A 55,939-nucleotide genomic window follows, 5' to 3' on the forward strand; every position below is an offset into this window, starting at 1 on the left:
CCAACCGACTCGTCGGCATCCTCCACGGATGCCTCAAAACCCACACCCACTACAACGAAACCACCGCCTGGGCCCACCACACCACCATCGCCGCTTGACAACCAAAACCCAGGGATGTCTTCACGGAATCCTGGTCACCACGGTGGCCCGGTGCCAACAAGTCGTCACGAACCGCGAAACGGATTACTGGCCGAATCACCCTTTAGTGTTATCCGCGCCAATTCATTGTTGCAGATAATTACGAACACCTGTTCGACACAAGTGCTGTATTGTGGAGGGGTGTCCGAGACCTCCGTCCTTCCCCAACTGCCGCAGGAGTTGTGGCGTGCCGGGAAGTTGGAGCTTGCCCACGGGGTGACGGAGGCGGTGGCGTTGATGCGTGCCGCGTCGGCTGTGTTGGGCACGTACCTTGCGGAGATCGAATCCCGTGGCGCGAAAGACTTGTACGGGTATGCGAGCACGAAGATGTGGCTGGCGGATGTTGCGCGGATCGCTCCGGCTGATGCGAAGAAGGTTGTGGATCGCGCGGTGGCGCTGAACCCGACCCGCGCTCTCGATGGCACCGAGGTTCCGCCGCTCGCACCTGCCACTGCGGCGGCAGCTGCGGAAGGCGCTGTCGGGGAGCAGCACATCGACCAGATCATCGGAGTGCTGAAGCGGATCCCCGCGCATGTGTCGGTCGAGAACCGTGAGGCCGCGGAGAAGATCCTCGCCGATCTCGCCCGCGACGGAGGGCCTTCACAGATCGCACGTGCTGAGGCAGGCCTGCTGGCCTGGCTGGACCCAGACGGCAGCGAGCCGAAGGACCCCGAGCCCGTCCAGCCGCGCCGGGAGTTGAGGTTGCACCGTCGTAAGGACGGGTTCTGGAAGCTCACTGGCCTGCTGGATGACGAAGCAGGTGCGCGGACCATGGCTGCGATCGAGGCCTACGCCAAGCCGCGGCCGGTCGACGAGTTCGGCCAGGCGGACCTGCGGACCGTCTGGGAGCGTCAGGGCGACGCGTGGGTGGATCTGCTCGACCTGGCGATCGCGAGTCCTGACCAGCCTGGCACTTGTGGCTATCGGACGATGGTGCATGTTCTGGTCGGCTTCGAGGAACTGAAGACTGGTCTCGGGACCGCGAGTGTGGACTTCGTGGGTCAGATGACCGCCCGAGAAGCACGGATGGCCGCCTGCGACTGCTTGATGCTGCCGATCGCCATGAGCGCCGCCGGGGAACCCCTCGATGTGGGACGGATCAAGCGGTTCGTCACCCCCGGCCAGCGGAAAGCCTTGAACGCCCGCGACCGGGGCTGCTCGTTCCCTGGCTGTCAGCGGAGGCCGAAGCGCTGTCACGCTCACCATATTCATCACTGGGCAGACGGCGGGATGACTGACCTCCGCAACCTCTGCCTGCTCTGCAGCTTCCATCACCGGTTGATTCATCACGGTGATTGGGAGGTCCGGATGACGATGGACGGGTTACCGGAGTTCATCCCACCCCAATACCTGGACCCGCTACAGGCCCCGAGGCGCAACACACTGCACCGCGCCCTCGTTTGACCCGAGGAGCCCGCCAGCCACACCGGCGACGGGCTCCTCGGCATGCCCGAATACAAGAAAAGACCCGCTCCCGCTCAGCGTAGGCCTGGGGGTTACCTGCGAGCGGGAACGGGAGCTAAAGGGCCGGGCCGGGCGAACCGGTATTCCGTACCGACACCCTCTATAACGCACCAACACCACAAACGTTCCCGAACAACCACCACGAACAAACGTGACCCACGTCAACACACGAACGCACTAGCGGCGCGCCCTGAACAACATGAAGGGCTCCTATACCCGCATGCAACGCGACGAAAGGAGCCTTCAGCCCACCCAAATCCACGGTGAGCACAAGAAAAGACCCGCTCCCGCTCAGCGTAGGCCTGGGGGTTACCTGCGAGCGGAAGCGGGAGTTAAGGGTCGGTACGGTGGGCCGCCTCTCGGCGAGTGGCACGACACGGCTCCGGCCGAACCGGTATTCCATGAAGGCGGAGTTTGAGGCCCGGAGGCACCATCCGCACCGACACTCCTTATAACGCACAGCCGTCAGGAATGTTCCCGAACACCCGGAGAGTAACGAAGTGACCTACAACTCCCTCAGCAAACAACAAACAAGAAAAGGCCCCGCTCCCGCTCAGCGTAGGCCTGGGGGTTACCTGCGAGCGGGAGCGGGAGTTAAAGGGCCGGTACGGTGGGCCGCCTCTCGGCAAGTGGCACGACACGGCTCCGGCCGAACCGGTATTCCATGAAGGCGGAGTTTGAGGCCCGGGGGCACCATCCACACCGACACTCCTTATAACGCACCAACACCACAAATGTTCCCGGACAACCACCACGAACAAACGTGACCCACGTCAACACACGAACGCAGTAACCCTCAACAAGGCGGCGGAACCTGCTCGATCAGCTCGTCCGGAGCGGACAGCCGCCAAGCCTCGTAAACCAGTTCGGTCAGCTCGTCGGACTCGATGCCGTCGAGCTGAACGACCACCCAGCCGAAGCCGCCGGCGGTGAACTGCACCTCGAAGACATCAGGGCGCTCGGCCACGAGGGCGAGCTGCTCCGACAACGTCTGCTTCAGCCCGACGGTCTGGGTTCGCGGCCAGAAGTACCCGAACCGCTTGCCGCGCACGCTGAACGACTCCCACTCGGACGCGTCGGAGCGCTCGACGTCGGCGAGCGCCTTCAGCATCCGGTGGAACTCGGCACTCGACACACTCACCCTGAACCCCCAAGAAACTCGGCGGCCCCAGTGTAAGCGGACCGGCCGACAACATCAGGAGCCCGCCCGCAGCGCGGCTTTGCGCACCTTCCCCGATGCCGTCCGGGGCAGCTCGTCGACGAACTCGAACCGCACCGGCACCTTGTACTTCGCCAGCCGTCCGAGCAGGAACTCCCGTAGTTCGTCGCTGCCGACGTCCCGCGTGAGAACGACGTAGGCGCAGCCGACCTCACCCCATTTGCCGTCCGGGACGCCGATCACCGCCGTCTCGGTCACCGCCGGGTGTTCGAACAAGACGTTCTCCACCTCGGCCGGGTACACGTTTTCCCCACCGGAGATGAACATGTCCTTCAGCCGGTCGACGATCCGGAAGTGCCCGTCCCCGTCGATCGTGGCGAGGTCACCGGTGCGGAACCATCCGTCCTCCGTGAACGCGGCAGCGGTCGCGGCGGGATCGTGCCAGTAACCGGGGGTCACGTTCGGCCCCTTCACCTGCACTTCCCCCGGCCCCGCGTCCCCGGTGTCCAGCCGGACGTCGGCGAAGAACACCGGCACGCCCGCCGAACCGGCCCGGCCTTCGCTCTCGCGTGCCTCCAGGAACGTCACGCCGGGCGCGGTCTCGGTCATCCCGTAGCCCTGGCAGAAGACCAGCCCGCGCCGCTGATACGTCCGCACCAGCTCCTCGGGCACCGCCGCGCCGCCGCACATCACGCTCCTCACCGACGACAGATCGGCCGAGTGCCATCGCGGTGAGGCCGACAGCGCGGCGTACATGGTCGTCACGCCGAACATCCACGTCACCCCGTGTCGCTCGATCAGGTCGAAGCAGTCATCGACGTCCCACGACGCGGTGATCAGCGCGCAGCCGCCCTTGACCAGGGTGGGCAACAGGGTCTGCGCCAGCGCGGCGATGTGGAAGAGCGGCGCGGTGACCAGCGCGACCTCGTCACCGCCGACGTCCACCCCGATCAGCAGGTTGAACGTGTTCCAGAGCAGGTTGGCGTGGGTGAGCGTCGCGCCCTTGGGCCGTCCCGTCGTACCGGACGTGTACAGGATCACCGCGACGTCGTCCGGCGCCACCGTCGCCTCGGCCGGAAGGTCTCCGGCCGAGGCGAGCCAATCTTCGTAGTCCTCCAGCGCGATCATGTGCGCTGTCGCCCCTTCGGCCACCTTCGCCGTTTGAGGCGCGTGGATCAGCACCGTGGCGCCGGAGTCGGCGAGGATGTGCTCGATCTCCGGCGTGGTCAGCCGGAAGTTGAGCGGGACGAAGATCGCGCCGAGTGACGTCGTCGCGAACAGGGTCTCGACGAACGCCGGGTGGTTCGGCCCGAGGTAGGCCACCCGGTCCCCTTGCCGCACCCCGGCCGCGTGCAGCCGCGACGCCAGCTTCGTGATCCGCTTGGCCAGCTGCGCGTACGTCGTCGGTTCGTCTTCGAAGAGCAGCGCGGTCCGCCCGGGCGAGATCCGCGCGCGGCGGGCGGGCCAGCTGCCGATTCCCTCGTCGGGCATCTCCGGTCTCCTATTCGACGGCTTCGGCGGCTTCGGCGGCCACGGGCCGAGCCGGGCGGGTCTCGATCAAGTCTCGCCGGTTCGTCTCCTTCAGCGCCAGCACGCAGCCCGCCGAGAGCAGGCAGAACGCCGCGATCGTCCAGGACACCGCCATGGTCGAGGATCCGCCCGACCCGCGCTGGAATTCGGCGAAGAGCACCGGCGCGAATCCGGCGCCGAGACCGGCGAGCTGATAGCCGAGCGAGGCACCGGTGTACCGGTTCTCCGTGGCGAACAGTTCGGTGTAGAGCGCGGCCAGCGGCCCGTACATCATCGGGTGCAGCACGCCCTGCCCGATGACGAGCGCCAAGACCAGCAGGGCTCCGCTGCCGCTGTCGACGAGCGGGAACAGGAAGAACCCGTACACCGCCGTCACCACCGCGCCGATCAGCACGATGGGCCGCCTGCCGAACCGGTCCGAGAGCGCGGACCAGCCGATGATCCCGACCACGGCGAAGGCGGATGAGATGGTGAGCGCGTTCAACACGGCTTGCCGCCCGTGCCCCGCCTGAACGCCGTACGCGAGCACGAACGTCGTCAGCGTCGCCTGGACTACGAAGGCGGCGAGGCCGACGCCGACTCCCAGCAACAGGGTCTTCGGCTGGTCGCGGAGCACGGCCACCAGCGGGAAGCGGCGGCGCGGTGCCGTCGTGTTCGCGGCCAGGAACGCCGGTGTCTCCTCGACGCGGGCCCGGACGAACAGTCCGATAGCGAGCAGCACGACGCTGAGCAGGAACGGGACGCGCCAGCCCCACTCGAGGAACGCCGCCTCGCCCGTGATGGCCACCGTCGCCGTCATCGCGACGGTCGACAGGACCATTCCGCTGGGCGCGCCCGCGTTCGTGAAGCTGGCCCACAGGCCGCGCCGCGACGTGGCGTGTTCGGCCGACATCAGGACCGCGCCGCCCCATTCGCCGCCGACCGAGATGCCCTGCAGTACCCGCAACAGGACCAGCCCGACCGGCGCGACGGCACCGATCTGGCCGTAGGTGGGCAGGAGCCCGATGAGGAAACTCGAGACGCCCATCAGCGTCATGGTCATCACGAGCATCCGTTTGCGGCCGAGCTTGTCGCCGAAGTGGCCGAAGAGGATGCCGCCCAGCGGCCGCGCGAGATACCCGGTGGCGAACGTGCCGAAGCTGGCGACCGTCGCGAGCGCGGGATCGAGGTTGGCGAAGAAGACCTTGTTGAACACCACCGCGGAAGCCGTGGCATAGAGCAGGAAGTCGTAGTACTCGATCACGCTGCCGAGGTAGCTCGAAGCGACCGCTCGGCGGAGCTGGACGTTGCGGTGGGGGCGCATGGCTTTCACATCCTCAGGCGTAGTGCCGGTAGACGGCCCGCGCGACGCACGCCGGTTTGGTGGAACCGTCGAGTTCGATGGTGAAGTCGAGGACCATCTGGACCCCGCCGCCGATTTCGGTGACCTCGGCGACCTTCCCGGCGAGGCGGATCTTGCCGCCGACCGGGACAGGGCTGGGGAAACGCACCTTCTCCAACCCGTAGTTGACGCTCATCCGCACTCCGGAGATCTCCAGCAGATCGCTGAAGAGCGGGATCAGCAAGGAAAGCGTCAGGTATCCGTGCGCGATGGTGCCGCCGAACGGGCCCCCGGCCGCGCGTTCGGGGTCGACGTGGATCCATTGGTGGTCATCGGTGGCGTCGGCGAACCGGCCGATCCGGTCCTGCGTGATCTCCAGCCAGTCGCCGTGGCCGAGGTCCGCGCCCGCCAGGGCCTTGATCTCCTCGATGCCGTTCGCGTGGGTCATGGTTCTCCTAGTCCGATTTGACGAGACCGAGCAGCTTCGCCGCGTTGTCCTTGAGGATCTTCGGGCGGACTTCGGGTTTGATCTCCAGCTCGGCGAAATCGGCGAGCCAGCGGTCCGGGGTGATCACCGGGTAGTCGGAGCCGAACAGCACCTTGTCCTTCAACAGGGAGTTGGCGTACCGGACGAGTTGCGGCGGGAAGTACTTCGGCGACCAGCCGGACAGGTCGATGTGGACATACGGCTTATGCGTCGCGACCGCCAAAGCCTCGTCCTGCCAAGGGAACGACGGATGCGCGAGAATGATCCGGAGTTCCGGGAAGTCCACCGCGACGTCGTCGACCAGCATCGGATTCGAGTACTTGAGCCGGATCCCGCCGCCACCGGGGACTCCGGCGCCGATGCCGGTCTGCCCGGTGTGGAACAGCGCGGGGACCTCGAGTTCCTCGATGGCCTCGTAAAGCGGATACGCCATCGGGTCGTTCGGCGCGAAACCCTGGAGGCTCGGGTGGAACTTGAACCCCCGGACGCCGTACTCCTCGACGAGCCTGCGCGCCTCGCGGACGCCCGCCTTGCCCTTCCACGGGTCGATGCTCGCGAACGGGATGAGGACGTCGTCGTGCTCCGCGCAGCTCTCGGCGACTTCTTCGTTCGCGATCCGCGGATGGCCGGTGGCGTGTTCGGCGTCGACGGTGAACACCACCGCGGCCATCTTGCGTTCCCGGTAGTACGCCGCCATTTCCGCGATGGTCGGCTGCCGGTGCCCGTGTGCCTTGAAGTACTCCTCCGAGGCGCCGAACAGCGCCGGGCTCAGCGAACCGTGGCCGTCCTTCGAGATCTCGGCGTGCGTATGGACGTCGATCGCGACCAGTTCGTCGATGTCGATGGTCATGTCACGGCCCCTTCGGCGCGGGGATGCCGAAGGTCTCCGGCGTCGCGCCGACCCCGGCGTGCCACGAACCCGCGATCCCGTCGGCGGTCCAGCCGCCGTCAGCGAAGTCGGCGGCCTTCTCCTGAGGGTGCGCCCAGAGCGCGAGCCGGTCGCCGCCGATGCCGATCGCCTGCCCGGTCACGCCTTTCGCCTCGTCGGAGGCGAGGAAGACGACGAGCGACGCGGCGTCCTCGACCGTTCCGAGTCCTTCGTCACGGCGAAGCCACGCGGGGAAGGGTGTTCCGGTGCGCTCGGCCTCCTCGATCACCGGCGCGAAGGCCGGGATGGTGCGGGTCATCTCGGTCGCGGCGACCGGGACGACGGCGTTGACCAAGATCTCGGCCTTGGCCAGTTCCATCGCCCAGGTCCTTGCCATGGCGGCGATCCCGGCCTTCGCGGCGGCATAGTTGGTCTGGCCGAAGTTGCCCCGCTGGCCCGCCGGCGAGGAGATCAGGATCAGTCGTCCGCCGTCGCCCTGTTCCCGCATCCGCACCGCGGCGGCCCGCGCGCAGGTGAAGGTGCCGCGGAGGTGGACACGCACGACGTCGTCGAAATCGTCGTCGGACATCTTCCACAGCACCCTGTCCCGCAGGATGCCAGCGTTGGTGACCATGACGTCGAGGCGGCCGAACCGCTCGACCGCCGTGGAGACCAGCCTGTCGGCGGTCGCGGTGTCACCGACCGGAGCGACCACCGGGACGGCCCGGCCGCCCGCCGCTTCGATCGCGTCGACGGTCTCGCCGGCGGCGAGACCGTCGACGTCGTTGACCACGACGGCGGCGCCCGCCGCGGCGAGTGCCTCCGCGTAGGCCCGCCCCAGTCCGCGGCCGCTGCCGGTGACCACCGCGACCTTGCCCGCCAAATCCATGGAGCCGTCCTCTCGTCGTCCGTTGCCGGAATCAAAGTAAGTCACATTTACGACGCCAGTCAAGATTCTGCCCAACATCATGCTCTAAGCTGCTCTCCGTGACCGAAGACGACACCGCACCCGGCCAGGCACACCGGCCGCAGTCCCTGATGCTCAACTTCCTGGGCCTGCATGTGCTCGGCCACGACACCGCCGTCTACTCCGGCAGCGTGATCGACGTGTTCGCCCGCGTGGACGTCTCCGAAGAGGCGGTGCGCTCGACGCTGACCCGCATGGTCGGCCGCGGCCTGCTGACCAGGCAGCGCCAGGGCCGCCGTGTCTACTTCGGACTGACGGCCCGCGCGTCCGAGGTACTGGAGGACGGGCGGCGGCGGATCTGGGAGACCGGCGCGGTCAACCGCGATTGGGACGGCACCTGGACACTCGTCGGCTACTCCTTGCCCGACAGCAGGCGCAGCGACCGGCACGATCTGCGCAACCAGCTCGTCTGGGCGGGTTTCGGCCTGCTGCAGAACGGTTTGTGGATCGCGCCGGGTACCAGGGACGTCACCGCGATCGCCGGTCCGCTCGGCCTCCTCGACCACGTCACCGTCTTCACCGCGCACGAGGCCAAGCCGACGGAATCCGCCGACCTGGTTCGCAAGGCCTTCGACATCGACGCCATTTCCGCCCGGTACCACGCTTTCCTCGACCGCTGGGACACGCCGAACCCGATCCCTTCGGCCCCGGACGACCTGGCCCGCCGCCTGTTGCTGCACACCGACTGGCTCCAGGCCGTCCGCCAGGATCCGCACCTTCCCGCCGAGCACCTGCCCGGGGACTGGCCCGCCATCCGGGCGGAACAGGTCTTCGCGCGGCTCGACGAGCGGATCCGGGACGCGTCGGCACGGCTGGCGGGGGAAGTCCTGGATGTGGTGAGTGTCGACGACGCTTAGCTCGCGCTACCCTCGAACCCAGGGGGTGGGATCATGGTGCGATCCGACGACGTGGCGTTCTGGCGGCAGCACCTCGCCGACCTGCCCGATCCGGGTCACCCCGCGCTGGCGGGCCTGTTCGCCGAAGTGCTCGAGCGAACCCGCGTCGGTCCGGACGCCGATTTCTTCGACCTCGGCGGGCATTCCCTGCTGGTCGCCCGCCTCCTGTCCCGAGTGGACAGAGAGTTCGGCGTCCGGATCAGCCTGAGCGACTTCCTCGCCACGCCGACGGTCCGTGCGCTGGCCGCGCTGATCGACCGCGGTGCGCGCACCACCCAGGAATTCGCCGCCGCGTCGGACAGTGCTCTGCCCCCGGGTATCGAGTTCCCGCCGACGGTTCTCCCCTGCCCCGCACCGGAGCGAGTGCTGCTGACCGGTGCCACCGGGTTCGTCGGCGCTTTCGTGCTCCGGGAGCTACTCCGGCAGACGACCGCCGAAGTGCTCTGCCTCGTGCGGGGCGAACCGGCGCGGGATCGGCTCACCGCCGTCCTGCGGTCCTACGAGATCGACGTCGACGAGACCCGGATTTCGGTGGTTCAAGGAGACCTCGCGCTGCCCGGTCTCGGCCTGGACACCGCGGCGAGGCAGGACATCGCGGAGACCGTGGACTTCATCGTCCACTGTGGAGCGTTCGTGCATCACGTGTCCCCGTACGCTCGGCTGAAGCCGGCCAACGTCGACGGGACGCTCGAACTGGTACGCCTGGTGGGACAAGGGCGGCCGAAGCGGCTTCACCACGTGTCCACAGTGTCGGTGTTCAGGAGCGGCACGATCACCGAGGACTCCCCCATCGACCGCGAACGGCATCCCGTCGGGGACGGCTACGCGGCCAGCAAATGGGCGTCGGACATGGTGGTCCTCAAGGCGATCGAACGCGGTGCCGCGGCGCGGATCCACCGCCTCGGGTGGGTTTGGGCGGAGACCGCGACGGGAGTTGTCAGCCCGGACGATCTGTTCTGCCGGGTCCTGCTCACCTCGGCCGCACTCGGCTGCCATCCCGACGATCCCTTGATGCGCGCCGGACTCCTGCCCGTCGACGTCATCGCCGAGGCCATCGTCACGTCGGCACTGCAGGACGACCAGCCGGGAACGGCCAGGCATCTGCACCCTCCCGGCTCGATCGGGCCGGACGCGTTCCTGCGGATATACGGCGAATCCGAACCCGTCCCGCTCACCGAATGGCTGCGGCGGACGGCCGGGCGCGAACTGCCGATCCTGCCGTATCAGCGCATGTTCGAGGAGTACACCCGGAATCCCGTCACCGCCGGCCTCGGCTTCCGCAACGACCACACCCTGGCCGTCCTGGCGCGGCTCGGCGTCGACGTACCGGAGATCGACACCGCGATGATCACCGCCTTCTGGCGGCGCCTGGAACAGCAAGGCCTCCTCGACCGGTGAGCCCGTCTACGATGCCCAGGGAGATCCACTCGATCCGGGGAGCAGCGAAATGGACCGGCCGGCCACCGCCGAAGAACTGTTCGACGCCATCGGTTCCGCCTACGAGGACGCGTTCGGCCGCCCGCCGGTGATCGGCAAGGCGGTGCGGCACCTGCTCGACGTGCTGCCGTCGTCGTCGCGGGTCCTCGACATCGGCAGCGGGACCGGCCGTCCGGTCGCCGAGGATCTCGCCACCGCCGGGCACCGGGTGACCGGGCTCGACGTCTCGTCGGTGATGGTCGAGGTCGTTCCGCGGGACGAGGAGAACGCGCCGGTGGAGTTCTTCGGCCGCACCATCCACATGACCAGTTTCGCGCCGGAAGACCTCGTGCGGCGGGTCGAAGCGGCCGGGCTGGCGGTCACCGGGACACATGCCGAGATCTTCACCGCGGACGAGCCGGGAACGCCACCCGAGAAGCACCTGCTGATCAACGCCCGACGGCCGGTCTGAGGTCGCCTCGATGCCCGTCATCAGCGTGATCACCCCGGTCCACCCGCCGAGCCTCCCCTACCTCGCCGAAGCCCACGCATCCCTGGCCGCACAGGAACTCCCGGACGGGTGGACGTGGGAATGGCTGGTGCAGGAGGACGGCGAGACCGGCCTGCTCGACGACGTCCTCCCTGACGAAGAACGGGTACTGCCGGGTTCCGGCCGCCAGGGCGGGCCCGGGGTCGCACGGATGCTGGCGTTGTCCCGTTCTTCCGGGGAACTGATCAAGGCGCTCGACGCCGACGATCTGCTGGCGCCGGGCGCGCTCGCGCGCGACATCGCCGCGCTCGAGGATCCCGCGATCGACTGGACCACCTGCCGTGTCCTCGATCTCCTGCCGGACGGGACCACGGTCGGTTTCGACACCGATCCCGAGGAAGGGCCGATCGAGCGCGGCGCGATCCTCCGGCACTGGCAACGGAACGACTACCTCTCCTCCGTGGTGGCCGGGACGCTCTGTATCCGCCGCGGCCTGCTGTTGGAACTGGGCGGCTGGATGGCGCTGCCCGCCTCCGAGGACACCGGGCTGATCCTCGCCGCGAACGCTTCCTCGGCCGGCTATTTCGTGGCCACCTGCGGGATGTACTACCGGAAGTGGGACGGCCAGGTCACCAGATCCGCGGCACACAACGACGCCGCGGAACGGCTCTCGAGGATGAAGCTGATCGAAGAGCGGGCCGAGACCATCCTGGCCGGTCTTCATGGCCGGACCTGAACGTCCGGCGACGCGGCTACGATGTCGAGCAACGCCTTCGCGCACAGATCGCGGGTCTGGTCCCGGGTCAGCCGGCGGTACTTGAGCCAGTCGAGACAGACCGCCACCACGAAGGCCAGCCAGCCTCGGACGGTCACCCGCAAGGTCTCCGGCGGATCGCCGTCCGGGCACAGGACCGCCAGGATCCGGCGCCCCTGTTCGGCGAAGTTCCGGTCGAGGATCTCGCGGACGTCGTCCACCGCGATCGCCGTGCCCGAATGCAGGGCGCGGTAGCCGTCCTCGTTCGCTTCGACGTAGCGGAGATACGCGTCGAGACCCGCCATCAACTGCGCCGCGACCGGCAGTGTGGGATCGGTCCGGGTCATCTGGAGCAACCGCTCGCCCTCGGCCTTGATGACCTCGGTGACGAAGTCCCGTTTCGTCGGGAAGTAGTGGTAGAGCAGCCCTCGGGAGACCTCGGCGATGTCCGCGACCTGCTCGATCCAGACGTCGTCGTACGGCCGGTCCGCGAACAGGCGGGCACCGATCCGCAGCAGCTGTTCCCGCCGCTCGGCGGTACTCAGCCTGCTGCGGGGCCTTCCTGAAGTACTCGGCGCCATCCCTCCATCGTACTTACTTGACACGAGTTCAGTAACGGGCCACTCTCGCTATTGGATGTCGATTCAACAGCGCCGTTTCATGCTCACCAGGAGGGTCTCGATGGCCACCGCGCTCCCCCATCCCCCACGCCGGATCCCGCTGATCGGCGACGTCCTCGGCGTCTCGCCGAGGACCCCGGTCCAGGACTCGATGCGCCACGCCGCAGAACTGGGCCCGATCTTCGAGCGCAAGGTGTTCGGCCGCGAGATCGTGTTCGTCCACAGCGCCGAAATGGTCGCGGACCTCTCCGACGAGAAACGGTTCGCCAAACACGTCACGCCGGCGATCTCGAACCTGCGCCCGCTCGGCGGCGACGGGCTGTTCACCGCGCACAACGAGGAGCCGAACTGGCGGCGCGCGCACGAGATCCTCGCGCCCGCCTTCAGCCGCAACGCGATGCAGCGCTACCACCCGACGATGCTCTCGATCACCCGGGAACTACTGGACACGTGGGACAGGGGCGGCCAGGTCGACGTCTCGGACGACATGACGAAGCTGACGCTGGAGACCATCGGGCAGACCGGGTTCGGCTTCAGCTTCGCTTCCTTCGAACGGGCCGAGCCGCATCCGTTCGTCGCCGCGATGACCCGGACGCTCCGCCACGCCCAGCGGACGGTGATCCAGCCACCGCTCATCGGCCCGCTCCTCAACCGGAAGGCGAACCGGCGCAACGAGGCCGATCTCGCCTTCCTCCGCTCGGTCGTCGACGAGGTCGTCGAGGCCCGCCGGAACGACACGAGCACCGACGACCTGCTCGGCCTGATGCTGAACACGACGCAGCCGAGCACCGGCGAGGCGCTGGACCAGGTCAACATCCGGAACCAGATCATCACCTTCCTCATCGCCGGGCACGAGACCACCTCGGGCGCGCTGTCTTTCGCCTTGTACTACCTGGCACGGAATCCGGACGTCCTCGCCCGCGCGCGGTCCGAAGTGGACAAGGTCTGGGGCGAGAATCCCGACCCGTCCTACGAAGAGGTCGCCAAGCTCCGCTACGTCCGGCGCGTGCTCGACGAGGCGCTGCGGCTCTGGCCGACGGCGCCCGCGTTCGCCCGCCAGGCGCAAGTGGACACCGTGGTCGGCGACTGCTATCCGATGAAGAAGGGACAGTGGGCACTCGTCCTCATCCCGGCGCTGCACCGCGATCCCGTGTGGGGTGACGACCCCGAGTCGTTCGACCCCGACCGCTTCGCCCCGGATCGCAACCGTGCCCGGCCCGCCCACGTCTACAAGCCGTTCGGCACCGGGGAACGGGCCTGCATCGGACGCCAGTTCGCGCTGCACGAGGCGACGCTGGTGCTCGGCATGCTGCTGAGCCGGTACGACCTGCGCCCCGACCCGTCCTACGAACTCAAGGTGCAGGAACTCCTGACGCTGAAGCCACAGGGTTTCAAGCTCGACGTCTCACGCCGGGAGCGCACACCGGCGGCGGTGACCGGCGCGGCACAGGAAGGAGTGCCGGAGACCGCTTAGGCTTTCCGAGGGGAGGTCAAAGCTTCTACGGAGCCTGCCGCAGCTCCACGCAGCATTCGGCCGCGCCGGGAGCGAGGACCGCCTCCACGTTCCCGGCGCGCAGGCCGGTCAGGAAACCGGACAGGAACGCGTGGTTGATCCCGCAGACCAGCTCCGGCGCCTCGGCCGCCAGCGGGTGGAACGGGCAGTTCCGGAGCCGGACGCAGGTCGAGGTGTCCCGGCTCGGCTCGAAGCCGTAGCGGCCTAGCATTCCTTCGGCCACGGTGAGCGCGCGTTCCACGCCGAGCCTGCCGGGCCGCGTCCGCGCGCGCTCTTCTTCGCCCGCCGCGAGGCCGCGTTCCCCCGCGACCCGGATGACGGCGTCGCGTGCCGTCTCGCCGGTTCCTTCGGCGAGCACGGCCTCGGTGAGGATTCCGGCGAGGATCTCGTGCCGCCGCGCGGGAATCTGCACCCCGATGGCCTCGCCGACGGGTTCGTAGACCTTGGGCTTGCGCCCCACCCGGACCACCGGCCCCGCCGCGAAACCGAAGGTGAGGAGCCCCGCCTCCACGAGCTTGTCCAGATGGAACGCGGCGAGTTTGCGGGAGATCCCGACGGCGGCGGCCGCCTCGTCCCGGGTGACCGGCCGCCGCTCTCGCCGGGCATAGGCGTACATGCCGCGCCGCAGATCGTCGTCGAGCGCCGCGACGGCGGCGATGGAAGGGCCGTCGAGGCCGTCCGGCACGGACACTGTCACGTACACCACGATATCGCCTATCTCAGCTGTCGGAACGCCCAGAGCCAGGGATCTAGCATGTAGGCTGACCCGGTAGAGGGTAAAACGCCAACGATCGTTAGTCGAATAGATCCCGGGATCGCGTTCCGCCTAGGAGGCCGTATGTCCACTCCCGCCTTGCGCGTCGTGCACGAACCCGGGACGGGACCGGACCTGGAGGCCGCCGAGGCCGCGGCCGCCGATTTCCTCACCGCACTGGGTATCTCGCTGGATTCGGAGAGTCTTCGCGGTACCCCGGGCCGGATGGCGCGTGCGTACGCCGAGCTCTTCTCTCCGCGGTCCTTCGACCTCACGACCTTCCCCAATGACGAGGGCTACGACGAACTCGTTCTGGCCAGGGGTATTCCGGTCCGATCGGTCTGCGAACACCACCTGCTGCCGTTCGTCGGGGTCGCGCACGTCGGCTACCTGCCCGGCGATCGGATCCTCGGGCTCTCCAAACTGGCCAGGATCGTCGAGCACTTCGCCTGCCGCCCGCAGGTTCAGGAGCGGCTCACGAAACAGGTCGCCGACTGGCTCGACGAGCAGCTCGACCCTCGCGGCATCGGCGTCGTGATCGAGGCGGAGCACTCGTGCATGACGCTGCGCGGCGTCCAGGCCGTCGGTTCGAGCACCGTCACCTCGACTCTGCTCGGCACGCTGCGCGAAGACGCCCGTTCGCGCCAGGAGTTCTTCGCCCTCACCGGCATCAACGGCTGACGACGGGTTCGTCCGCGCAGGCCCTAGAATGCGCCAGTGCTGGTGCATCAGATCGACCCGTCGATACTTCTGAGGAACCAGCCGGCGGGTTCGGAACTTCGCCCGTACAAACCGCGGGACGGCGACAGACCGCTCAGGGCGGCACTCAGCAGCGCCGCGTTCACTCTCATCGTGTACGAGCACAATGCGGGAGCGCGGCGAACGGCCTACGAAGCGTTGCTCGCGGTTCACTCCTCGATGGAACTGATCGTAGAGCCGGAGATCGACGACCTGGTCCGGAATGGCGGTGGCGATCCGGCGGTGGTCTGGCTCGACCGGAAGCTGGCGGGATCCATCGGCGGCAAACTGGGGTTCCTGACCGCATGGCTCGCCAAAAGCCAGACTCGGCGAGCCCTTGGCTTGATCAGCGAAAGCGAGTACGAAAACCAGGAGTTGCGAGTCGGCATCGACCGGCTTCGCCCGGCGGTCATCCACCTCGGCCGGGAGCAGTCCCAGGCAGCACCGAGCGAAGCGACTCCCGATCCCTTCTCCGCGCACGTCGCCGACTACCGGCCCGACACCGACGAGGGTGTCGACCAGCTCGGCATCGGCCCCGACGTGCGCATGCTCGCCGATCTGGTCGCCTCGCGGATGATCACTCCTCCCCTGTCGATCGGCCTCTTCGGCAACTGGGGCTCCGGCAAGAGCTTCTTCATGCGCCAGATGCAGTCCCGCGTCCGCGAGCTCGCCGATTCCGCGCAGGAAGCCGAAGCCGAGGCCGGAGCGCACGGCAAAGCCATCTCGTCGTACTGCTCGAGTGTCCGCCAGATCAGCTTCAACGCCTGGCACTACAGCGAAGCAAACCTCCTAGCCAGCCTCGCCACCCATATCTTCGACAACCTCGCCGCGAGCGGCGCCGAGAACGACCTCCAGCGCCAAGCCGACGCCCTGGCGGAACGTCGCAAGACCGAGAAGACGCTCCTCGGCCGGCTCAGCGCCGTCCGCCTTGAACGCAGAACCCTGACCGCCCAACAAAAACAGGCGAAGCGGCGACGCAAGAAGCCACGCGAGTACGTCCGCGCGGTCTTCGACAGTCTCACCGAAGCGGACAAGGCATGGATCGCCGCGCGGCTCGGTGTCGACCGGCCGACGGCCGAGGACCTCGAACGTCTCGCGCAGGAGACCGGCGGGCTACGGTCGGACGTCGCCGAATTCTGGCGACGACTGCGGCAGGATCCGGTTCCGCTGCTGGTCTTGATCGGCGGGCTGGTGACGCTCCTGGTCGTCACGCTCCTCGTCGGCCGGTCCCAGGTCTCCGGCCTGCTCGGCGGGCTCACCGTGGTGAGCTCCGCGCTGACCGTCGTGCTGCGGATGCGGGCCAGCGCCGGCCGGATCCACCAGGCACTGGACAAACTCGGCGGACCGTCCAAAGAGGACGAGGACACCGAGCGGCGCCTGGCGGAGCTGGACGCCGAATCCGAGCGGCTCGAAAAGGCGGTCGCCGACCTGGCGCCGGGCCTGGATCTCGTGTCGTTCGCCGAGTCGCGTGTCTCGGACTACGTCGAGCACCTAGGCGTGGTCTCCTTGCTGCGCAAGGATCTCGAGACCTTCGCGACCATGCTCGCCGAGGTGCCGCACGGCCACGGGAAGATCGAACGGACCGTCCTCTACATCGACGACCTCGACCGCTGCCCGCCCAAGGTCGTCGTACAAGTCCTCGAAGCCATCCACCTCCTGCTGGCGCTGCCGGTGTTCGTCGTCGTGGTGGGCGTCGACCCCCGCTGGCTGACGAAGGCCGTCGAGCAGCACTACGCGCAGATGATCGGCGACGACCCGGAATACTTCGCCGAAAACTACCTGGAGAAAATCTTCCAAGTCCCGTTCACGTTGTCCCCCATGGACGAGCCAGGGTTCGCGGGGCTCGTGCGCGGCCTCGCCGCCACCGAGGGTCAGGACGCCACGCCGTCGCCCATCCCCGTCCCCGCGGCTCGGGCCACCGCCGTCGATTCGACGACGGCGGTGGCGCCGGCTCCTCCTCGCGAGGAAGCGCCGGAACCGTCGTCCGAGCAGTCCACAATAGACCTAAGACCTCCTCGCCTGGTGATCTCCGCGCCGGAACTGGACTTCCTGGCGTCCCTTTCCCCGCTCGTCCGCTCGCCGCGGGCCGCGAAACGGCTACTGAACCTGTACCGGTTGCTGCGGGCGCGCTTCGCCGGAGAGGAACTGGCCGAGTTCCTCTCCGACGGCACGCGCGAGGCACCGTTCCGCGCCGTGCTGGTGCTGCTCTCGGTGCTCGTCGGGCACCCCGACGCCATCCCCTGGCTGTTCGCCACCATCGACGGGGCGGATCCCGACGACAGCGCCCTCGAAATCGCCTCGTCACTCAACGACCACGAGTTGCGGCCGAAGCTCGAACGCGGCCTGTCCGGTGACTCGTGGCCGAAGCTGGCCGAGTCCTATCAGCGCTGGTTGCCCTTGGTGAACCGGTTCTCGTTCGCCCGCGACGACTGATCCCGCGAGCGCTCGATGTCCGGCCCGCGGTAGAGCCCCTCGGGGATCTGCGCCAGCGTCGAGGGGTGGACCTGCGGGCCGAGTCCGTAGAGCTTCTGGAAGCTCATGATCAGCGGCCGCCACCGGTCGGGATCGATCCGGTCCTCGGTGCCCGGCATCCGCACGGCGTCGTGGACGTGGACGCGCCGCACCCTGACCTCGAACACGAGCACCCCGCCGCGTTGCGCCTCGTCGTCTTCGGCGAGCGGATGGACCGCCTCGACGACGGCCTCCATCGTCACCGGGCATTCCGCCACGCGCGGCGGGCCGACCGTCTCCGAGCCGACCGGGGTGAACCCGGCCCGGCCGAACTTGTCGGGCTCGTGCCGGTAGCCGCGCTCGTACTTACGAGGCGGGACGGGATCTGATCCGGTGGTCAGCGCCAGCTCGTCGACGGCGGCCGCCAGATCGTCGGAAGGGAGATTCAGAACACATTCGCGGGTACGCATAAGGTTCTCCGCGGTCTTGGAACGCGCGCCGAGACCCAGCATGCCCCGCCAGCCGAGCCAGAACGCCGAAGACATCGGAGCGAGGTTCGGTGAGCCGGTTTCGTTGAGCGTCGAGAGGAGCACCACCGTCGTGCCGAAGTAGAGGATGCCGGGCTCAATACGGGTATGCGCGGTCGCTGCCGCCGGCGTAGTCACTGTCACGATTGCCAGCTTCGCCGCGCGGCACGACGAAGGCTGGCGTGAATCGGACGTCGCGATCAACCCTGTCGGCGGGACTCCTGGCGGCCACGGAAGGCCTACCATTTCCACGACCGCCTTCCTCGGGCGGCCGTGAACCCGGTGTCGTTCGGAGTATTGCGTACGGCCGATTGCTGGTAGGTTCGCCGAACTTGACCGTCGAAGGAGGCACCGGCAGCAGCCCGGTCAACACCCGAAACGCGCGTGGTGAGGCGAAATCGCATGCGAGACGATGTGGTCGAGGCGAGCTCGATCCTCGGGCATCCTCCCGACCAGGTTTGGGAAGTGCTCGGCGATCCCGAGTCATATTCACGTTTCGTCGCGGAGATCAGCTGGTGCGAGGTTCAGCAGCCGGCCGAACGCGGGCGCGGTCCTCGGTGCTTCGTCCGGCTGGAGCCGCGGTCGGGCAGGCTCGTCGTCGGTGAGATCGAAGCCAGGGTCTGGCGGCCCGCCGAGCACGTGGTCTGGTGCGGTGTCGAGAACGACGGCAACTGGGTCTCGCTCGAACTGCGAGGGCTGCCCGAGAACCGGACGGAACTCGTCGCGCAGCTGATGCTTCCCGCGCAGCACTCGCATCTGGTGTCCGCCGCGTCGTTCAAACGCAGTCTCCGCGCGGTGACCCGGCGGATCGACCTGCACCTGTCGGGCACCGCCGCGCCGCCGGACGAGGAACCCACGCACACCAAGGCCACGACGCTGCATACGGCGACCACCCTGATCAAGGCGGGCGTGATCGCCGCCGCTCGACCGGACAAGCTCGCGCGTCAGCTCACCTCTTTGTCCCAATGGGGCGCGACCGTCGCCGGTGGCTACACGGCCGCCGCGGCGCGCGCACCCGAAGACGTCGCGCTGCACGACGAACGCAATGTCCGGACGTTCAAGCAGGCGGCGGACCGCAGCAACCAGCTGGCGAACGCACTGGCACAGCGCGGAGTCCGCTCCCGCGACCGGATCGCCTTGCTGTGCCGAAACCACGCGGCGATGGTCGAGGCGCTCATCGCGTGCAGCAAACTCGGTGTCGACGCGATCCTGCTCAACACCGGGCTTTCCGCGAGCGCGGTCGCGGACGTCATCGGCCTGCACAAACCGGTCGCTGTACTAGCCGACGATGAATTCTCCCAGGTCATCGCCAACATCCCCGGCGACTTCATGCGACTCAGCACCTGGCCGGAGAGCGAGAACGGGTACCCGACGATCGATCAGCTGATCGCCGGAGCGCCCACGACCAAACTCAAGCCGGTGGACCGCATCGGCAGGCTCGTCGTCCTCACCTCGGGCACCACCGGAACACCCAAGGGCGCAAGGCGTCCGACTCCGAAGGGACTCGCGACCTCGGCCGCCATGCTCGACCGTATCCCGCTCCACACCGGTGACCGCTTCGTGGTAGCCGCGCCTCTGTTCCACAGCTGGGGCCTGGCGGGGATGCAGATCGGCATGGCGGTGCGCGCGTCGCTGTCGCTGATCCGCCGGTTCGACGCGGAAGAGATCTTGAGGACGATCGCCGAACATCGTTGCGGCGTACTGTTCGCCGTCCCGATCATGTTGCAGCGCATCCTCGACCTGCCCGAGCGCGTCCGTGCCCGCTACGACCTCTCGTCACTGCGCATCGTCGCGAGCAGCGGTTCCGCACTGCCGGGAACGATCGTCACCGAGTTCATGGACACCTTCGGCGACGTGCTCTACAACTTCTACGGCTCGACAGAGGTTTCGTGGGCGAGCATCGCCACCCCCGAAGACCTCCGCGCCGCACCCACGACCGCCGGCCGCTGCCCGCCCGGAACCCGCGTCGCCATCCTCGACGACGACCACAACCGTGTCCCGCCAGGCTGGGAGGGACAGATCTTCGTCGGCAACGACATGCTTTTCGAGGGCTACACCGACGGTGCCAGCGTTCCGCGGGCGGAAGAACTGATGGCCACCGGCGACGTCGGCTACCAGGACGCCGCCGGACGCCTCTTCGTCACCGGCCGGGCCGACGAGATGATCGTCTCCGGCGGCGAGAACGTTTCCCCTCGCCCGGTCGAGGAGGCCTTGGTCGCCCTGCCCGGTGTCCACGAGGCAGCCGTGATCGGCGTCCCGGACCGCGAGTACGGACAGCGCTTCGCCGCTTATATCGTCCCGAAACGCGGTGCCCGGATGAACGCCGAGGACGTGCGCGCGTATATCCACCGTCGGCTGGCACGGTTCGCGGTGCCACGGGACGTGCACTTCGTCGAGGAGCTGCCCCGGAATGCCACGGGGAAGGTACTGAAGCGGTTGCTGCGAGACGAAACTTGGCCGATCGACCAGTAGAGTCCTTTGTGGACCTTCGTACCGATTCTTGTCGGTGGTCGGTTGTAGGTTCGTTTCGTGGCTACCATCACTTGAAAGACGAACCCGGCTGGATCTACCGACTCGACCCCGATGGCACGTTGACCATCACCGCACCGACCGGGCAGACCTACCGCAGCACCCCACCACCACTGCACAACCCACGACCAGAACCCCCGCCGTTCTAGACCGTCGCCGAAATTCGGCAACGCGAAACGCTTTCGTACCCTTGCGCCCACGATCACCACCTGCAGGACGAGCGCGTCCGAATCCCAACGGCAAACTCACCCCTACCAGGCGGACTTACCGCTGCACGACCCACGACCCGAATCCGCCGTTCTAAACTATTGCCGAATTCCGGCAACACCTGCCCGGCGCCAGGTCACCGCACAACGGCAACCTCCGACCCGATCGAGCAGACGTTCGCCACCGGGCGGAGCAGTTCCGCTTCCGCAGACCTTCGGCAATGACGCCGTCTACCAGCGCACGCGCCCGTCGGCGAAGGTGCCGGCCAGGCGCATCACGATCAGTTTCGGGCCGGATTCCTTCGGATCTCCGGCCGTGAGCGACGCGTTCTGCTTCCCGAAGGCCTCAGCGGCCTTGCGGACACTGGACTTGGCATCGGCGCAGGCCACTGTGGCCGCCTTGTCGAACTCGTCGCCGAAGATGGCGAGGATTTGCTGTCGCTCAGCAGGAAACCGGGCGCCACGAAGGCCAGGATCACGAAGATGACCAGCACCAGCCCGCCACCGCCGGCGGTGAGCCCGATCATCAGGCAGGTCCCTGCTGCGGATACTGCGGACCCGGCTGTGGCCCGTGCGGATACGACATCGGTGGTTCCTTCCCCCAGTGGTCCGCATAAGGCGAACAAGCATCCCCAAACCTGCCATCTCGGCAATTCCCCCGCTCTAGACTCCGGTCATGAGACGGTTGGTCGTCGTGATCTTCAACGGGGCGTCGCTCGGTGCGATGTCCTTCGCGTTCGGCGTCTTCGACATGGCCTCGCATTTCGGGGAACTCCCCGACGTCGAGATCAAGGTCGTCGGCGGGGAACCGGACGCCGCGTTGCGTGGCGGCGGGCTGACCGTTCCGGTGCCCGAGGACCTGGACGCGGTCCGGGACGCGGATCTGCTGCTGGTCCCGAACTGGCGGTCGCCGATGGAGGATCCGCCGGAGGCCGCGCTGGAGGCCTTGCGCACGGCGCACGGCCGGGGTGCCCGCGTGGCCGGGCTGTGCAGCGGTGCCTTCGTGCTGGCCGCGGCCGGCCTGCTCGACGGCCGCCCGGCGACGACGCACTGGGCGATGGCGCCGTTGCTCGCGGCCCGCTTCCCGGCGGTCCAGCTGGACGAATCGGTCCTCTACATCGACGACGGCGACATCCTCACCGCGGGCGGTGGCGCCGCCGGGATGGACCTCGGTCTGCACCTGATCCGCTCGTGGTGCGGCGCCGAGGTAGCGAACCGGCTCGCGAAGGGCATGGTCGTCCCGCCGCACCGGCCGGGCGGACAGGCTCAGTACATCGAATCCCCGATGCCCGAACTCGACGAAGGCGACCCGGTTTCCGAGACGCTGGCCTGGGCGCTCACCCGGCTCGACACCGCGCTCCCGGTCGACGAACTGGCCAGGCGGGCGCATATGAGCAGGCGCAACTACGACCGCCGGTTCCGCGAGATCACCGGCGCCGCACCCGGCACCTGGCTCACCCACCAGCGGATCATCCGCGCCCAGCAGTTGCTCGAATCGACCGATCTTCCCGTCGACGAGATCGCCCGGTACTGCGGCTTCTCCTCCTCGGCCGCGCTTCGGCCCCATTTCCGGCGGCAGGTCGGGGTCACCCCGGCCGCCTACCGCGAAACGTTCGGGACCCGGATGGGCGTCCTCGAGCCGATGCTGTCTTGAATTGACGCTGTCCTAAAACCACCGCCGGTTGGCGAAAACACCGCTCACGGTCCGGGCTCCAGAAGGCTCAGGATCACAGGCATGACCACCGAAGACAGCCGTTCCTTCCTCAACCGCCGGTCCATGCTCACCCTGGGCGCGGGTGCCGCGGCCGCGATGGTGGCCTCGACCGGCACCGCCGCGGCAGCGCACCACGGCGCGCCCGGCGACGCGGAACTGGCCCGGTCCCTGCCCGGCGGCTTTCGTAGCGCGTATGCGCAGGTCAACGGTGTCCGGCTGCATTACGTCGCGGGCGGGCGCGGCGAACCGCTCATCCTGCTGCCGGGCTGGCCGGAGACCTGGTGGCAGTTCCGCAAGATCATGCCGGAGCTGGCGAAGCGATACCGCGTGATCGCGGTCGACCTGCGAGGCATGGGCGGTTCGGGCAAACCGCGCGACGGATACGACAAGAAGACGATGGCCCGCGACATCTTCGAACTCGTCCGCGGTCTCGGCTACCAGCGGGCCCATATCGCCGGGCACGACGTCGGTGCCATGGTCGCGTTCAGCTTCGCCGCCAACCACCCCGAAGCGACGAAGACCGTCACGGTCATGGACGTCGCGCACCCCGACGAGGGCCTGTACCAGATCCCGATGCTGGCTCCGCCCGGACAGCCGGTGCACGTCTGGTGGTTCGCCTTCAACCAGGTCGCCTCGCTGCCCGAACAACTGCTGGCCGGCCGGTCCCGCCACCTCGTCGACTGGATGTTCGACCACCTGCTGGCCGACCCGGCCTCGATCGGCGACCGTGACCGGGCGATCTACGCCGCCGCGTACGACCGTCCGGACGCGATCCGTGCCGGGAACGGCTGGTACCAGGCGTTCGGTCAGGACATCGAGGACCAGAAGGCCTACGGGAAGATCGCCGCGCCGATGCTGGCGCTCGCCTCGGAAATGAACTACGACTACTTCGCCGCGGTCCTGCCGTCCAAGGCGGTGAACGTCCAGGTGAAGAAGGTCTCCGGTTCCGGCCATTTCGTCGCCGAAGAACAGCCGCGGACGGTCATCGGCGAGCTGCAAGCCTTCCTGGGGTAGGGCTTATACCCCGAATCGCCCAACGATGCCCACCAAACGGACTAGTTCACTCGCTCAGGTGAAAGAGTCCGTCAGCCGTCATAGTCGCGACGAGGTGCCCTCTTCTCTGGTGTGTCGGTACCGGCCGGGCAGCCCCCCGAACGGTCGGTACCGACCATGGAAAACAGGTCAACCGATCAAGGCCTTGTACATCCACGCGCCGCGCTGCGCCGGCTCGGCGCGTGGAAAGGCCTGCCGGGGTTCAGATCAGCGCTCCGGATCGCCGGAGCATCACTTCTTCCGCCGGACGACGAGCCGTCATCGGCACCGGACGGCCGTAACCCAGCCTCAGCAGCGTGTGCGGACGGCCGAGATCGGCGAAGATCCGGTCCATCGCGCTCCGCGTCTCCGGTGTTTCGAACGGCCTGCCGACGAACGACGTCGTGAGGCCCGCGGCCGTCGCGGTCAGCAGTACCCTCTGCAACGCCATCCCCGCCCGGAGATCCGCCGCCGGCCCGCCGTCCGCGGTCAGGAGCGCACCCAGCAGCGGCTCGCCCTCGTCGGAACGCGGCTCGTGGGACTCCTGCACGGGGATGGCCTGCGGTGACGCGGAGGCCATCGGGATCCCGTCCGGAGCGTTCACCGTCCGGCGGGTCCACAACGCGATCTCCGCCTGGAAGGCGCCGTTGCGGGCCTGCGCGGATTCGGCGCGATGCACTGCGCGAGCGATGGCGTTCACCCGGTCGCCGCGGCCGAACAGTTCCAGCAGCCCGCCTTCGACGAGGGCGGCCGCGCGCATCGTCGTCCGGACATCCGAGGACACCTGCCTGCCCAGGAACTGCCGCCGGTTCGTGTGGCGGCGGAAGACGGCTTCGGCCAGTTTTCGTTCCGCCAACGAGGAGAACCGGTCACCGCCGATCCGGATGTCGGCGAGCAGCGTCGGTTCGTCGGGAGACGGAAGCATCCGCAGCGAGAGCGTCTTCCCGTTCGACCGGAGGGAAACGACCAGGTTGAACACCGCGGCGCCACACGAAAGCCGGGCCTCACGGGCATCCGGGTCGGCGATGCGGAGGACCCGGCCGCGGTCGAGCCACACCTCGATCCGGTCTCGGTCCACGACGAATCGCCAAGGCTGGGTGTTGAGCGGGGACGGCGCGCGGACGGCGGCCGCCACCGCCTGATCGACATGGGTGGGCAACGGGATCTTCATCGTGGACTCCCGGTGAGGAAGAGGTCGATCCACCTTCGGCCCGGTATCCGGCGAACGCAACGGCCGCCGGTCACGAATCCTGAGGACTTTCGCCCCCGATCGGTGGCCGTCCAGGAACTGAGCCGGCGTCAGCGCAAGGGGGCGGACCACTCGACCCGGGTGCCGCCGTCGGCGCGCGCCTCCACCAGGAACGTCCCGCCGACCCGCACCGCGCGGTCACGGAGGTTCCTCAGGCCGCCGACGGCGGTGGAACCCCCGTCGATCCCGGATCCGTCATCGGTGACGACGATCCGCAGGACGTCGTCCTTCACCGCGACGCTCACCGAGACACTGCTCGCTCCGGCGTGCCGGACGACGTTGGCGACCGTCTCCCGCACGACCGCTTCGGCGTGCTCGGCGAACAGCAGCGGCACCGAATCGAGCGGCCCGTACAGGCTGACCGTCGGATGGGTCGAGGTGTCGTCGGTGAGTTCGGTGATGGAGTCGTAAAGGCGGTGCCGCAACCGCACTCCGTGCTGGCCGGCCTCGCCTCCGTGGAGGTCGAAGATCGCCGTGCGGATCTCGTGCACGATCTCGTGCATCTGGTCGATGCTCTCGCCGAGTCTCCGCTGCAGCTCCGGGGAGCGCGCCCGGCGATGCGTGCTCTGCATGGCGAGGCCGACCGCGAACAGCCGCTGGATCACGTGGTCGTGCAGGTCCCTGGCGATCCGGTCCCGGTCGGCGAGGACGTCGAGTTCCCTGGCGGTGCGCTGTTGCGCGGCCAGCTGGAGCGCGAGCGCGGCCTGGTCGGCGAACGACGCGACCACCGGCAGCTGGGCGAGTTCGAACGGGACCGAGCCCGGATTCCGCACCGCCATCAGCACCCCGGCCGTGCGTTCCCGTGCCCTCAACGGAACCACCAGCGTCGGACCGAGCCGGAGCTCTCCCTCGTTGCCCAGCACCAGTTCCGGCACGCTGCGCGGAGTCCTGTCGCGGTAAACCGCGCCCGGGAGCGAAGTGGCGACGCTGATCCGCGCGCCGGTCAGTTCCTCCGACCGTGCCCCCGCGCAGACCGCGACCGTCAGCTCGTCGGCCTCGTCGTCGCCGCCCGCGCTGACGTCGAGCCTGCCGGAACCGGGCAAGGCCAGCAGGGTGATGTCGGAGCCGGTCAGTTCCAGTGCCCGGCTGGCGATCAGGTTGAGCGCGTCCACCGGGTCGGTGCCGCCCAGCAGTTCCGTGGTCACCTCGCTGTTGGCTGCCTGCCACTGCTGCCGGAGCCGGGCCTGTTCGTAGAGATGAGCGTTCTCGATCGCGATCCCGGCCGCCGCGGCCAGCGCCTGGACGACCACTTCGTCGTCGTCGGTGAAGCTCTCGCCCCGTTTTTCGGTGAGGTAGAGATTCCCGAACACCTCGTCGCGCACCCGGATGGGCACACCGAGGAACGAGCGCATCGGCGGATGGCACGGGGGGAATCCGACCGAAGCGGGATGCCGCGAGATATCGGCCAGCCGGACCGGTTTCGCCTCGTCGATGACGAAACCCAGCAGACCGTGGCCTTTCGGCAAATGCCCGATCTGTTGTTCGGTCTCGCCGTCGATCCCGAGATAGACGAATTCGGCGAGTGAACCGTCGTCCGCGATCACTCCGACCGCACCGTACGAGGCCTCGGCGAGATCGATCGCGGCCTGCACGATCCGCCGCAGCGTGGTGTCCAGTTCGAGCCCGGACGCCACGGCGAGCACCGCTTCGAGCAGGCCGTCCATTTTGTCGCGCGTGCCGATGAGCCGTTCGATGCGCTCCTGGAGATCCCGCAGGACTTCGCGAACCCGCAGCTGGGAAAGCGCGCCGGTGAGCCGGTCGTCACCTCCGCCGAGCCGGTCCTGAGCCGACATCGTGTTCCACCTTCGAAGATCTGGATCACTCGCGGCCGGGGACTTTCTCCTCTTTCGGCACCGCACCGCAGGCGGCACCGTCTCACTGAGACACCGGATATTTGCCCGTGGCGCAGCGACGGGGGAAACCATGACCTTACAAGTCACCAGGGTCGGCCGATTGAACTCCGATCAGGTGAATTCCGTGCTCCGGTCGGCCATGCTGGCGCCCTCGACACAGAACACCCAACCTTGGCTTTTCCGGTGTACTTCAACCGGGATCGAACTCCACGCCGATCCTCGGCGTATTCTAGCGGCCACGGATCCGGACGGACGGGAACTCGTCATCTCGTGCGGCGCGGCCTTGTTCACCCTGAGGACGGCGATTCACGCACTGGGTATCCACCCCGCGACGACGCTGATGCCGAGCCGCGCCGATCCGGACCTGCTGGCCGTGGTCCGTCCGCTGGCCGAACGCTCCCCCGATCCGCGGATCGCCCGGCTCGCCCGCGCCATTCCCCGGCGCCGCACCAACCGGCGCCCCTTCCTGCCCGCCGCGATCCCTCGCTCGACGCTCTCCCTGCTCCGCCACGCCACCGAACTCGAGAACGCCTGGATGCCGAGCCTCGACGCCGAGCAGTGCCGTCTTCTACGCGACCTCACCACTCGTGCGCATCTGGCCCAGCTCGCCGCTCCCGGTTTCCTCGCCGAACTCGGCCGCTGGACGGAATTGAGCGCCGAAACGCGCGATGGTGTGCCGTCCTATGCGACCGACGGATCCTTCGCCGACGAAAGCTGGGTCCTCAAGGATTTCAGCACTGCGGAGTTCGGCACTGAGGACTTCGGCGCTCGGGATTTCGAGCCGCGGCCGCTGGTGGTGGCGATCGGTTCGTTCTCCGACGAACGCCTCGACCGGCTGCAGGTCGGCCAAGCACTGCAACGGGTCCTGCTCAGCGCGACCAGCGCGGGGCTCGACACCTCCTACGTCTCACCACCGGTCAGGGTCGCCTCGGCCCGCGCCGAACTCCGCGCTCTACTCGGCTGCGGAGTGTGGCCTCAGATTCTGCTTCGCGTCGGCTACGGCTCGCCGCTGCCCTGGACACCGCGCCGGCCACTCGAAGACGTCCTGCTCGACACGCTCGTTTCCGCTTGAGTCTTCAAGAACCGGCTCAGGACCGGCGCAGTTCGGTGGCCAGCACGGCCGCCTGAGTGCGCCGCTGCATCCCGAGTTTCGTCAGCAGCCGGGACACGTAGTTCTTGACCGTCTTCTCGGCCAGGAACATGCGTTCGGCGATCTGCCGGTTGGTCAGGCCCTCGCCGATCAGTTCCAGCAGCGTGCGCTCTTGCTCGGAAAGCCCGGCCAGTGGCCCCTTCTTCACCGCGTCGTCGCGGAACTTCGCCATCAGGGTCGCGGCGGCGCGCGCGTCCAGCAGGGACCGGCCGCTGCCGACCTCCTTGACCGCGGCGACCAGGTCCATCCCGCGGATGTCCTTGATGACGTAGCCGCTCGCGCCGGCCATGATCGCGTCCAGCATCGCCTGTTCGTCGGTGTAGGACGTCAGCATGAGACATTTCAGCTCGGGCAGTTTCGACCTGAGTTCCCGCGCGAGCTCGACGCCGTTACCGTCGGGGAGCCGGACGTCGAGTACCGCGACATCCGGCCTGAGCGCCGGAATCCTCGCCAGCGCCTGCGAAAAGGTGGCCGCTTGACCGACCACGTTCAGGGCGGCGTCCTCCTCGAGCATGTCCGCCACCCCCCGACGGACGACCTCGTGATCGTCGACCAGAAACACCCGGAGCATTCCGACCTCCACGGTTTCCCTCCTCGGCAAAGAGCGTACGGTGAACGGCCGGTCACTGCGACCGGCCAAAGGGCCCTGTTTACCGCCCGTTCGAGTGCCGGTCGGCAGTGCGAACAGGGTCATTTGCATCAATCGAGTCAGGACGTTCTGTTCTTCCCGGATCAGCCGCCCCGCTGCGACGATCACCCCATGTCCGAGACCACGATTTCACCGGCACCCACGTCCGGTACCCCAGATGCGGCCGACGAGCTCGTGGCCATGCGCAACCGCGTCCGTTTCTACCGGGCGCGCTCCGAGCAACTGCAGTACGCCCTCGACCACCGGCTGCCCATCGAACAGGCGAAGGGAGTCCTCGCCGAGCGCTACCAGATCGACATCGATTCCGCGTTCGAGCTCCTACGCTCGTTCTGCCGTAACAACAACATGAAGATCCACGACGTAGCAAGGACACTCGTCGAGCAGCCGAGCGAAGGCGCCCAACGAGTCTCTTGCTGAGTCACGCCATGTTCGGCGGGGGGCCCGCGACCACCACCGGCGTCGCCGAGAGCGCGGGCACGGACTGGGTCATGGACCGAACGTCGCCCCCCAGACTTCGGGTGCTCGTCGCAGACGACAACCCGGTCATCGGCGATGCCCTGCGTGCGCTGCTGGAGTCCGAACCCGACATCGACGTGGTGGCCATCGCGATGAACGCCGGTGAAGCGGTCGCGCTCGCGGAGTTGCTGGTCCCGGAGGTGGCCGTCCTGGACGTCCGGATCCCCGGCGGGGGCGGCGCCTGGATGGCCAGGGAGATCCGCCGTCGCGCTCCCGGCATCCGGCTGATGGCGTTCTCGGCGCACAGCGATACCCGGTCCATCGCCCAGATGGCCTCCGCCGGTGTCACCGAGTACCTCATCAAGGGCAGCCCGAACACCGAGATCGTCGCCGCCATCCGCCGCCTGTGCGCGAACAGCGCCAACGGAACGGAATAGGCCGCCCTGACCCGGATCCGGGTCATTCCGCAAGCCAGCGTTCCATACAGGCCAGCAGTTCCGCCGCGTTCACGGGCTTCGTGACGTAGTCGCTCGCGCCCGCGGCGAGGCTCTTCTCCCGGTCTCCTTCCATGGCCTTGGCGGTCACCGTGATGATCGGGAGCCCGGCGAACTTCGGCATCTCGCGGATCGCCGCGGTCGTCGCGTAGCCGTCCATCTCGGGCATCATCACGTCCATCAGGATCAGGTCGATGTCGTCGTCGGCCAGCAGTTCCTCGATCCCCTTGCGGCCGTTGGGCGCGTGCACGACGGAAAGCCCGTACAGTTCGAGCATTCCGGCGATCGCGAACACGTTGCGCGCGTCGTCGTCGACGAGAAGGACCTTGCGGCCCTCCAGCCGTCGCGGCTCGGCGAGCCGGTCGTCGACCGTCGCCGTCACCTCCAGGGTCAGCTCGGGCTCGGGCTGGTGCATCAGCGGCAGGATGCCTTCCAGCTCACTGGCCGAAATGTGCAGCATGATGCGTTCCCGCAACATGTCCAGTGACGGCAGCAGTTCGACGGGGTGCACCCTCGCGTGTCCCTGCAGCAGCCGGTCCTGCGCGGCGCTGAGCTTGCGGCTCGCGTGCGCCAGCACCGGAACTTCGACGTTGTCCGGTCCTTCGACGAGGCGTTTGAGGAACGTCAGCGCGCTGGTACCGGGAATGCTGGTGTCGAGCACGACACAGAGATAGTCGTTGCGCTTCAGTTCTTCGAACGCGTCGGACGGGTTGGCCATGGCACGCACGTGAACCGACCCGTGGCTGTCCGCGATGTCGGCGGCGACACCACGGGCGAGCAGTGTCAGCAGGCTGTTCTGCTCGCTTTCCACGACCAGCACGCGCCGCGCCCCGTCCGTTCCGAAGTCGTCCACAATGGACTCCCCCGGTACCACGGCAGCGGTGAAGCGGGCCACCGGAAGGTAAAGCGTGAACGTGCTGCCGGTACCGAGAACGCTGTCCGCCCGGATCTCGCCACCGAGCAGGTACGCGACCTCGCGGCTGATCGACAGGCCGAGCCCGGTCCCGCCGTACTTGCGGCTGGTCGTGCCGTCCGCCTGCTGGAACGCGCCGAAGATCGAATCCAGGTTCTCCTCGGCGATCCCGATCCCGGTGTCGATCACGCTGAACGCGACGAGGGACTCTTGCGGGGAACCGCTTGCCGTCGAAACGAGAGTGTCGACCAGTTTCACCCGCAACTCCACGCTGCCGTCTTCGGTGAACTTCACCGCGTTCGACAACAGGTTCCGCAACACCTGGCGCAGCCGCTGCTCGTCGGTGAACAGCAGTTCCGGCACGTTCGGCTCCACCGCGACCTGGAAGTCCAGTCCCTTCTCGGCGGTCAGCGGCCGGAACGTCGTGCCCACATAGTCGAGCAGCTGGCGCAGCGGGAACGGCTCGTGGTGGATGTCCATCTTGCCGGCCTCGACCTTCGACAGGTCGAGGATGTCGTTGATCAGCTGGAGCAGATCGGTGCCCGCGGACTGGATCACCTTGGCGAACTCGACCTGCTTCGGCGTCAGGTTCTGGGTCGAGTTCTGCGACAGCACCCCGGCCAGGATCAGCAGGCTGGTCAACGGCGTCCGCAGTTCGTGCGACATGTTGGCGAGGAATTCGGACTTGTACTTCGACGCCAGCGCGAGCTGCTGCGCACGTTCTTCGATCTCCTGGCGCGCCTGCTCGATCTCGAAGTTCTTCACCTCGATGTCGCGGTTCTGGCGCGCCAGCAGCTCCGCCTTCTCCTCCAGTTCCGCGTTGGACACCTGCAGTTTCGCCTGCTGCGCCTGGAGTTCCTCCGAGCGGGCCTGCAGTTCCTCGGCCAGCCGCTGCGATTCTTCGAGCAGCGAGTCGGTCCGCGAGTTGGCGATGATGGTGTTGACGTTGACGCCGATGGTCTCCATCAGTTGTTCGAGGAAATCCTTGCGGACGGCGGTGAATTCGCCGAACGACGCCAGTTCGATCACGCCGAGAACCTGGTCCTCGAAGAGGATCGGCAGCACGATCAGGTTCACCGGCGGGGCGGAGCCGAGGCTGGAAGAGATCTTCACGAAGCCCGGCGGCGTCCGGTCGACGACGATCGGTTTCTTGGTCTGCGCCGTCTGCCCGATGAGCGACTGGCCCATCGCGAACTCCGTCGGCACGTCCGTGGCCTCGCTGTGCCCGTAGCTGGTGATCAACCGCAGCCGGGCGCCGCTTTCCCCGATCTCGGTGAGGAAGAACGTCCCGTGCTGCGCGCCGACCAGCGGGGTCAGCTCGTTCATGATGAGCGCGGCCACCACCCGCAGGTCCCGGTGCCCCTGCATGAGCCCGGAGATCCGGGCCAGGTTGGAGTTGAGCCAGTCCTGTTCCTCGTTGGCCCGCGTCGTCTCCCGCAGCGACTGGACCATCGCGTTGATGTTGTCCTTCAGCTCGGCCACTTCGCCCTGCGCCTCGACGGAGATCGACCGGGTGAGGTCACCGGTCGCCACCGCGCTGGTGACTTCGGCGATCGCCCGCACTTGCCGCGTCAGGTTCCCCGCGAGTTCGTTGACGTTCTCGGTGAGCCGTTTCCACGTGCCGGAAACGCCGCCCACCTCGGCCTGGCCGCCGAGCCGCCCTTCGCTGCCGACCTCGCGCGCGACACGGGTGACCTCGGCGGCGAACGCGGACAGCTGATCCACCATCGTGTTGATCGTGGTCTTGAGCTCCAGGATCTCGCCTCGCGCGTCGACGTCGATCTTGCGGGACAGGTCGCCCTGCGCCACCGCGGTGGTCACCTGGGCGATGTTGCGGACCTGCCCGGTGAGGTTGTTCGCCATCGAGTTGACGTTGTCGGTGAGGTCCTTCCAGGTGCCGGCGACGTTCGGCACGCGCGCCTGGCCGCCGAGGATGCCTTCGGTGCCGACCTCGCGCGCCACGCGGGTGACCTCGTCCGCGAACGCCGAGAGCGTGTCGACCATCGTGTTGATCGTCTGCGCCAGGGCGGCGACCTCACCCTTGGCCTCGACGGTGATCTTCTGGGACAGGTCGCCGCGGGCGACCGCGGTCGCGACCTGGGCGATGGAGCGGACCTGGTCGGTGAGGTTGTCGGCCATCACGTTCACCGACTCCGTCAAACCCTTCCACGTCCCCGACACCCCCTTGACATCCGCCTGACCACCCAACCGGCCCTCCGTACCGACCTCACGGGCGACACGGGTGACCTCGTCGGCGAACGACGACAGCTGGCCGACCATGGTGTTGATGGTGTCCTTGAGTTCCAGGATCTCGCCCCGCGCGTCGACCCGGATCTTCTGCGACAGGTCACCCTTCGCGACCGCGGTGGTGACCTCGGCGATGGAGCGGACCTGATCGGTGAGGTTGTCGGCCATCACGTTCACCGACTCCGTCAAACCCTTCCACGTCCCCGACACCCCCTTGACATCCGCCTGACCACCCAACCGGCCCTCCGTGCCCACCTCACGGGCGACACGGGTGACCTCGTCGGCGAACGACGACAGCTGATCCACCATCGTGTTGATCGTGTTCTTCAGCTCCAGGATCTCGCCCCGCGCGTCCACCGTGATCTTCTGCGACAGGTCACCCTTCGCCACCGCCGTCGCGACCTGGGCGATGGACCGGACCTGCGCGGTGAGGTTGCCCGCCATGAAGTTCACCGACGTCGTCAGATCCCGCCAGGTCCCCGCCACCCCGGGTACCTGCGCCTGGCCGCCGAGCGCTCCTTCGGTACCGACTTCGCGGGCGACACGGGTGACCTCGTCGGCGAACGACGACAGCTGATCCACCATCGTGTTGATCGTGTTCTTCAGCTCCAGGATCTCGCCCCGCGCATCGACCGTGATCTTCTGCGACAGGTCACCCTTCGCGACCGCGGTGGTGACCTCGGCGATCGAACGGACCTGATCGGTCAGGTTGCCCGCCATGAAGTTCACCGACGTCGTCAGATCCCGCCAGGTCCCCGCCACCCCGGGCACTTCCGCCTGACCGCCCAGCCGCCCTTCGCTGCCCACCTCGCGGGCGACACGGGTGACCTCGTCGGCGAACGACGACAGCTGATCCACCATCGTGTTGATCGTGTTCTTCAGCTCCAGCATCTCGCCTTTGACGTCGACGGTGATCTTCTGGGACAGATCGCCCTTCGCCACCGCCGTCGCGACCTCGGCGATGTCGCGGACCTGGCCGGTCAGGTTGCCCGCCATCGCGTTCACCGAATCGGTGAGGTCCTTCCAGGTGCCCGAAACCGACGGCACCGCGGCCTGGCCGCCGAGCTTGCCGTCCGTCCCCACCTCGCGCGCGACCCGGGTGACCTCGGAGGTGAACAGCGCCAGCTGGTCGACCATCCCGTTGAACACCACCGCCATCTCGTCCATCAGAACGTCGTCGACCTGAGGCAGTCGCGTACTGAAATCGCCGTCACGAACGGCTTTCAGCCCTTCCAGCAGCCGCTGGAGACCCTCGTCGTTGAGCGCTCCACCCGCTCTTACCGCGTCACGCTGAACACGCATGTTCCCCGGTTCCGGCATCGCGGTGTCTCCTTCGTTCAGGGTTCCCCAGGTCCGGGGGGAACCGTCATCGCCGATGCGCCCCAGGACCTGCCAACGGGAGCCAGAAGTCCACCGACGTGCCTTCACCCGGCTTGCTCGAAATCCTGAACCACCCCTGAGCGCCCTCCGCGCGCTCCCGCATCGAGGCCATTCCGATGTGCTCGCCCGAAACCATGTCGTAGGAGCCGGCGGCGCCGGGCTTCATTCCGTTGCCGTCATCGGCCACTTTCACCAGCACGCCGCCATCCCGCTGGGTGAGGGAAACGGCGACGCTGCCGGCGTTCGCGTGCTTGCGCACGTTCACCAAGGCTTCCTGGGTGATCCTGAAGGCGGTGACGACCATTTCCGGCGGGGGCTGGGCGGTGAGGTCATGGTTCAGCCGGCAATCCAGTCCCCAGCCCGCGACGACGTCGTCGAGATACTCGCGGAGCGACGCGACGAGATCCTCGTCGTTCAGTGCCGGCGGCCTCAGCTGGGCGACCAGGATCCGCAGCCGTCGGATGGCCCCTTGAATGGCGTCGTCGAGTTGCGTCAAAGCGGAATCGCGCCGTTGTGCGGCGATCATCTGCAACCGCATGCTCACCGCGATCATCGACTGAATGGAATCGTCGTGAACATCCCACGCGATACGGCGACGTTCCGTTTCCTGTGCCCGAACCAAATGGGCGAACGCCTGTTGCCGACCGCTTTTCTCTTCCTCCGTTCTCCGGCGTTCGGTGAGGTCACGGGTCACCTTGCCGAAACCGACGAGTACTCCCTGCTCATCGCGCAAGGCGGTGAGCACGGTGTTGGCCCAGAACCGTTCCCCACCGCGGCGGACACGCCAGCCCTCGTCCTCGTGGCTCCCCATCTCCGCCGCGATGAGCAGTTCCGTCGCGGGCTTCCCGTCGGCGAGGTCCTCCTCGGTGTAGAACGCGGAGAAATTACGGCCGATGATCTGCTCCTCGGAATAGCCCTTGATCCGTTCCGCACCCGGGTTCCAGCTGATCACATTGCCGTCCAAGTCCAGCATGAAAATGGCATAGTCGACGACACTGTGCACGAACAACTCGAAGAGCACAGCACTGCGATCCGGCGCCGATTCCGATGGCAGCTTGGCCATAGTGCAGCTTGGCACTCCGGCACACCTCGGCGCTACGGCCGTTCGAGGAGGCCGTTTTTCCGCGCGTGCGCGATGGCCTCGACCTTCGAATGGGTCCCGGTCTTGGCCAGGATCCGCTGCACGTGATTCCGCACGGTGTTCCGCGCGAGCCGCAGTTCCCCGGCGATCCGGTCGGTGCCCGCGCCGTCGGCGATCAGGCCGAGCACCTGTCGCTCCCGCAGGGTCAGTACCGGAATGGCGCCGCCGGGATTCCCGGCCAGCATGGCCAGCGCGCCGCTGAGCAGCTCCGGTTCGATGACGATGTCGCCGGCGGCGACGCCGCGGATCGCGGTGACGAGTTCGTCCAGGAGACCCGATTTCAGCAGCAGCCCGGCCCCGCCGACCTCGAGGATCCTGGCCGCGATGGCACTGTTCGCGTCGCCGGTCAGCACGAGGACCCGGCTCGTCGGCGACACGTCGCGCAGTTTGGTGATCGCCTCGATCCCGTCGCCGTCGGGCAGGCGCCGGTCGAGCAGCACGATGTCGGGCACGTGTTCTTCCGCCGCGGCCAGGCCCTCCGCGAGGGAGTCCACCGAAGCCACGAGATCGATCTCGGCGAACTCCTCGAAGGCGGCGCCGAGCGCCTCGGCCACCATCTTGTGGTCCTCGACGAGCAGCACACGGATCGGGGACACCGCCGCCGGGGCCTCGGGCTGCGGGAAGATCGGGTTCGGCATGCACCTTCTCCGGAATCGTTGTCGCACCGGGAACCATTGTCGGGCAGAAGAGCGGAAATCAAACCTGTCCGCTGGTGTATTCACCCTCGTGCCGATTCCGCACCAGCGCGCCGACAGCGTGCCCCTCCGGAACGGCACGGGCACAGGGCATGAAGTCCTTTTCCGAACAAGAGACGGGGAATCCCGGCGGCGATTATCCCACCGCTTGTCGCCGCCCGACCGTTTCGACGCCAACCCGTGACACGCCGTACACATCCGGCGACCGAGTGAGGTCTTTGTGCCCTCCAGGGCACAACCTTCGGCGGTGACCGGAGGACCCCGCGATGCCGCATCGTCGGAGAGGGCAATTGCCGACCGGCGTACGGGAAAGGGTGACCGGGACGTGACCACGAGGATCTGCGAGACCCACCACCGTTCCAGCTTGATCGTCGAAGCGCACCCGCGCGGTTCGCTGAAGGGAGCAGCCGCGCAGGCGGACCGGTACCGGTTCCCGCGCTGGAGCATGCGGGACCGGCGGGTCCAGCGACTGCGCGGCTGGCTCAGCGGCGCGCCCGGCTGAGCGGGCGGGCAAGCCTCACACCGGGTGCCAGCGGCCGATGTCGGCCTCCATCGGCACGATCCGGGTCAGCGACGAGCGGACCTTCAGTTCCGTCGCCCGGTCCCGGCCGCGGGTGCCGCGCGGCGCGAACGGGTAGAAGGTGCCGCGTTCCCGGCGGTAGACCATGTGCAGCTTCGGATGGCGCATGTCCCGCACCTCCGCGAAGCTGACCGTCGAGTGCATCAGCCAGGACGTGAACCCGGCCTGCGCCAGCCGGTCGTTGACGTCGACGAGGTCGTCGAGCAGCCAGCCCAGATCCCCGTTCTCTCGCCAGCAGCGCACGATCGTCTGCCCGTGCGCGTCGTGGATCACCACGTTGCGACGGGTGGAGTCCCCGGCGAGGCCGGCGATGATCTCGGCTTCGGTCCCCGCTCCAGGACGGCCGTCGGCGAAGAAGCACACCGTGCCCACCCCGGTCGGCACCAGCCCGTAGCCCGACCTCAGCGACAACGCGGCAGACCTCAGGTCGAGCAGCGGCAGCAGACTCGGCCGTACCGAACGGTTCCTCCCCAGCAGACTTCCCAGCAGCGCCATGGCTTCACGCATCCTCTCTCTGCGTGAAGCCTTTCCGAAAACGCACGCCGGCCCTAGGGCGCACGGTCACGCCTTCCGCGGGACAAGTCCCGGGTTCAGGTGACCTCCTACCCTACCGGCAACTGCCGGTCACCTTTCGGCAGTTGTCATCTTCGGCGGGGACGGAGGAACTCCTCGGTGTCCAGCGACCCATCGACGACTCCATGGGCCACGTCGGCGAGCTTCCGGTTCGAGCCGCGCGCGAAGGCCCGCATACGCTGGAAAGCCGTGGTGACACCGACACCGCCGCGTTCGGCCAGCACACCCTTCGCCTGTTCGATGATGACCCGGCTGTCCAGCGCCGTCTGCAACTGTTCCGACAGCGTCCGGTAGTGGCGCAACTCCCGTTGCTGGAACAGGCACAAGGTCGCGACGTCGGCCAGCGCCTGCCCGAGCCGTTGGTCCTCCCGGCTCAAGACAGCGGATCCGGTGCTCAGAAACGTGACCGCACCAACGGTTTCGTCGACAGCGCGCATCGGAAGCGCGGAAACCGAGACATATCCCAATCCAGCCATTCGGTCGACATAACCGGGCCAACGGGCCGCCGCGGCGGAAAGGTCCCCGATAGCGATCCCCCGGCCGGTTTCGAAAGATTCGAGCGCGGGACCTTCCTCCGTCACGGCCGGATACCGCTCGAGCCGCAGGCCGGGCAAGAACACTTCCATCGAATCGATCGGCAACAGCCGGACGCATTCGCCGGCCAAAGCGTCCACCACCCGGTCCGGCCCGGAGTCTTCCGTCACACTGGCGGTCAGGGTGGCGAACGCCGCACAGACGGCGAGCTCCCTGCCGAACTCGGTGACAAGTTCCGTCTCCCTCCCCATGGACAGCCTCACCGGCCCCGAACGGCTACTCGCGGTTCCGGGAATTGCCTTGTGCGCCAGATATTCACTTGAGCGATTCTGGTCCGCACGGACGCAGCGGGCAACGTCCAGATGGACGATCCTTTACAAATCAACCCGTCATGGCCGTCGCAGGGAAATCGGCGGGACGGTGTTCGCGCGCAGCGCCTCTTCGTCCACAGTGGACTGACCGAACCCCGCCTTGCCGATCTTCTCCGCGACGAGCGCCCCCGGATCATCGGACGGTTCGGCCCTGCCGCTCAAGAACGCCCACTCGTGCTCGTCCGAACCGTAGTAGAGGACGGCCCCGAACGACTCGGTGAACCTGCGCCACGAGGCGCTCAGCGTCTGGTTTCGCCACAGCGTCGGGCAGCCGGCCTGACAGCCGACCACTCCCCCGTCGGTGAGCAGTGCCGCGCACCGGGAGAGGAAGTCGTTGCCATACAGCCGGTTGTGCTGGGCCTCCGGATCGTCGTTCTCGTCCGGCAGGTCGATGACGACCACGTCGTAGGTTTCGCCACGCTCCCGCGCCTCGGCGAGGAACTCCCAGCCGTCGCGGTAGTGGACGCGGATCTTCCCGTCCCCTCGCTCGGCAAGGGCCAGGTCGTCGAGCGTGTACCCGTACGGAAGGTGCTCGGCACACGCCCGCACGGCTTCCGCGTCGATGTCGACGTGGTCGACCACCGAGGCGCCCGCGGCGACCGCGAGTTCGGAGGCGACGCCCTCGCTGGAGCCGATGATCAGCACCCGTTCGACCCGCTCGGCCAGCAGCAGAGAGGGAATCATCAGCGCCTCGTGGTAGACGAGCTGGCTGAGCTCGGTGCTCTGCCGTTCGTCGTCGCAGAAGAGGGAGATCCCTTGCGCGGTCCGTCCGATGAGGACGTTCTGGAACGCGGTCCGCCCCTCGAACAGCACCTCATCGACGTCCCAGACCCGGCTGAGCCCGGCTCCCATCGGTTCGACGATTTTTCGCTGTGCCATTCAGCCTTCTCCTCGTTCCACAGTGGACATCCGGACGGTGCCGGCACCCAGCATCTTCGCCAGCAGCGTCACGGCCCGCTCCGGGTCCGCGCGATCACCGCAGGTGAACACGTCGACGAACACCGAGCCGATCTCGGGATAGGTGTGCACGGACGCGTGCGACTCGGCCAGCAGCGCGAGCACCGTGACCCCTTGCGGTGCGAAGGAATGCGACACGACCTCGCAGACCGTCGCCCCCGCTTCGGTCACCGCCTTGGCGAGCGTGTCCTTGAGGAGAACGGGATCGTCGAGCAGCGCGGGCTCGATCCCTTCGAACTCGGCGAGCACGTGGCGACCGGCGAACCGGCCGACGAGCGGTATTTCAGCCGTCATCGGCGAACCTCCCGACACAATAGGTACGCAACGGTTCGATTCCGTTGAAGGCGATCGAGGAATAGCTCGCGGTGTAGGCACCGGTGCCCGGAATGTCCAGCCGGTCGCCCGCCCTCAAGGACAAGGGCAACGCGCACGGCGTCCGCTGGTAGAGCACGTCGTCACCATCGCAGGTCGGCCCCGCGAGGACCACCGGCCCTTCCGGACCCTTAACGCCGACGGGCTCGAGCCGATACGCGACAGCTTCGTTCTCGCACTCCGCCATACCGTTGTACCTGCCGACGTCCAGATAGACCCAGCGGCGTTCGTCGGCGGCCGCCCGGGTGGTCACCAGCACGACCTCGGTCCGGATCAGCCCGGCGTCGGCGACGATCACACGGCCCGGTTCGAGCATCAGTTCCGGACGGGGGCCGGGCAGATGCGTTTCGAGGGCGGCCTCGATCGCCGCCGCGTAGGCCGCCAGCGAAGGCACGGTTTCCCGGTGCTCGGTGGCGAATCCACCGCCGATGTTGAGCCGCTCACACGTGATGCCGGCGTCCGCGGCCACCTTGGCCGCGGTCGCGATCCCGATCTCCCAGGCGGCCGGATCCGGCTGCTGCGAACCGACATGGAAGGCGATCCCCGGCCGCAGACCGCATTCCACGACCTGGCGGAGCAGCGCGGCGGCCACCGACGGCTCGCAGCCGAACTTGTGGCCGAACGGGGTGACCGAGTCCGGGCCCTCGAGGAGCAGCCGGACCGACACCAGCGAACCGGGTGCGTGCTCGGCGAGATTCGCCAGATCCCCGGCTGAGTCGGTGGTGAATTCACGAACGCCGCGCGCGTAGGCGTGGGCGATGTCCGCGGGTTTCTTGATCGTGTTGCCGTAGGCCAGTTCCGGCGCCGCCGCGTCCCGGGACAGGCACAGTTCGATCTCGGCCGTGCCCGCCACGTCGAATCCCGCCCCCGCCGACAGCACCGCGTCGAGGACCTCGGGGACGGGATTCGCCTTGACCGCGTAACGGATCACCGCGTCCGGGAAGGCCGCCGAGACCGCGGCGGCCCGCTCCGCGACGAGGTCGGTGTCCACGACCAGGCACGGCGTCGGCGGCTCACGATCCGCCAGGAACGCGCGGAGCCGGTCCAAGCTTTCAGTCACGCGTCCCAGAGTGTCAAAGACCGATCACCGGAGGGGCACCCGGGGTCACGCGCGGGCGTCACCCGAGGCCTGTTCCGGCAGGTCGACCCCGTGTTCGGCGGCCAACCGCTCCAGGTTGGCCAGATCGGCGCCGACGGCCGAGGCGCGATCGTCGTCCGAGTCCTGCCTGGCATGCCGGACGTCTTCCCTCGCCTGCCGTACCCGGTCCCGCAGATTCACCGCGAACTCGCTCATCGTGCACCCCCGATCTCCCGCATCTTGTCTGTCTTCACCCTAGGACCCTTCGAATTCGTCGCCGACGTGATCTGCGTCATCGCGGGGCACGTTCGTAGCCGGCTCGGCGATGACGGAATGAAGCAGTATGACGGCCGTGCGGGCGTTTCGCAGATCAGCGGAGGCCGGCTTTTTCAGCGGTGCCTGGCACGACGGCGCGGCGGCCGAGCACCACGAGCGGGGCCAGCGCGCACACCCCGGCCGCCACGGCCACCAGCGCATACCCGCCGAGGCCGAACAACTGGCCGGCGAACAGGCTCGCCGCCGCCGACGTACCCCAGACGAACGCGTCGACCGTGCCCTGCGCCCTGGTCCGCTGATCCGCCGGCAGATCGCGGCTGAGCATGCTGCTGCCGCCGACGAACACCAGATTCCAGCCATAACCCAGCAGGAACAACGCGATCGGGATGCCCACGTGGTGCGAGGTCGGTGCGCCGAACGTGGTGACCGCCGCGACGGTGAGCGTGCCGATCCCGCAGAAGATGGTCGCGCGCCCGCCCCAGCGGTCGGCGATCCAGCCGGACAACGGTGCCAGCGCGAACATCCCGATCAAATGCGCGCTCAGCACCCAGCCGACGACGTCGAGCCCCTGGCCGTGCTGGTGCAACTGGACCGGGGTCATCGTCATCACCGCGACCATGGCGAGTTGCGCGCCCGCCATCGCCACCAACGGGCCGAGGATCAGCGGGTTGCGCATGGACATCCGCTCACGGCGAGGCGACTTCTCCACGGGCGCGGCGAGAGCGCGCGGGAGAGCGGCGACGGCGATCACCGCGATGGCCACGACGATCGCCCCGGCCAAGAGGGGCCCGGACAACGCGGGAAGCGACGCGGCCTCGGCACGTGCCGCCGCCGGCGCGATGAGAGCCGGGCCGGCCACCGCGCCGACGGTGCCCGCCCAGACCATTGTGGACAGTGCGAAACCCTTGCGGTGCTCGGGAGACAGATCGGCGGCGGTGTAGCGCGAGAGCTGTGCCCCGCTGTTCCCGAAGCCGATCAACGGCATTCCCGCCACCAGCGCGAGCACCGATCCGCCGAGAACCCCGGCGAACGCGATCAACGCGCCCACCACCGCGGCGGTGTACATCATGACCAGGACGAGCCGCCTGCCGTACCGGGCGGCGAGTGTCCCCGAAGCGAGCGCGCCGGCGGCGGAACCGAGTACCAGCGCGGCGTTCGGCAGCCCGCTCCACGCGGGACCGGTGTGCTCGACCACGATCAGGGCCGCCGTGGTGGACAGGCCGACGACCGCGGTGCTGAGGCAGGCGACACCCGTGAAGAGCGCGAACATCGGTTTCATGATTCAAATCTAGGGAATCCGGGTGCCCGTGCGAATAGGCTGGCGAAGGCCTCGCGGGGGTGCGGGGCGCATCATGAAAGGAATCCGGGTGCGATGACCTTACGATCGGAAAGGCCCCTGGACGACCTCGACTGGCGGCTCGTGGAGACCCTGCAGGGCGACGGCCGGCTTTCGTTCAAGGAACTGGGGCGCCGCGTCAACCTCTCCGCCCCCGCCGTCGCCGAACGGGTCCGGCGGCTGGAGGAGACGGGCGTGATCACCGGCTACCGCGCCCAGGTCGACGCGCGCCGCACCGGCTACGACCTGCAGGCGTTCGTCGAGATGCGCTGCGCGCTGGGCAGCTGCCTGCTGCGCACCAGCAAGTCCGAGGACTATCCCGAGGTCGTCGAACTGCACCGGCTCAGCGGCGACCGCTGCACGATGCTGAAGGTACGCGCGGTGTCGCTCGAACACCTCGAAGGCCTCTTCGAGCGGCTGGGCAAGCATGGCGAGCTGCGCTCCTCGGTGGTGCTGTCGACGCAGTTCGAGGGCAGGCCGGTCGGGCCGCCGGTCGAGAACTACCTGAAGGCGACGAAGAGCGAAGGCTGGAGCGTCTGAACCCGGTCAGGAATCGAGAAGCGACCACCCCCACGGCTCACCTAGCGTGATCATCGTGCGGACGAACCGCCCGCGCGAAGTGGTCGAACGGCTCGAAACTGGTTAGATCGAGCCCGGTGAGGCTGACGGAACGTACACGCGGCCCACATGAGGATGGAGACACGATGCGCAAGACCACGAGGCCGCAGCCGCCCGAGGAGCACCCCGCCGACAGCCACGACCTGATCCGGGTGCTGGGCGCGAGCGAGAACAACCTCAAGAACGTCGCCGTCGAACTCCCGAAGCGACGCTTGACGGTGTTCACCGGCGTCTCCGGGTCCGGCAAGAGCTCGCTGGTCTTCGACACGATCGCGGCCGAGTCGCAGCGGCTGATCAACGAGACCTACAGCACCTTCGTTCAGGGTTTCATGCCGACGCTGGCCCGGCCCGAGGTCGACGTGCTCGACGGCCTGACCACCGCGATCATCGTCGATCAGCAGCGGATGGGCGCCGACCCCCGGTCCACGGTCGGCACCGCCACCGACGCCAGCGCGATGCTGCGCATCCTCTTCAGCCGGGTCGGGAAGCCGCATATCGGCTCGCCCCAGGCGTTCTCCTTCAACGTCGCCTCGATCAGCGGCGCGGGTGCCGTGACCGTGGACAAGGGCGGACGGACCACGAAGGAACGCCGGGAGTTCAGCATCACCGGCGGCATGTGCGCGCGCTGCGAAGGCCGGGGCAAGGTCAACGACATCGACCTCACCGCGCTGTACGACGACACGAAGTCCCTCAACGAGGGCGCCCTGTCGATCCCCGGCTTCTCCATGGAGGGCTGGTTCGGCCGCATCCTCCGCGGCTGCGGCTTCTTCGACCCCGACAAGCCGATCAAGTCCTACACCAAGAGGCAACTGGACGACCTGCTCTACAAGGAGCCGGTCAAGCTCAAGATCGAAGGCATCAACCTGACCTACTCGGGTCTGATCCCGACGATCCAGAAGTCGTTCCTCTCCAAGGACCGGGAGGCGATGCAGCCGCATATCCGGACGTTCGTGGACCGCGCGGTCACCTTCACCGTCTGCCCCGAGTGCGACGGCTCCCGGCTCAGCGAGCTCGCCCGGTCGTCGAAGATCAAGCGGATCAACATCGCCGACGCGTGCTCGATGCAGATCAGCGACCTCGCCGACTGGGTCCGCGGGCTCAAGGAGCCGTCGGTGGCGCCGCTGCTGGAGAAGCTGCTGCACACCCTCGACTCGTTCGTGGACATCGGGCTCGGCTACCTCTCGCTGGACCGGCCGTCCGGCACGCTCTCGGGCGGCGAGGCGCAGCGCACCAAGATGATCCGGCACCTCGGCTCGTCCCTCACCGACGTCACCTACGTCTTCGACGAGCCGACCATCGGCCTGCACCCGCACGACATCCAGCGGATGAACAACCTGCTGAAGCAGTTGCGCGACAAGGGCAACACGGTGCTGGTCGTGGAGCACAAGCCGGAGACCATCGCCATCGCCGACCACGTCGTCGACCTCGGCCCCGGCGCCGGCACGGCGGGCGGGACGATCTGCTTCGAGGGCACCGTCGAGGGCCTGCGCGAGAGCGACACCAGCACCGGCCGCCACCTCGACGACCGGGCGTCGCTCAAGGACAGCGTCCGCACCCCCACCGGCAAGCTGGAGATCCGCGGCGCGGACCGCCACAACCTCCGGAAGGTCGATGTCGACGTCCCGCTCGGCGTCCTCTGCGTCGTCACCGGCGTCGCGGGCTCCGGCAAGAGTTCGCTGATCCACGGGTCCCTGCCCACCGACGAGGGCGTGGTGTCGGTCGACCAGACGCCGATCCGCGGCTCGCGGCGGAGCAACCCGGCCACCTACACCGGCCTGCTCGAGCCGATCCGCAAGGCGTTCGCCAAGGCCAACGGCGTCAAGCCGGCCCTGTTCAGCGCGAACTCCGAGGGCGCCTGCCCGAACTGCAACGGCGCCGGCGTGATCTACACCGACCTCGGCATCATGGCGGGCACGGCCACCACCTGCGAGGAGTGCGAAGGCAAGCGGTTCCAGGCCTCGGTGCTGGAGTACACCTTCGGCGGCAAGAACATCAGCGAAGTCCTGGGCATGCCGGTGTCCGAAGCCGAAGGGTTCTTCGCCGAGGGCGACGCGCGCATCCCGGCCGCGCACGCGATCCTCGGCAGGCTCAACGACGTCGGCCTCGGCTACCTCAGCCTCGGCCAGCCGCTCACCACGCTCTCCGGCGGCGAGCGGCAGCGGCTGAAGCTCGCCACGCACATGGGCGACAAGGGCGGCGTCTACGTCCTCGACGAGCCCACCACCGGCCTGCACCTCGCCGACGTCGAGAACCTGCTCGGCCTCCTTGACCGGCTCGTCGACGCAGGCAAGTCCGTGATCGTGATCGAGCACCACCAGGCGGTCATGGCGCACGCCGACTGGATCATCGACCTCGGCCCCGGCGCCGGCCACGACGGCGGCAAGATCGTCTTCGAAGGCACGCCCGCCGACCTCGTCGCCGACGGCTCGACGCTGACCGGTGAACACCTGGCGGCCTACGTCGGCAAGTAACCCTGGTCAGGCACGGCCGCAATTAGTCCTCTAATGGCGGGACGGGCTAGGCCTCGGTTTCGAGGCCGTCCCGGTCCGCCCATTCCAGGAGCGTGTCGAGCGAGTGGGCGGTGTCGTCGATGCCCGCGTGCAGGTCGCCGAGTTCGGCGAAGCGCGCGGGCACGGTGGCGATGGTGAACTCACGCGGCTCGACGTCGTCGATCTCGGCCCAGGTGATCGGGGTCGAGACGATGCCTTCGGGGACGCCGCGGACCGAGTAGGCGCTGGCGATCGTGTGGTCACGGGCGTTCTGGTTGTAGTCGACGAACAGTTTCGCCGGGTCGCGGTCCTTGCGCCACCAGGTGGTGGTGACCTCATCGGGCATCCGGCGTTCGACCTCGTGCGCGAAGGCCAGCGCCGCCCGGCGCACCTCCTGGAACCCCCACCGCGGTTCGATCCGGACGTAGACGTGCAGACCGGCGCCGCCGGAGGTCTTCGGCCAGCCGGTGATCCCGAGTTCGTCCAGGATTTCGTGGACCGTGCGGGCGACGTTCCGGACCGTCGAGAACGGGCAGTCCGGCATCGGGTCGAGGTCGATCCGCCACTCGTCGGGCTTTTCGGTGTCGGCGCGGCGGGAGTTCCAGGGATGGAACTCGACCGTCGACATCTGCACCGCCCAGATCACGTCGGCGGGATGTGTGACGCACAGTTCGTAGGCGTGCCGGCCGGAGGGGAAGTCGACGCGGACGGTCTGCAGCCAGTCCGGGGCGCCGTTCGGGACGCGCTTCTGGTGGACCTTGTCTCCCGAGATCCCGGACGGGAACCGGTGCAGCATGCACGGCCGTTCCCGCAGCGCCCGCACGATCCCGTCGCCGACGGCGAGGTAGTACCGGACGAGATCGAGCTTGGTCTCGCCTCGCGCCGGGAAGTAGACGCGATCCGGGTTCGAGACGCGAACCGTCCGGTCCTCCACCTCGATCTCCACCGCCGAGCTTTTCGCCATGCAGCGAAAATAGCCCGAAAGTCGCCTGTGCGCGCCGGGGCGATCAGCTCTTCCGGCGCCGGGCCCGGTGGATCGTGGCGATCATGACGGCGAACACCGCACCCAGGAAGGTCAGGTCCACCGCGGGCACCCAGCGCACGTCGCCGCCCTTGAGCACGTACGCGCCGACCGGGCGCGCGGCCAGGATGAAGCCGCCGCCCTCACCTTCCTTGCCGTGTTCGGTGCCGTGTCCCCCGCCTCCGCCGCCGATGACACTCGCGGCCGGGATCACCACGACGCCGTCCTTTTCGACCGGCTCGCCGTAGACGCGCCGGACGGTGAGGTTGTCGCGCATGACGCCGACGACCTTCTCGAGTCCCATTCAGTCCTCCTAGCGGTCCAGTTCCAGGGCGATCGCACCGCGCAGCAGGTCGCGTGCCCTGTCCAGGTCCATCGAACCAGAAAGCCATCGCTCACTGAGTCCTTCGACGAGGCTGGTGAGCCGTTCGGCGGCATCCTCGGCATCGGCCCGCGAACCGGTACGCCGGATCACTTCGGCGACCTCGGCCACCCAGACCCTCGTCGACTCCCCCAGTGGCGCACGCAACTCGGGGGTGAAGACCGCGCTGGCTCTCAGTTCGCCCCAAGCGGTGCTGTTTTCGCGGATCGCCTCGGTGTCCTGGAGTTCGCCGAACAGCCGGAGTTCGAGTTCCGCGCGGGGGCGGTCGGCCGAGGCTGCGGCTTCCTGGGTGTAGGTGGCCGCGCGGTCGTTGACGAACTCCAACGTCTTCTGGAGCACGCCGGCGCGGTTGGTGAAGTGGTAGTAGATCAGCGAAGTGGAGATCCCGGCCTCGGCCGCGATCTTCTCGACGCGCAGGCCCCGCACGCCGCTGCGCGCGATCACCCGCACGGCCGCTTCCAAGATCTTCTGCTGACGTTCGAACACAGGTGCTCACCCTAGCGATATCATCCTGACTGAATTTTCAGTCAGGATGCTACCGTGTTCTCATCGAGCCATCCAGGAGTGCACAGTGTTCGAATCGTTCCTTCCCCGCCGCACGGTCTTGCGTGCCCTGACGGGGGTCGGCGTCGCCGCCCTTTCGAGTGCGGCGTGCTCCGGGAACCCCGCCTCGCCGACCACGCCCTCATCGGCCGGGTCGCCGTCACCCGCGGTCGCGGGTGCCCGCAGGCTGGGCGCCGAGTGGGAGAGTCACGCGCGCACCTTCATGTCCTGGCCCGCCTCGACGTCGATCTGGGAAGAGGACCTGCCCGCCGTCCGTGAGGAGATCGCCGGCCTGGCGCGCGCGATCGCGGGCTACGAACCGGTGGCGCTGCTGGCCCGGCCCGAGCAGGCCGACGCGGCACAGCGAGCCTGCGGCGACGACGCCGAAGTCGTCCCGATCCCGGTCGACGACCTGTGGGCGCGCGACACCGTCCCCGTGTTCGCCGAGGAGGACGGCCGGGTCGCGGGCGTCGACTTCAACTTCAGCGGCTGGGGCGGCAAACAGAACCCTCACGACAAGGACGCCGCCGTCGCCCGCGCGGTACTGGGCAGGTACGGGCTGAGCCGCACCGAAACCTGGATCGTCGCGGAGGGCGGCTCGTTCGAGACCGACGGCGCCGGAACGCTGATGGTCACCGAAAGCTCTTTGGTCAACGACAACCGCAACAAGGGCAAGAGCCGCCAGGAGATCGAAGACGAACTGAAGAAGGCGCTCGGCGTCCAGAAGGTCATCTGGTTCGCGGGCGTCCGCGGCGAGGACATCACCGACGCCCACGTCGACTGCCTGGCCCGGTTCACCGCCCCCGGCGTGGTGCTCCTGGACAAGGCCGCGCCCGGATCCCCGCCCGACTCGTGGTCCCGCGCGGCGGATCAGGCCCGCTCGGTGCTCGCGAGCGCCACGGACGCCCGCGGCAAGAGCTTCCAGGTCATCGACCTGGTCCAGCCGGATCCCGGCAAGGTCGAAGGCTACGGCGAGGACAGCGTCATCTCGTACGCCAACTTCTACGTCGCGAACAAGTCCGTCTTCGTGCCGAAGTTCGGCGACGCCGCCGCGGACGACCGCGCCCAGCAGATCCTGCGGGAGCAGTACCCGGGCCGTGAGGTCGTGCCGGTGAAGATCTCGACCATCGCCTCGGGCGGCGGCGGGATCCACTGCTCGACGCACGACCAGCCGGGTCAGCCTTCCTGAGGCAGCACCGAGAGAACTTCCGACACCGGGCGCAAATGCTGCTCCAGCAACCGCGACGCCTCCTTGGCATCGTGGGCGTTCAAGGCCGCGACGAGCGCCCGGTGTTCCTCGTTGATCACCGTCAGCCGTTCCGGCCGCGCTTCCAGGGCGCGCACGGTGACGCGCTGCTGGCGTGAGCGGAGCGTGTCGTACAACTCGGTCAGCACGGTGTTGCCCGCGGCGTTCACGATGGCGCGGTGGAACCGGCGGTCGAACCCCGAGACGGCGAACCAGTCGCGTTCGGCACCGGCGCTGACCATGCCGTCGATCAGGTCCGGCATTTCGGCGGGGGCGCCCACCCGGTTGGCGCAGAGCGTCGCGATCGCGTGGCCCTCGATCAGCCGCCTGCTCTGGTAGACCTCTTCCAGTTCCCGGGCGGTGACAGTGCGCACTTGGGCACCCTTGCGCGGCAGGAGGCTGATGAACCGTTCGGCCGCGAGCCGGTGGAACGCCTCGCGCACCGGCGTCCTCGAAACGCCGACGGCGCCGGAAACCCACATCTCGTCGAGGAAGCGGCCGCCTTCCAGCTCTCCCGAGATGATTCCGTCGCGCAACCACGTGTAGACCCGCTCGCGCGCCGGGCCGCCTCCTTCGGCGGTCACAGTCATCTCGTTCTTCCCCTCGATCTTGGTCACTTTCCGCGACCGACCCTACACCTGGACCAGCCAAGTATCCATCATGTATACAAGAGTTCCACGTATCGGAAGGGGTCCCATGGTGCACGTCGCGGTGGCGCAGTTCGCGCCCGGCAACGACAAAGAGGCCAACCTCGCACGCGTCGCCTCCCTCGTCAGCGAAGCGGCCGACCGGGGCGCGCGGGTGGTCGTGCTGCCCGAGTACTCCCTGTTCACCGTACCGACGATGAGCCGGGAATTCGTGACCTCGGCCGAAGAACTCGACGGCCCGTTCGTCACCGAGCTGCGCGGTCTCGCCAAAGAACGCCGGATCACCGTCGTCGCCGGGATCAACGAAGCGCTCCCCGGCGGGGAGCGGATCTCGAACACGCTCGTCGCGGCCGGTCCCGACGGCGCGATCGCCGCGCTCTACCGCAAGCTGCATCTCTACGACGCCTTCGGTTTCCGCGAATCGGAGCTGGTCCGCGCGGGCGACATCGAGGCCCCGGAGACGTTCGAGGTCGACGGGTTCGTCTTCGGCCTGCAGACCTGTTACGACCTGAGGTTCCCGGAAGTCACCCGCCGTCTGGTCGACGCGGGGGCGGACGCGGTGCTGCTGCCGGCGGAGTGGATGCCCGGCCCGCTCAAGGAGGACCACTGGACGACGCTGATCCGGGCGCGGGCGATCGAGAACACGATCTACCTGGTCGCGGCGGGACAGGCGGCACCGACCGGCTCGGGGCACAGCATGATCGTCGACCCGATGGGCGTCGTGCTCGCCTCGGTCGGCGAGCGCACGGGAACCGCCACCGGCGAGCTTTCGGCCGAGCGCGTCTCCGAGGTGCGCGCGAAGAATCCCGCCCTGCGGCTGCGCCGGTTCGCCGTCACCCCGAAGTCCTGAGTATGTTCTGTGACGGAGGTCGTTCGTGAAGGCACGCCCTCGGGCGTGGTGATACGGCTTCCGTTCGCCTGGGTGCCGGGTGGCCGCCCGGCACCCAGGCTCTTCACGAAACCGTCACGGCACCAGCAGTCCCCAGTGGACGGCCCACGGGACGAACACCACGGCTCCGGCCAGGAGCAGCCCGACCCGGATCCCCGGGCTCGTCTCGTTCCGCCGTCGCCACCACGAAACCGCGGTCACCGCGGCCGTCACGACGACGCCGACCGCGATCAGCTGCAACGTCAGCCACGGCAGCGTCCGTCCGAAAAGGACCGGACCCGGCGCTTGCGCCGCCCCCATCGTCAGCGCGATGTAGTAGGCGAGGAAACCCGCGGTGGCGAGCACCCCCGTCGTCGCCAGCCAGCGCGCGGGGCGTGCGAGTGGCACGTCCTTCCGGCGGCGGAACAACGCCGTCACCGGATAGGCGGCGAACGCCAGCAGCGCCACGGCCCACACGCCGATCTGCAGCCAGGGTTGCTCATACCAGGCCAGCGGAGCCAAGGCGACGCTCTCACTGACCTGCCGCGGCGGCGGATCGGCCGAGGCCTGGACCGGTCCCTCGGCGAGCCCGGTGACCCAGGTCCCGACGAGGTCGAGGTAGCCGGGCGCGTACCCGTCGAGCTTGTCGAAACCGTCCGTGGTGTTCCGGAGCCCGTGCTGCGCCTGCGGGAACACCTTCAGCGTGTACTGCCGGTTTCCCTTTCGTTCCAGCGTTTCCCGGAAGATCCGCACGGCCTCGCCGGGCGGGGTGAGCCGGTCCAGTTCACCCCACAGCCCGAGCACCGGCTGCCGCACCTTCTCCAGCACCGGCACCGGGTCGTATCCGGCTTCGGGGAACGCACCCGCACTGGCGAGGGTCCGCATGTTCGTCGAAGCGACCATGTCGACCATGGAGCCGGTGACCCCGCCCCGCCTCAGGTACGTCTCGAACGCCCAAGCCTGCTGCCGGTCGGGCGAAACCCCGTTGGCACCGACGGTGACCACGAAGGCGACGTCCTCCGACTTCGACGCCGCCAAGGGAGCGACCCAGCCGCCTTCGCTCAGGCCCCAAACGCCGACCCTCGCGGGATCCACTCCCGGCCGGGAGCGCAGCGTCCGGACCGCGGCGAGGGCGTCGTCGGCCAGCACCGAGTAGTCCCGCTCGAACAACGAATAGCCTTCGGTCCGCTTGTCGTAGATCAGCGTCGTGATCCCCGCCTTGGCGAAGGCCTCGGCCTCGGTCCGGTAGTCGTCCCGATCGTGTTCGCCCGAGCCGTGCACCATGACGATCGCAGGTCCGCGAGCACCACCTTCCGGCGTGACCACCGTTCCGTGCAAGGTCACGCCATGGCTGGTGAACGAGACATCGCCGGCGGACGCGGCGGCCGGCATCGGCGACGACACCGCGACCACGGCGGCGAGCAGTGCCGCGATCATCGCCTGCTCACCCGGACCACCTTGAGCGACGGCGACGCGAGGATGTCCTTCTCGCAGTACCGTTCGGTGACCCATTGCTTGCGCGAGTACAGCTCGGTCTGGTCGCTGTAATGCGCGGACGTCGGGTCCGCGGACTGTGAGTAGGTCAGCAACGTCGTCGTGTCCGGGCAGCCTGTTCCGTTGAACGCCACGACATGCAGATACGTCCCGCCGTGCGTGAACTCGGTGTAGCCGGCGGCCGGATCCCAAGGCCCGCCGAGGGAGTCGTACACGCCCCGGCCCGCGGTACCGCCGCCGAGCGGGATCTTCTTGCCGTTGCGGACGACGTAATGGTTGTCGCCGTAGGGCGCGTCGAGCGGGATCTTCGCCGCGGTCAACTCGGCGACCGCGTCGGTAAGCGCCTTCCGGATTCCCTTGTCGCCCGTCTCGAGGGTGTTCGGGGTGTGCACGGGATCCTTGACGTCGAAGGGTACCTTCCACACGTCCGGCCCCATCCGGTCCACTGTGGACCAGAACCGGTCGAAGAGCAGCGCTCCCCGGCTTTCCTTGTCCGAGCGACCGTCCCAGCCCGCCAGTGCCGCACACGCGGCGTCCGTTCCGGGCATGGTGCGGCACATCGCGACGACGTCGGGCAACACGAGCTCGGCCGCGTGATCGCGATGAGAGAACATCAGGTCGCGCAGGGCTTGTCCGGTGAAACCGCCCTTCGCCAGCTGATCGGCGATCTCGATGAACCCGCCCCTGGTGCGCAGGTTCTGTTCGGTGCGGACCGGTCCCACGATCCGGGGGAAGCCGGTCTGCGGCTTGGCGGGATTGAAGAGCCAGTAGCTGTCGTTCGAGTTCGCCAGGTAGTCCGTGCGGTTGAGGTTCGGCAGGCTCGACGGGCCGAAGATCCCCGGCCGCAGAGCGTCGCGATCATGACCCCAGGCACACGACGTCCTGGAGCCGTCAAGCACGGCGAGTCCGTTGCCGTCGAACAGTTCCTTGCCCAGCGGGGTATTACAGCGCGCCGCCTTGTCGTCGGTGACGTGCGGTACACCGTGGATCTGGCTGAACGCCGCCCGGCCCCGATCGTCGGTGGCGAGGATGTTCATCCACGGCAGCCCCTGCGTCCGGCGGACCGAGTCGATCATCTCCCCCGCCGTCCGGCCGCGGGCGATCTCGAACATCGAGTTCGTCATCGCGAGGTTCTCCGCGTTGGCGTCCGCGATGGCGAACGCGCTCGACGCCGTCCACGGCAGTTCCCGTTCCCCGAGCCGGGTCGTCACCGGCCCGTACCGTGTAGTCCACTGTGGACGTACGACACGTTCCAGCGAACCGTCCGCCTTGCGGGACAGCACGGCCACGTCGTTCCGCCGCATCCGCTCGGGCTTCCCGTCGACCAGATAGGTCGTCGGCGAGCCCGGCACGAGCTTCAGTTCGAACAGCGTGTACGTCCGGGTCGTGTCGGTCGCCGTGCCGCTCCAGGCGGCGGTTTCGTTGTGGCCCAGCCACATCAGCGGGATCCCGGGGATGCCCGCGCCGCTCACGTTCAGCTTTCCCGGCAGGCTGACCTGTGACTGCCACAGCCTGGTCCCGCTCAGCTGCCACGGCAGGTGCGGGTTGGCCAGTGAGATGCCCCGCCCGTTCGCCGACGCGGCCGAGCCGATCGCGATGGCGTTGCTGCCGATCCCGGTCTCGCCGAGCATCTGCTCCCGCCCAGAACCCGCCCGCGGAGCGCCCGGCAGTGACGAGGTGATCGAATCCGCGACCCCGCCCTGCCCGAAGATCATCCCGACCGCGTGGCTGTGCCGGTAGACGTCGAGTTCGGTGATCGGCTTCAGCCAGCCGGTGCCCTGGCACGCGGGATCGGTGATCCGGCCGGTGCGCAGGTACTTGTTGACGCCTTCGACGTAGCCGCGGATCAGTTCGCGAACCTCGCGGTACGGCCCGCGTGGTGCCGGCTCGGCGAGCAGCCGCTCGACGAGGCCGGTTTCCTTGAGGCCTTGGAAGTACAGGTCACTGGCGAGGTTGGTGCTCGCCTGGCTCACCCCGCTCGTCGGCGGGGCGTCCGGCCCGAGCCAGCGGGAACGCTCGGCCCGGGTGGTGACCGCGACGTCGACGATGGCGCAGATGTTGTCCTTGGCCGCGGCGTACCCCTGGCCGAAGCCCAGGTTCACGTAATCGTCCGCGACGATGTGCGGGATGCCGAACTCGGTGTAGCGGATCGTGGCGCCCGCGTTCGAAGACACTTCGGCCGCCTGAGCCGTCGCGGTCCCCGCCGCGAGCAGGACCACCGCTGTGCCGATGGCCGCGATTCTCTTCCAGAGCAGCATGCTGCTCCCCCTTTGTGGTCGGAGTCGTTCGTGAAGGCACGCCTTCCGGCGTGGTGACGCGATCCCCCGGGTGGTCGAGTGGCCGCTCTCCCACCTGGTCGAACTCAGTTCCCCCTTTCGTCCTCCCCGTCCGGGTCCGGGAACGCCGTCCAGCGCACGAAGATCTTCCGCGCGTCCGGGCCGGGCTCCGGCCGCCAGTAACGGCGCAGCAGGTTCAGGTAGTCCTCCCAGAACTGCTTCAGCTCGTCGATGTCCAGATGCACCGCCCCGCGCGAGAACAGCAGCGCGTCGCCCCATTCCCCCAGTTCACCGCGCCGTTCCAGGAATCTCGCCATCTGCTCGAGGTCCTCGGTGAAAGAGGCGCGCTGCGCTTCGTCGAACACCGCGCGCATCTCGTCGTTCTGCTCACTGTGCCGGGGCCAGCGGATGTCCCGCGGCCTCGCCCGCCACCAGCGTTCCTTGCCGTGCGCGAGTTCCGGCGCCTCGTCGATGAAGGAGTATTTCGCCAGTTCTCGCAGGTGGTAGCTGGTCGCGCCGGAACTCTCCCCCAGTTCGTTGGCCAGCTTCGTCGCCGTCGCGGGTCCTCGCCCCAGCGCTTCCATGATCCGTCTGCGCAACGGATGCATGACCGCCTTCAGCACGGCGGCGTCGGTGATCTCCTCGGGCGGCGGTGGACCGGTCATGCCACCAAGGTAGCCGTGCAAAGGAGATTGTGCAAAGACTTCTTTGCACGCGGTTCAGACCAGTTCGCCGAACGGCCGACGATTCTGCTGGCGATTCGGTGAACTCAGCGTGAAATTGACAACTTCACTACGAAGGTCTTGTGCCAGGCGGACGAAATCCCAGCGGGTTCGCAGGTTTTTCGTTGCCCGCTCCCCGAAATTCGGTTGTATCGGATAGTTTTGCCCGGAGTCGACCTAGCGGGAGAGAACATGCCGAAGCACCGCCCTCGACAGACGGACCGGCTGTCCGCCCGACACCGGACGGCCTTCGCGCTCGCCGGTGGCGCGCTCGCCGTCCTGCCCGCGGTCACCGCTTCGGCGGGGCCGGACACCGCGATCGCCACCGCGAAGGACACCGCGCCGCAGAACCAGGCCATGCCCTGGCAGCCGCCCGCCGGCGTCGTTCCGGAGATCGCCGTCGACGGCAGCCTCCCCGAACCGCCCAACCCGGATCCCCTGATGGTGCCCGGCAGCGCCGGCAACGTCGGCGGCTCGTTCGCGCCGTCGGGCGCGCTCGGCATCCCGGACAGCATGCTGCGGGCCTACCGCAACGCGGCCGACATCCTCGCGAGGGAACTGCCCGGCTGTCACATCGACTGGGCGCTGATCGCCAGCATCGGCCGGATCGAGTCCAACCACGCGCGGGGCGGTTACGTCGACGCCAAGGGCAACACCTTGGAGCCGATCCTGGGCCCGCAGCTCAACGGCGCCGGACCCTTCGCCGCGATCTCCGACACCGACGGCGGCAAGTACGACGGCGACACCACCTGGGACCGCGCCGTCGGCCCGACGCAGTTCATCCCGTCCACCTGGAAGGGCTACGCCTCCGACGGCAACGGCGATGGCGAGTCGAACCCCAACAACATCTACGACGCGTCCCTCGCGTCGGGCCGTTACCTCTGCTCCGGCGGTGTCGACCTGACCTCCGAGCAGGTTCAGCGCGTGGCCGTGTACCGCTACAACCACTCGCTGTCCTATGTGGACACTGTGATCCGGTGGGCGGTCTCCTATCGCGGCGGTGTCGCGACCCTGCCGGACAGCAAGGTCCCGGTCGGCGCCCCCGACTCGCCGGACGTCGCCGCCGGCGCCCCCGGCCCGGTCCCGGTGCCGACCCCGCCCGGCACTCCCCCGCCGGGAACCCCGCCGCCGACGACCCCGCCGCCGGGTTCGTCGCTCCCGCCGAGCAGCGGGACCCCGACGAGTACGTCGCCTTCGAAGCCGAGCAGCACTCCGCCTCCGAGCACGCCCCCGTCGACCCCGCCCTCGTCGACCCCGCCTTCGAGCACACCCCCGCCGTCGAGCACCACGACCACCCCGCCGCCGTCGTCGACCACGACTCCGACGGACGGCAGCGGCGAAGCGACTCCGGGCAGCTCCGCGTCTCCGACTCCCTAGACCCGGACACCTAGCCTGCCCGGAATGTCCTGAACCCGTCCCGCGTTATCGCTTCTCGTAGATCATGGAGCCGAGAGAAGCGAGACACGGATGTCGTCATTCGTCATGACCGCCGAGGAACGGGAAGCCTTCCTGAGCGAGGTCCACATCGGGGTCTTGGCCGTGGAACGGGAAGGACGGGCCCCGCTGGCCGTACCGGTCTGGTACGACTACGAGCCCGGTGGGGAACTCCTGATCTGGATGGACGGCGGATCGGTCAAGGACAAGGCGATCAAGAAGGCGGGCAGGCTCAGCCTGGTCGCACAGACGGAGACCTTCCCTTACAAGTACGTGACGGCCGAGGGGCCGGTCGTCGCGAACGACACGCCGCCGACCCGT

At 68.1% G+C, this 55,939-nt stretch carries 51 protein-coding genes (1 of these 51 cut by a window edge); 21 read left to right on the forward strand and 30 right to left on the reverse strand.

Going from position 1 to position 55,939, the window contains the following annotated elements; all coding sequences use genetic code 11:
- Positions 1–279: 279 nt before the first annotated feature.
- Positions 280–1,542, forward strand: a complete 1,263-nt coding sequence (locus ACLJRL_RS26865; protein WP_410659067.1) for a DUF222 domain-containing protein — start codon at positions 280–282, stop codon at positions 1,540–1,542.
- A gap of 856 nt (positions 1,543–2,398) precedes the next feature.
- Here the strand turns inward: ACLJRL_RS26865 and ACLJRL_RS26870 are convergent.
- From ACLJRL_RS26870 to ACLJRL_RS26895, 6 genes are read right to left on the reverse strand one after another with little or no spacing between them, the layout of a single operon-like run.
- The gene (locus ACLJRL_RS26870; protein WP_410659068.1) at positions 2,399–2,743 is read right to left on the reverse strand and encodes an MmcQ/YjbR family DNA-binding protein; all 345 of its coding nucleotides are present in this window, start codon (positions 2,741–2,743) and stop codon (positions 2,399–2,401) included.
- A gap of 54 nt (positions 2,744–2,797) precedes the next feature.
- Positions 2,798–4,252, reverse strand: coding sequence for an o-succinylbenzoate--CoA ligase (gene menE, locus ACLJRL_RS26875; protein ID WP_410659069.1), 1,455 nt, complete (start codon positions 4,250–4,252; stop codon positions 2,798–2,800).
- Positions 4,253–4,262: 10 nt separating this feature from the next.
- A complete protein-coding gene (locus ACLJRL_RS26880) occupies positions 4,263–5,594 on the reverse strand; it encodes an MFS transporter (protein WP_410659070.1) in 1,332 nt (443 codons plus the stop codon).
- A gap of 13 nt (positions 5,595–5,607) precedes the next feature.
- Positions 5,608–6,060 (reverse strand): MaoC family dehydratase, encoded by a 453-nt coding sequence (locus ACLJRL_RS26885; protein WP_410659071.1) that lies wholly within the window; start codon positions 6,058–6,060, stop codon positions 5,608–5,610.
- A 7-nt stretch (positions 6,061–6,067) separates the two neighbouring features.
- Positions 6,068–6,949, reverse strand: coding sequence for an amidohydrolase family protein (locus ACLJRL_RS26890; RefSeq protein WP_410659072.1), 882 nt, complete (start codon positions 6,947–6,949; stop codon positions 6,068–6,070).
- A 1-nt stretch (position 6,950) separates the two neighbouring features.
- Positions 6,951–7,856: an SDR family NAD(P)-dependent oxidoreductase gene (locus ACLJRL_RS26895; RefSeq protein ID WP_410659073.1), complete on the reverse strand. Its 906-nt coding sequence runs from the start codon at positions 7,854–7,856 to the stop codon at positions 6,951–6,953.
- 98 nt (positions 7,857–7,954) lie between these two features.
- On the opposite strand from ACLJRL_RS26895, the gene ACLJRL_RS26900 reads away from it, so the two are divergent.
- Genes ACLJRL_RS26900 through ACLJRL_RS26915 form a run of 4 tightly spaced genes read left to right on the forward strand, consistent with a single transcriptional unit; the run spans position 7,955 to position 11,472 of the window.
- Complete coding sequence (locus ACLJRL_RS26900; RefSeq protein WP_410659074.1) at positions 7,955–8,791, forward strand: PaaX family transcriptional regulator C-terminal domain-containing protein; 837 nt, start codon at positions 7,955–7,957, stop codon at positions 8,789–8,791.
- Between the two features lie 33 nt (positions 8,792–8,824).
- Positions 8,825–10,228: a thioester reductase domain-containing protein gene (locus ACLJRL_RS26905; protein WP_410659075.1), complete on the forward strand. Its 1,404-nt coding sequence runs from the start codon at positions 8,825–8,827 to the stop codon at positions 10,226–10,228.
- A 49-nt stretch (positions 10,229–10,277) separates the two neighbouring features.
- Positions 10,278–10,718, forward strand: a complete 441-nt coding sequence (locus ACLJRL_RS26910; protein WP_410659076.1) for a class I SAM-dependent methyltransferase — start codon at positions 10,278–10,280, stop codon at positions 10,716–10,718.
- A 10-nt stretch (positions 10,719–10,728) separates the two neighbouring features.
- A complete protein-coding gene (locus tag ACLJRL_RS26915) occupies positions 10,729–11,472 on the forward strand; it encodes a glycosyltransferase family 2 protein (protein WP_410659077.1) in 744 nt (247 codons plus the stop codon).
- On the opposite strand, the gene ACLJRL_RS26920 is transcribed toward ACLJRL_RS26915, so the two are convergent.
- On the reverse strand, positions 11,457–12,071 hold the full coding sequence (locus tag ACLJRL_RS26920) for a TetR/AcrR family transcriptional regulator (protein WP_410659078.1): 615 nt from the start codon (positions 12,069–12,071) through the stop codon (positions 11,457–11,459). The genes ACLJRL_RS26915 and ACLJRL_RS26920 overlap by 16 nt on opposite strands.
- A 100-nt stretch (positions 12,072–12,171) precedes the next feature.
- Between ACLJRL_RS26920 and ACLJRL_RS26925 the strand changes: the two genes are divergently transcribed.
- A complete protein-coding gene (locus ACLJRL_RS26925; protein ID WP_410659079.1) occupies positions 12,172–13,584 on the forward strand; it encodes a cytochrome P450 in 1,413 nt (470 codons plus the stop codon).
- Between the two features lie 25 nt (positions 13,585–13,609).
- Here the strand turns inward: ACLJRL_RS26925 and ACLJRL_RS26930 are convergent, their stop codons facing one another.
- Positions 13,610–14,326, reverse strand: coding sequence for a helix-turn-helix transcriptional regulator (locus ACLJRL_RS26930; RefSeq protein ID WP_410659347.1), 717 nt, complete (start codon positions 14,324–14,326; stop codon positions 13,610–13,612).
- Between the two features lie 135 nt (positions 14,327–14,461).
- Between ACLJRL_RS26930 and folE the strand changes: the two genes are divergently transcribed.
- Together folE and ACLJRL_RS26940 are read left to right on the forward strand one after the other, a co-directional pair.
- A complete protein-coding gene (gene folE, locus ACLJRL_RS26935) occupies positions 14,462–15,058 on the forward strand; it encodes a GTP cyclohydrolase I FolE (RefSeq protein WP_410659080.1) in 597 nt (198 codons plus the stop codon).
- A 36-nt stretch (positions 15,059–15,094) separates the two neighbouring features.
- Entirely contained in the window at positions 15,095–17,548 is a 2,454-nt protein-coding gene (locus tag ACLJRL_RS26940; RefSeq protein ID WP_410659081.1) for a P-loop NTPase fold protein, read from the forward strand.
- On the opposite strand, the gene ACLJRL_RS26945 is transcribed toward ACLJRL_RS26940, so the two are convergent.
- Positions 17,497–18,237 (reverse strand): flavin reductase family protein, encoded by a 741-nt coding sequence (locus ACLJRL_RS26945; protein WP_410659082.1) that lies wholly within the window; start codon positions 18,235–18,237, stop codon positions 17,497–17,499. The genes ACLJRL_RS26940 and ACLJRL_RS26945 overlap by 52 nt on opposite strands.
- A 258-nt stretch (positions 18,238–18,495) precedes the next feature.
- Here ACLJRL_RS26945 and ACLJRL_RS26950 point away from each other — a divergent pair, with 258 nt between their 5' ends.
- On the forward strand, positions 18,496–20,565 hold the full coding sequence (locus ACLJRL_RS26950; protein ID WP_410659083.1) for an AMP-binding protein: 2,070 nt from the start codon (positions 18,496–18,498) through the stop codon (positions 20,563–20,565).
- 494 nt (positions 20,566–21,059) lie between these two features.
- On the opposite strand, the gene ACLJRL_RS26955 is transcribed toward ACLJRL_RS26950, so the two are convergent.
- Positions 21,060–21,218 (reverse strand): hypothetical protein, encoded by a 159-nt coding sequence (locus ACLJRL_RS26955; RefSeq protein ID WP_410659084.1) that lies wholly within the window; start codon positions 21,216–21,218, stop codon positions 21,060–21,062.
- Positions 21,219–21,504: 286 nt separating this feature from the next.
- Between ACLJRL_RS26955 and ACLJRL_RS26960 the strand changes: the two genes are divergently transcribed.
- Positions 21,505–22,482, forward strand: coding sequence for a GlxA family transcriptional regulator (locus ACLJRL_RS26960; protein WP_410659085.1), 978 nt, complete (start codon positions 21,505–21,507; stop codon positions 22,480–22,482).
- 81 nt (positions 22,483–22,563) lie between these two features.
- Positions 22,564–23,556, forward strand: coding sequence for an alpha/beta fold hydrolase (locus ACLJRL_RS26965; protein ID WP_410659086.1), 993 nt, complete (start codon positions 22,564–22,566; stop codon positions 23,554–23,556).
- Positions 23,557–23,797: 241 nt separating this feature from the next.
- On the opposite strand, the gene ACLJRL_RS26970 is transcribed toward ACLJRL_RS26965, so the two are convergent.
- Positions 23,798–24,745 (reverse strand): Acg family FMN-binding oxidoreductase, encoded by a 948-nt coding sequence (locus tag ACLJRL_RS26970; protein WP_410659087.1) that lies wholly within the window; start codon positions 24,743–24,745, stop codon positions 23,798–23,800.
- A gap of 128 nt (positions 24,746–24,873) precedes the next feature.
- On the reverse strand, positions 24,874–26,616 hold the full coding sequence (locus ACLJRL_RS26975; RefSeq protein WP_410659088.1) for a GAF domain-containing protein: 1,743 nt from the start codon (positions 26,614–26,616) through the stop codon (positions 24,874–24,876).
- Positions 26,617–26,746: 130 nt separating this feature from the next.
- Here ACLJRL_RS26975 and ACLJRL_RS26980 point away from each other — a divergent pair, with 130 nt between their 5' ends.
- A complete protein-coding gene (locus ACLJRL_RS26980; RefSeq protein WP_410659089.1) occupies positions 26,747–27,748 on the forward strand; it encodes an Acg family FMN-binding oxidoreductase in 1,002 nt (333 codons plus the stop codon).
- 16 nt (positions 27,749–27,764) lie between these two features.
- Here ACLJRL_RS26980 and ACLJRL_RS26985 read toward each other — a convergent pair whose 3' ends face one another.
- Entirely contained in the window at positions 27,765–28,397 is a 633-nt protein-coding gene (locus ACLJRL_RS26985; RefSeq protein WP_410659090.1) for a response regulator, read from the reverse strand.
- 189 nt (positions 28,398–28,586) lie between these two features.
- Between ACLJRL_RS26985 and ACLJRL_RS26990 the strand changes: the two genes are divergently transcribed.
- Together ACLJRL_RS26990 and ACLJRL_RS26995 are read left to right on the forward strand one after the other, a co-directional pair.
- Entirely contained in the window at positions 28,587–28,892 is a 306-nt protein-coding gene (locus tag ACLJRL_RS26990; protein WP_410659091.1) for an ANTAR domain-containing protein, read from the forward strand.
- Between the two features lie 101 nt (positions 28,893–28,993).
- The gene (locus ACLJRL_RS26995; protein ID WP_410659348.1) at positions 28,994–29,368 is read left to right on the forward strand and encodes a response regulator transcription factor; all 375 of its coding nucleotides are present in this window, start codon (positions 28,994–28,996) and stop codon (positions 29,366–29,368) included.
- Positions 29,369–29,390: 22 nt separating this feature from the next.
- Here ACLJRL_RS26995 and ACLJRL_RS27000 read toward each other — a convergent pair whose 3' ends face one another.
- The 3 genes from ACLJRL_RS27000 to ACLJRL_RS27010 are packed head-to-tail and all read right to left on the reverse strand — an operon-like array spanning position 29,391 to position 35,744.
- On the reverse strand, positions 29,391–33,905 hold the full coding sequence (locus ACLJRL_RS27000) for a HAMP domain-containing protein (RefSeq protein WP_410659092.1): 4,515 nt from the start codon (positions 33,903–33,905) through the stop codon (positions 29,391–29,393).
- A gap of 46 nt (positions 33,906–33,951) precedes the next feature.
- Complete coding sequence (locus tag ACLJRL_RS27005) at positions 33,952–35,028, reverse strand: PAS domain-containing sensor histidine kinase (protein WP_410659093.1); 1,077 nt, start codon at positions 35,026–35,028, stop codon at positions 33,952–33,954.
- A 32-nt stretch (positions 35,029–35,060) separates the two neighbouring features.
- The gene (locus ACLJRL_RS27010) at positions 35,061–35,744 is read right to left on the reverse strand and encodes a response regulator (protein ID WP_410659094.1); all 684 of its coding nucleotides are present in this window, start codon (positions 35,742–35,744) and stop codon (positions 35,061–35,063) included.
- Between the two features lie 382 nt (positions 35,745–36,126).
- Here ACLJRL_RS27010 and ACLJRL_RS27015 point away from each other — a divergent pair, with 382 nt between their 5' ends.
- Positions 36,127–36,303: a hypothetical protein gene (locus ACLJRL_RS27015; protein WP_410659095.1), complete on the forward strand. Its 177-nt coding sequence runs from the start codon at positions 36,127–36,129 to the stop codon at positions 36,301–36,303.
- A 15-nt stretch (positions 36,304–36,318) separates the two neighbouring features.
- Here the strand turns inward: ACLJRL_RS27015 and pspAB are convergent, their stop codons facing one another.
- The 7 genes from pspAB to ACLJRL_RS27050 all read right to left on the reverse strand — a co-directional run bounded on the left by pspAB (position 36,319) and on the right by ACLJRL_RS27050 (position 41,821).
- Positions 36,319–36,888 (reverse strand): PspA-associated protein PspAB, encoded by a 570-nt coding sequence (gene pspAB / locus ACLJRL_RS27020; protein ID WP_410659096.1) that lies wholly within the window; start codon positions 36,886–36,888, stop codon positions 36,319–36,321.
- 134 nt (positions 36,889–37,022) lie between these two features.
- Entirely contained in the window at positions 37,023–37,739 is a 717-nt protein-coding gene (locus ACLJRL_RS27025; protein WP_410659097.1) for a GAF and ANTAR domain-containing protein, read from the reverse strand.
- A gap of 138 nt (positions 37,740–37,877) precedes the next feature.
- Positions 37,878–38,738, reverse strand: a complete 861-nt coding sequence (locus ACLJRL_RS27030; RefSeq protein WP_410659098.1) for a spermidine synthase — start codon at positions 38,736–38,738, stop codon at positions 37,878–37,880.
- Entirely contained in the window at positions 38,739–39,110 is a 372-nt protein-coding gene (gene speD, locus ACLJRL_RS27035; RefSeq protein WP_410659099.1) for an adenosylmethionine decarboxylase, read from the reverse strand.
- A complete protein-coding gene (locus ACLJRL_RS27040) occupies positions 39,100–40,248 on the reverse strand; it encodes a type III PLP-dependent enzyme (RefSeq protein ID WP_410659100.1) in 1,149 nt (382 codons plus the stop codon). The genes speD and ACLJRL_RS27040 overlap by 11 nt, the downstream gene beginning before the upstream one ends.
- Before the next feature lie 45 nt (positions 40,249–40,293).
- A complete protein-coding gene (locus ACLJRL_RS27045) occupies positions 40,294–40,482 on the reverse strand; it encodes a hypothetical protein (protein ID WP_410659101.1) in 189 nt (62 codons plus the stop codon).
- Positions 40,483–40,636: 154 nt separating this feature from the next.
- Entirely contained in the window at positions 40,637–41,821 is a 1,185-nt protein-coding gene (locus tag ACLJRL_RS27050; protein ID WP_410659102.1) for an MFS transporter, read from the reverse strand.
- A gap of 93 nt (positions 41,822–41,914) precedes the next feature.
- On the opposite strand from ACLJRL_RS27050, the gene ACLJRL_RS27055 reads away from it, so the two are divergent.
- The gene (locus ACLJRL_RS27055) at positions 41,915–42,418 is read left to right on the forward strand and encodes an Lrp/AsnC family transcriptional regulator (RefSeq protein ID WP_410659103.1); all 504 of its coding nucleotides are present in this window, start codon (positions 41,915–41,917) and stop codon (positions 42,416–42,418) included.
- Between the two features lie 164 nt (positions 42,419–42,582).
- A complete protein-coding gene (locus tag ACLJRL_RS27060; RefSeq protein WP_410659104.1) occupies positions 42,583–44,967 on the forward strand; it encodes an ATP-binding cassette domain-containing protein in 2,385 nt (794 codons plus the stop codon).
- Positions 44,968–45,013: 46 nt separating this feature from the next.
- Here the strand turns inward: ACLJRL_RS27060 and ligD are convergent, their stop codons facing one another.
- The 3 genes from ligD to ACLJRL_RS27075 are packed head-to-tail and all read right to left on the reverse strand — an operon-like array spanning position 45,014 to position 46,874.
- Positions 45,014–45,949, reverse strand: coding sequence for a non-homologous end-joining DNA ligase (gene ligD / locus ACLJRL_RS27065; RefSeq protein WP_410659105.1), 936 nt, complete (start codon positions 45,947–45,949; stop codon positions 45,014–45,016).
- Positions 45,950–45,992: 43 nt separating this feature from the next.
- Positions 45,993–46,310, reverse strand: coding sequence for a sporulation protein (locus ACLJRL_RS27070; protein ID WP_410659106.1), 318 nt, complete (start codon positions 46,308–46,310; stop codon positions 45,993–45,995).
- 9 nt (positions 46,311–46,319) lie between these two features.
- Complete coding sequence (locus ACLJRL_RS27075; RefSeq protein WP_410659107.1) at positions 46,320–46,874, reverse strand: TetR/AcrR family transcriptional regulator; 555 nt, start codon at positions 46,872–46,874, stop codon at positions 46,320–46,322.
- 85 nt (positions 46,875–46,959) lie between these two features.
- On the opposite strand from ACLJRL_RS27075, the gene ACLJRL_RS27080 reads away from it, so the two are divergent.
- Complete coding sequence (locus ACLJRL_RS27080) at positions 46,960–48,120, forward strand: agmatine/peptidylarginine deiminase (protein ID WP_410659108.1); 1,161 nt, start codon at positions 46,960–46,962, stop codon at positions 48,118–48,120.
- Here the strand turns inward: ACLJRL_RS27080 and ACLJRL_RS27085 are convergent.
- On the reverse strand, positions 48,108–48,767 hold the full coding sequence (locus ACLJRL_RS27085) for a GntR family transcriptional regulator (RefSeq protein WP_410659349.1): 660 nt from the start codon (positions 48,765–48,767) through the stop codon (positions 48,108–48,110). The two genes, ACLJRL_RS27080 and ACLJRL_RS27085, sit on opposite strands and share 13 nt — an antisense overlap.
- Before the next feature lie 106 nt (positions 48,768–48,873).
- Here ACLJRL_RS27085 and ACLJRL_RS27090 point away from each other — a divergent pair, with 106 nt between their 5' ends.
- Positions 48,874–49,674 (forward strand): carbon-nitrogen hydrolase family protein, encoded by an 801-nt coding sequence (locus ACLJRL_RS27090; protein ID WP_410659109.1) that lies wholly within the window; start codon positions 48,874–48,876, stop codon positions 49,672–49,674.
- 114 nt (positions 49,675–49,788) lie between these two features.
- Here ACLJRL_RS27090 and ACLJRL_RS27095 read toward each other — a convergent pair whose 3' ends face one another.
- The 3 genes from ACLJRL_RS27095 to ACLJRL_RS27105 form a co-directional block, all read right to left on the reverse strand.
- The gene (locus ACLJRL_RS27095; RefSeq protein ID WP_410659110.1) at positions 49,789–51,129 is read right to left on the reverse strand and encodes an alpha/beta hydrolase family protein; all 1,341 of its coding nucleotides are present in this window, start codon (positions 51,127–51,129) and stop codon (positions 49,789–49,791) included.
- Positions 51,126–53,444, reverse strand: a complete 2,319-nt coding sequence (locus ACLJRL_RS27100; RefSeq protein WP_410659111.1) for a penicillin acylase family protein — start codon at positions 53,442–53,444, stop codon at positions 51,126–51,128. The genes ACLJRL_RS27095 and ACLJRL_RS27100 overlap by 4 nt, the downstream gene beginning before the upstream one ends.
- A gap of 104 nt (positions 53,445–53,548) precedes the next feature.
- Positions 53,549–54,127 (reverse strand): ArsR/SmtB family transcription factor, encoded by a 579-nt coding sequence (locus ACLJRL_RS27105; RefSeq protein WP_410659112.1) that lies wholly within the window; start codon positions 54,125–54,127, stop codon positions 53,549–53,551.
- A 249-nt stretch (positions 54,128–54,376) separates the two neighbouring features.
- Between ACLJRL_RS27105 and ACLJRL_RS27110 the strand changes: the two genes are divergently transcribed.
- Both ACLJRL_RS27110 and ACLJRL_RS27115 read left to right on the forward strand, forming a co-directional pair.
- The gene (locus ACLJRL_RS27110; protein WP_410659113.1) at positions 54,377–55,561 is read left to right on the forward strand and encodes a lytic transglycosylase domain-containing protein; all 1,185 of its coding nucleotides are present in this window, start codon (positions 54,377–54,379) and stop codon (positions 55,559–55,561) included.
- 90 nt (positions 55,562–55,651) lie between these two features.
- Positions 55,652–55,939: the 5' portion of a pyridoxamine 5'-phosphate oxidase family protein gene (locus ACLJRL_RS27115; RefSeq protein WP_410659114.1), read on the forward strand. Its footprint extends 141 nt past the window's final position; only the first 288 of its 429 coding nucleotides appear in the window; it begins with the start codon at positions 55,652–55,654; the stop codon falls past the right edge of the window.

Origin of the sequence: Amycolatopsis sp. lyj-112 (assembly GCF_046549055.1) — a bacterium.
Lineage (GTDB): Bacteria > Actinomycetota > Actinomycetes > Mycobacteriales > Pseudonocardiaceae > Amycolatopsis.

Excerpts from the sequence above, each read along its gene's own strand:
- pspAB (WP_410659096.1), bottom strand. The coding sequence starts at position 36,888 with ATGCGTGAAGCCATGGCGCTGCTGGGAAGTCTGCTGGGGAGGAACCGT.
- ACLJRL_RS27090 (WP_410659109.1), top strand. The coding sequence starts at position 48,874 with ATGGTGCACGTCGCGGTGGCGCAGTTCGCGCCCGGCAACGACAAAGAG.
- ACLJRL_RS27060 (WP_410659104.1), top strand. The coding sequence starts at position 42,583 with ATGCGCAAGACCACGAGGCCGCAGCCGCCCGAGGAGCACCCCGCCGAC.
- ACLJRL_RS27105 (WP_410659112.1), bottom strand. The coding sequence starts at position 54,127 with ATGACCGGTCCACCGCCGCCCGAGGAGATCACCGACGCCGCCGTGCTG.
- ACLJRL_RS27070 (WP_410659106.1), bottom strand. The coding sequence starts at position 46,310 with ATGGGACTCGAGAAGGTCGTCGGCGTCATGCGCGACAACCTCACCGTC.
- ligD (WP_410659105.1), bottom strand. The coding sequence starts at position 45,949 with ATGGCGAAAAGCTCGGCGGTGGAGATCGAGGTGGAGGACCGGACGGTT.
- folE (WP_410659080.1), top strand. The coding sequence starts at position 14,462 with ATGTCCACTCCCGCCTTGCGCGTCGTGCACGAACCCGGGACGGGACCG.
- ACLJRL_RS27030 (WP_410659098.1), bottom strand. The coding sequence starts at position 38,738 with ATGGCACAGCGAAAAATCGTCGAACCGATGGGAGCCGGGCTCAGCCGG.
- ACLJRL_RS26975 (WP_410659088.1), bottom strand. The coding sequence starts at position 26,616 with ATGTCGGCTCAGGACCGGCTCGGCGGAGGTGACGACCGGCTCACCGGC.
- ACLJRL_RS26885 (WP_410659071.1), bottom strand. The coding sequence starts at position 6,060 with ATGACCCACGCGAACGGCATCGAGGAGATCAAGGCCCTGGCGGGCGCG.
- ACLJRL_RS27110 (WP_410659113.1), top strand. The coding sequence starts at position 54,377 with ATGCCGAAGCACCGCCCTCGACAGACGGACCGGCTGTCCGCCCGACAC.
- ACLJRL_RS27085 (WP_410659349.1), bottom strand. The coding sequence starts at position 48,767 with ATGACTGTGACCGCCGAAGGAGGCGGCCCGGCGCGCGAGCGGGTCTAC.
- ACLJRL_RS26960 (WP_410659085.1), top strand. The coding sequence starts at position 21,505 with ATGAGACGGTTGGTCGTCGTGATCTTCAACGGGGCGTCGCTCGGTGCG.
- ACLJRL_RS26925 (WP_410659079.1), top strand. The coding sequence starts at position 12,172 with ATGGCCACCGCGCTCCCCCATCCCCCACGCCGGATCCCGCTGATCGGC.
- ACLJRL_RS27010 (WP_410659094.1), bottom strand. The coding sequence starts at position 35,744 with ATGCCGAACCCGATCTTCCCGCAGCCCGAGGCCCCGGCGGCGGTGTCC.
- ACLJRL_RS26890 (WP_410659072.1), bottom strand. The coding sequence starts at position 6,949 with ATGACCATCGACATCGACGAACTGGTCGCGATCGACGTCCATACGCAC.
- ACLJRL_RS26915 (WP_410659077.1), top strand. The coding sequence starts at position 10,729 with ATGCCCGTCATCAGCGTGATCACCCCGGTCCACCCGCCGAGCCTCCCC.
- ACLJRL_RS26985 (WP_410659090.1), bottom strand. The coding sequence starts at position 28,397 with ATGCTCCGGGTGTTTCTGGTCGACGATCACGAGGTCGTCCGTCGGGGG.
- ACLJRL_RS26910 (WP_410659076.1), top strand. The coding sequence starts at position 10,278 with ATGGACCGGCCGGCCACCGCCGAAGAACTGTTCGACGCCATCGGTTCC.
- ACLJRL_RS27000 (WP_410659092.1), bottom strand. The coding sequence starts at position 33,905 with ATGCCGGAACCGGGGAACATGCGTGTTCAGCGTGACGCGGTAAGAGCG.
- ACLJRL_RS26950 (WP_410659083.1), top strand. The coding sequence starts at position 18,496 with ATGCGAGACGATGTGGTCGAGGCGAGCTCGATCCTCGGGCATCCTCCC.
- ACLJRL_RS27055 (WP_410659103.1), top strand. The coding sequence starts at position 41,915 with ATGACCTTACGATCGGAAAGGCCCCTGGACGACCTCGACTGGCGGCTC.
- ACLJRL_RS26895 (WP_410659073.1), bottom strand. The coding sequence starts at position 7,856 with ATGGATTTGGCGGGCAAGGTCGCGGTGGTCACCGGCAGCGGCCGCGGA.
- ACLJRL_RS26970 (WP_410659087.1), bottom strand. The coding sequence starts at position 24,745 with ATGAAGATCCCGTTGCCCACCCATGTCGATCAGGCGGTGGCGGCCGCC.
- ACLJRL_RS27025 (WP_410659097.1), bottom strand. The coding sequence starts at position 37,739 with ATGGGGAGGGAGACGGAACTTGTCACCGAGTTCGGCAGGGAGCTCGCC.
- ACLJRL_RS27045 (WP_410659101.1), bottom strand. The coding sequence starts at position 40,482 with ATGAGCGAGTTCGCGGTGAATCTGCGGGACCGGGTACGGCAGGCGAGG.
- ACLJRL_RS27005 (WP_410659093.1), bottom strand. The coding sequence starts at position 35,028 with ATGGCCAAGCTGCCATCGGAATCGGCGCCGGATCGCAGTGCTGTGCTC.
- ACLJRL_RS27095 (WP_410659110.1), bottom strand. The coding sequence starts at position 51,129 with ATGATCGCGGCACTGCTCGCCGCCGTGGTCGCGGTGTCGTCGCCGATG.
- menE (WP_410659069.1), bottom strand. The coding sequence starts at position 4,252 with ATGCCCGACGAGGGAATCGGCAGCTGGCCCGCCCGCCGCGCGCGGATC.
- ACLJRL_RS26990 (WP_410659091.1), top strand. The coding sequence starts at position 28,587 with ATGTCCGAGACCACGATTTCACCGGCACCCACGTCCGGTACCCCAGAT.
- ACLJRL_RS27050 (WP_410659102.1), bottom strand. The coding sequence starts at position 41,821 with ATGAAACCGATGTTCGCGCTCTTCACGGGTGTCGCCTGCCTCAGCACC.
- speD (WP_410659099.1), bottom strand. The coding sequence starts at position 39,110 with ATGACGGCTGAAATACCGCTCGTCGGCCGGTTCGCCGGTCGCCACGTG.
- ACLJRL_RS26905 (WP_410659075.1), top strand. The coding sequence starts at position 8,825 with ATGGTGCGATCCGACGACGTGGCGTTCTGGCGGCAGCACCTCGCCGAC.
- ACLJRL_RS26880 (WP_410659070.1), bottom strand. The coding sequence starts at position 5,594 with ATGCGCCCCCACCGCAACGTCCAGCTCCGCCGAGCGGTCGCTTCGAGC.
- ACLJRL_RS26965 (WP_410659086.1), top strand. The coding sequence starts at position 22,564 with ATGACCACCGAAGACAGCCGTTCCTTCCTCAACCGCCGGTCCATGCTC.
- ACLJRL_RS26920 (WP_410659078.1), bottom strand. The coding sequence starts at position 12,071 with ATGGCGCCGAGTACTTCAGGAAGGCCCCGCAGCAGGCTGAGTACCGCC.
- ACLJRL_RS26980 (WP_410659089.1), top strand. The coding sequence starts at position 26,747 with ATGACCTTACAAGTCACCAGGGTCGGCCGATTGAACTCCGATCAGGTG.
- ACLJRL_RS27100 (WP_410659111.1), bottom strand. The coding sequence starts at position 53,444 with ATGCTGCTCTGGAAGAGAATCGCGGCCATCGGCACAGCGGTGGTCCTG.